The following is a 57,671-nucleotide window of genomic DNA, read 5'->3' on the forward strand; positions in this document are numbered from 1 at the left end:
CCAATCTCCTGAATCGGCTTCTTCTTCGCCTCACGCGCAATTTCGATGTCAGATTTATAGCTCATTGGGTTTCGGTCCCTGATTGAATTCCGTGCAAACCCGACGCAGAACGCCGGCGCTGCTCACTCCATACCGTTGTGTACCAAATTGGTGGCTATGGATTCCGACATAATTGCGCCTTGAAACGTCGTAGCGTCACATCGGCACCTTCCGATCGGAAATTGCGGTCCCTTATGGTGTCCAGGCTCTCTGATCGGGGACAAACAGTGTAAGCTCATCGCCCAGGTTCAGCTCTCCGGGTCTTTCGACCCAAGCCGTAACCCCCCGCCGTCCCTGCGCTGCAGGCTTGAAGGCCGCACCATACCCGGGCAAGTCAGCCTCGATCTCGCGCCCCGGCAGGATACAGGGCCGGTTTTCCATGTCGATCGTCAGCGTCACGCCATTTTCCACCTGCAAACGAGACGAGGGCGGAATATGGGTGAAATCCGGAATGCCGCGCAAGACAATGCTGACCCCCAGATGGGACGGGTCCAGCTTACCCAAGCCCATTTCCTGCGCGATGGCATCAAGTTCTTCTGCGGACAGGATCGATAACTGCCGCACATTGCGAATTTCGGTGCCTACCGGGTACAGGTTTTTGACTCGCACGCAAGAGGTACGATTCACGCCTTCGTGACGCGCGCCTTGATCACCCGAGAAACCCAAATCCAGACTGTCCACGGCATTGGCCCGGAGAGTTTCACCTGCTGGTACGTGGCCCAACCAAACAACTTCTCCCGTGAATTCGGTTTCGCGCAATACCGGCATATTTATCCCTTTTTCAGAATTGGCATCTGATGCGGAATAGAGGGCAAACCTTCGCGATTGAAAAGAAAAAAGACCCGGGACAGGCCCGGGTCTTTGAAAGTTTAAGCCGTTGGTTCCGGCTCCATCCCGCCATCGGGCGGAGTTTTCTTAACCTTGGTTTTCGGAATGGCTGTCACGCTGGGGGCGCTGCCCTCATCAGGTTTGTCGCCCTCGTCATCGCTTTCGCTGGGCGGCTCGCCATTCATGACGCGTTTGATCTCGTCACCGGTCAGGGTTTCATATTCCAGCAGCCCCTGCGCCAGACGTTCCCATTGCTCGTTCTGTTCCGACAGGATCTGATGCGCACGCTCATATCCTTGCTGGATCAGGCGCTTGACCTCTTCCTCGATCAGTTCCTTGGTATGGGCCGAGACCGAGAACCCGGCAGTGTTGCCCGAATAGCCATCATGCGCTTCGGCATAGTCGATATTGCCGACCTTGTCCGACATGCCCCAGCGCATCACCATCGCGCGCGACAGTTGGCTGGCCTGCATGATATCGCCCGCCGGACCGTTCGAGACATGGTCCTCGCCATATTTGATCACCTCAGCCGCCTTACCGGCCATAGTCATGGCCAGCTTTTGCTCACACTCATCGCGGTGATAGTTCAGGCGGTCCATTTCTGGCAGTGACACCACCATGCCCAGCGCACCACCACGCGGAATGATCGTTGCCTTATAGACCGGATCACACAACGGCAGCGTCATACCAACAACGGCATGCCCTGATTCGTGATAGGCAGTCTTTTCCTTCTGGTCCTGGGTCAGCACCATCGAGCGCCGCTCGGCACCCATCATCACCTTGTCCTTGGCATTCTCGAAATCTTCCATGGTAACAAAGCGGCGACCGACGCGGGCGGCCATCAGCGCGGCCTCATTCACGAGGTTGGCCAGATCAGCACCCGAGAAGCCCGGAGTCCCGCGCGCGATGATGCGCAGATCGACATCAGGTCCGAGGGGCGTCTTGCGTGCGTGAACGCCCAAGATCTTCTCGCGGCCTTTGATGTCGGGGTTGCCGACAGTCACGTTGCGGTCGAAACGGCCTGGACGCAGCAGAGCAGGGTCCAAAACGTCCTTACGGTTGGTGGCCGCCAGAATAATCACGCCCTCATTGGCCTCGAACCCGTCCATCTCGACGAGCAACTGGTTAAGCGTTTGTTCACGTTCGTCATTACCCCCGCCATAACCGGCACCACGATGGCGGCCAACGGCGTCAATCTCGTCAATAAAGACGATACAGGGAGCGTTTTTCTTGGCCTGTTCGAACATGTCGCGGACACGGGATGCACCGACACCGACGAACATCTCAACAAAGTCCGAACCCGAAATGGTGAAGAAGGGCACACCCGCCTCACCCGCAATGGCGCGGGCCAGCAGCGTTTTACCGGTCCCCGGAGGGCCCACCAACAAAGCGCCTTTTGGAATCTTGCCACCCAGACGACTGAATTTCTGCGGATTGCGCAGGAATTCTACGATCTCTTCCAGTTCTTCCTTGGCCTCGTCGATGCCAGCGACATCATCAAAGGTTACACGGCCATGCTTTTCGGTCAGCATCTTGGCCTTGGATTTGCCAAAGCCCATCGCGCCACCTTTGCCGCCACCCTGCATCCGGTTCATGAAGTAGACCCAGACACCGATCAGCAGCAGGAAGGGAAGAAGAGTGACCAGGAAAGACTGAATGCCCGATTGCTGTTGTTTCACAGCCTGGACCGGGATGCTTTCATCGATCAGCAGTTTGGTCACCTCGGCATCGCCGGGCTTGATCGTGACATAGCTTGCGCCGCTTTGCGTGGTATAGCGAATTTGCTCGCCATCCAATGTCACGTTTTTGACTTCGCCGCCTTCAACAGCGGTCACGAAATCAGAATAGGTTCTTTCATTGCTCTGAAGCGTTCCACCTGGTCCGCTGAACAGATTGAACAGTGCAAGGATCAGCAAAAACAGAACGACCCAAAAGGCGATGTTACGAGCGTTGCCCAAGAAAAATCTCCCAAAAGATTTCGGCAGATGGGGATCTGCCGGGTTGCTCTTTAAAATAGAGATGATTCAAGCAGGTTCAATGCGATAAAACCGAAGAGTGAAACTCGGGCTCTTCTGGCGTCAGTTCTGCAAGCCAACCATTTGAGAATCCCACCATAGGTGCAGATACCAAGACCTCTCCACTCCAGACGGACGGAGACGCCAGAAGCGCGGCGCGCGGTTTTCCAAGTGCACGCCAATCTGGCACGGCCTTCAAACCAGCCGCACCTAACGGGTGAACCTGCGCGTCGGGAATCGCTGGGCCAGACAGGATCCACCGTCCATCCCAAATCTGACCGGGTGCGCCGGGTGCGCTCTCAACGGCATTTAGCTCTCTGCAAATCCACATTTTATCGGCTTTTGGGATCAAGAGGCATCCACCAATCGTTGCCGCCTCACCCTGATCAATCGCGAGCAGCGCCCGGTCTGTTGCAGCCTGACGCGGTGGATATCCGCGGCCCGCAATCCAGCGGACACAACCTGTAAGAAGACGACGTCGAATTTCCGCAGGCAGAGTGGAAAATTGCGCGCGATCGACACAGATATCGCCGCCATCGACACTCAGGACCTGACGGGCGGAATCCTGCGTAATCTGCTCTAATGCTTCACGGGCTTGAGCAAGGTTTTCAGCAACGCGGGACAGAGAATGCGCCGAAATCCCAATTTCGGACAAGCCGGTCAACGCGTCGCGCGCCTTGATACGATCAAACCGCCGGTCGTGATTCGATGGATCCTCGATCCAATCTGCCCCAATCTTGGCAAGATAATCGCGCAGTTGTTGCCGGGTGATCCCCAACATCGGCCGCAGCAGCATGATCCCTTGATAGTTCCGCATTGCGGGCATGCCGGACAATCCCGTCACACCAGCAGCGCGCGCCAATCGCATCAGCATGGTTTCGGCTTGATCATCGGCGGTGTGTCCCAGGGCAATCGCGCCGATCTGCTTGTCACGCGCCCAGTCTGACAGCAACTGGTACCGGGCCTGCCGCGCCCTATCCTGCAGGTTACCTGTCTGGTCCCACCCCTTCCAGTGCAACGTCTCATGTGGAAGGCCCAGACCCTGGGCAAGCTGCGCCACCCAATCTGCCTCCGCCACCGCTTCGGGGCGCAGATTGTGGTTCACCGTGGCGACAAACAGCTCAACCTGTTCCTCTTGGGCGATGTGCTTCAACAAACTCAGCAAAGCAACCGAGTCACCGCCACCGGACACCGCAACGCCTAGACGGCGCGGAAGATTTTCCGGCAATCGCGCCCGGAGTTCGGATTTCAGGAGTGTGCCTTGTGTGGTCAAGTACAACCCAGTGACGTCATTTCCTGCGTGGCGCTGGAGGCCAATGCCGAGGCCGGGAACCGGACGCTAACCTCGCTCAGTGTGATACACGCCTGTTCGGTCTGTCCCAGACGGCCCAGAGCAGCACCCAGTTCGAACAAAGCCTCAGGCGCATAGGCGCCTTCGGAATCACCCGTGAAGCTGGCCAGAAAAGCCCTTGCAGCTTCGCGGGTGTCGCCAATGCCTTCCAACGCCTGCCCGCGCTTTAGGTGTGCTTCGGGCGCAAGCGGGCTTCCGGGATATGATGTATCGAATACTGCGAACTGATCCGCAGCGGCCTGGAAGTTTCCATCGGCCAGCGCCTGAGCAGCAGCATTGAAATCCGCTTGCTCGCCTACTGCCAACTCACCCAGGTCGGAATCGGTTGGCGCTGTCGGAGCAGCAGGGGCTGCGGATGTGATGTCCGTTTCTCCGCCCAGAGTTGTTGTATCACCGAGCGTACTCAGGTCGCCGCCTTCCAGTTCGACCAACCGAAACTCAAGATCACCGATGCGGTTGGTGCCGTCGGTTACAATATTCTGTACACGCTGGTTCAACTGCTCGGTCTGGCGCGTCAGGCGCTGCAACTCGGCCTCTATGGCATCAACACGTTCAAGTATCGAACTGCCGGACAGGTTCGGGGCCGGAGAGCCGGTTGTTGAAAACTCGCGCTTGAGCCGCTGAATTTCCACATGCAGCACCGTCAGTTCCTGCCGGATATCCGCCAAGGTTTGCTGATCCTGTGCTTGTGCCAAACCGGCGGTCGCCAAAACTGCGGCCAGAACCCATCCTGCTAGTTTCATCGTCTTATCCCAAAGTTGATCCGGTCAGCACCGTCACCGCGCGACGGTTTTTCGAATAGCAGTCCTCGGTGCTGCAAATCTCGATCGGGCGTTCCTTGCCAAAGCTGACAGTTGTCAGCCGGTTGCCCGCTACTCCGCGGGAAATCAGGAACTCGCGGGCGGCATTTGCCCGGCGCGCACCCAGTGCGAGGTTATACTCACGCGTGCCCTGCTCATCCGCATGGCCTTCGATCGTTGCCACAAAGTCGGGGTTGGCCATCAGCCAGTCGGCCTGCCCCTGCAGCACTGACTGCGCCTGCGGAGTAAGCGTCGACTGATCGACTGAAAACAGAACCCGGTCACCAACAGTTTGCTGGAAATATGCAGGCGAGCGCGGATCACTTGGAGAGCCCGCGGCCAGCCCGCCATTTGCGCCATTGCCAAAGCCGCCGCCCAGCGCAGACGGATCGTTATTGGTGCAGGCTGCCAACGCGCCAAACACACCTAGTGCTAGGATTTTGCCCAATACGTTCATCTCAGGTGCCTCGTTGTTTTTTCTCTTTATTGCCGTCTCTGTAGCATAGTGCAGGTTCCTTGTGAACTTTTCCTGCCAGCAGCCGTGATCAATTCTGCAGTGGACCCCATGACGGATCGCTGCCCCCATCCGGGGTGCGGATCGGGCGCAGGTTGCGTCCCGAGATATCAACCGAATACAGCGTCGCCCGGCCACTTGCGCCCTGGGTTTCTCGGGTGAACATGATCACGCGACCATTAGGGGACCATGTCGGTCCTTCGTCCAGAAACGACGAGGTCAGCAAACGCTCTTCGCTGCCATCTGTTCGCATGACACCGATATGAAATCGGCCTTTGTTCTGCTTGGTAAACGCAACCAGATCGCCACGGGGGGACCAGACCGGCGTTCCATAACGGCCCTGACCAAAGCTGATCCGCGTCGCCTCGCCCCCGTTTGCGGGCATGATGTAAAGCTGTGGCGTGCCCGAACGGTCGCTTTCAAACACGATCTGGGAACCGTCCGGCGAATAGCTGGGGGCGGTTTCAATCGCAGGCGTATTGGTCAGCCGCACGCTTTGCCCGGAAGCCAGATCCATTTTCCACAGGTCCGTATTGCCGCCCTGAATAAGCGAATAGACGATCGACCGTCCATCCGGCGAAAACCGGGGCGAAAAGCTCATCGTGCCGCCCTGGGTGTTCAACTCGGTCCGCCTGACCCGTTCAATATCCAGAACATAGATGCGCGGCTGACCGGATTCGTAACTGGTATAAAGCAGTTGATCACCGGCAGGTGAAAAGCGTGGTGCCAGAACAATGGCGGCGCTGTCAGTCAGGTACTGCACATTCGCGCCGTCATAATCCATGATCGCCAGCCGTTTCAGGCGCTGGTTTTTGGGGCCGCTTTCCGAGACAAAGGCAACGCGACTGTCGAAATAGGCGCCCTCGCCCGTTACACGGCTATAGACTTGATCCGCCACTTTATGGGCCATGCGCCGCCACCCTTCAGTCGTCCCGGCAAACTGCAGACCGTTGCCCAGCTCCTGCCCAGAAAACACATCCCAGACCCTGAACCGCACCGTCAGGCGATTGCCCGACACATTCACAGCACCTGTCACCAAAGCCTCGGCATTGATGGCTTTCCAATCCGCGAACCGAACAGGATCTTCAAAGCTGGCCACTTGGCTGATGAAAGCATCAGACAGAATTTCGCGGAACAGCCCTGTTCCGGTTAGATCGGCGGCCACAACCCGCGAGATATCCTGGGCATATTGCGCAGCTGCTGTGCTGTCCGGCACAAAATTCGGAACCGAAAAGGGCAAGGGTTCGATAATCCCCTGATCCAATTCCAAGCGAAGCGGTCCACTTTGGGCGTGAACAGGTGCCGACACCAGTGTCAGGCCAAGCAACAGGCTGGTCAGAAGTCTCATCATTTGATCCGCATCCTCTCGGGATTGAATGTAATCTCAATATCCTGCCAATGCTCGTATTTATCGGTTGGCAGGTCATAACCTTTGGCTCCACAGCGCAAAATGGCACGTCGAGCGGCCTCATAGGCTTGTCTGGCTGCGCCGTCAGAACCGCCTGAGCTGTCGATCATGCGCAAGCTGCCACCAACCACCTTGCCATCAGGGGTCAACGAAAATCCGACAACAACAACTGTCTGCAGAGCATCCGTGGACAAGGACCCGACGTTCCAGCATTGGGAAACGGCCAATCGCATCGCGTCCTTTTCGCCGCTGGTCAAGGGCGGACCTGAGGGTTCACTCCCTTGTCCCAACGCCTCGGCCAGCGCATCGTTGATGGCTGTTTCCGTCCGCGCGGGCTCGGTGGGTTCGGGCTCGGGCGTCTCCGCCACTTCGGGCTCGACCGGTGGTGTCGGGCGGTTGGGACGGATCCGCGGGCGCGGCGATGTTCGGGGAGCGTTTTCTTTGGGCTCTTCCGCTTCGGTCACAATCTCGTCAGCCTTTTCCTCGGGGGCGGTCTGATCCTGCTGTTCCTGCTGGGTCTCGGCTCCCTCGTCCAAAGATACGGCCGGGGTTTCGATTTCATCAGGCGCGGCCTCGGGCGGAGGCGGCGCAACAGGCACCGGTGCGACATTCTCGGCGGGGCTGGGCTGTGCCTCAGGCCCGGAAGGCACCGTAAGATCGACAATCTCGGGGTCAGGCGTGTCCAACAGCGGAGGTTGTTCAATCACCACCGGTTCTGGCGGCGGCTCAACGGGTTCCGGCTCAGGATCCGGGTCCGGGTCGGGTTCAGCAGGTTCCGCCTCTTGCAACGAAGGCTGCTCCTCCACTACCGGTTCCGACGCTGGATCCTCTTCTGTTGGGGCCTCAGGCGGCTGTAGCGCTGTTGGCGTCGGCACTTCGGGCGCATCCCGCTGAGCGGTCATTGCCGCAAATTGCTCAGCCGAAATGACCGAGACATCCTGCACGGCCATAGGTAATGGTTCGGACCGGAAGGTGCCGCCGAAAAATGCCCAACCAATCAGACTGACATGGGCAATCGCCGAGATCTTGGTGCCGGTATCCACCGTGCGGCCTCACTCTCCACCGTCGTCCAGTGTCGGGCCGCCCGTATCGGTCACCAGCCCCACATTGGAGAACCCACCCGCATTAAGCGCGCCCATTACCTGCATCACCTGCGCATAAGGGATCGCACCATCCGCGCGCAAAAACACTCGGTCGCTACTGCGTTCTGCTGCGATGGCGCGTAGTTTGCCAATCAGCTCTTCGCGCAGAATATCCGTGGTTTGGATTTGCACCCTGCCATCCGCGGTCAGCGTGACGGTCAAAGGTTCCTCGTTATCGCCGGGCAGCGCACTGGCCGCCGTTTTGGGCAGATCAACAGGCACACCAACAGTCAGCAAGGGCGCGGCCACCATGAAGATGATCAGCAGCACCAGCATAACGTCCACAAAGGGTGTGACGTTGATCTCAGCCATCGGCTGCGCGCGACCGCGACGCCGACCCCGCCGGCGTCCATTCCCGCCCGAGGATTGCTGAACCGCAGCCCCCATCTCAGCTGTCCAGTTGGCGCGACAGAATGGTGGCGAACTCATCGGCAAAGGCTTCATAGCCTCCAACGATCCGGTCACTATCTGCGCTGAGTTTGTTATAGAAAATCACCGCCGGAATCGCGGCCAACAGGCCCAGGCCGGTGGCCAGCAACGCCTCGGCAATACCGGGGGCGACAACAGCCAGGTTGGTGTTCTGCTGCTCGGCAATCTCGATGAACGCATTCATGATACCCCAAACCGTTCCGAACAGACCAATGAAGGGTGCAGTTGAGCCGACAGTGGCCAGAATGGGCAGGCCCTTTTGCAGCGCCTCGGCCTCTTTCGCGATGGCCACATCCATCGACCGATCAATGCGTGCGGTGGCACCAGCTATCAGCCCGCCATCAGTGCGGTGCGAGCGGCGCCATTCGATCATGCCCGAGGCAAATATCTTCTCCGAACTGCCATCGGGTTGGGTACCGATCTGCTCGAACAGTTCATCCAAGGGGTTCCCGGACCAGAAAGCCTCATCAAAAACCTGAGCTTCACGCCTTGCAGCACGGTAATTGATCAGTTTCTGGATGATGATCCCCCAGGACCAGACTGATGCGCCAATCAGCATCAGCATTACCAGTTTAACGATAAAAGTCGCGCGGGCAAAAAGCCCCCACATGGAGAAATCGATCTCCTGCGCCAGCGCCAGCGTTTCAGCTTCCATGAACCTGCTCTTTGTTTTGCCTGACAGCCTTACGGCCTTGTTTTGTCAAACGCTAACGCAGATGGGGGCGAATTGCCAACAGAACCACCCGGGCCCTGCAAATTGTTACAACAATGCGCGAATCTCTGCCGGAAGGCGTACCGGCTTGCCCTGCGCATTCATACAGACGGCGGTAACGATGGCGCGAAAAATCTCCTCTTCGCCCCGTTTGACCACTTGCGCCATGATCAGACGGACACCGGACAGAGACTTGATTTCGGTCTCGATCTCCAGATCGTCGTCAAATTTGGCCGGGGCTAGGTATTCCGCCTCGATCCGGCGCACGACCCAAACGATACCTGCGTCACGCATGGCATTCTGGTCATTGCCCAGGCGCCGCACATAGTCCGACCGGGCGCGTTCGATGTATTTCAAATAGTTAGCGTGATAGACCACGCCGCCCATATCGGTGTCTTCGTAATAAACTTTAACGGAATAGGCGTGCTTCATTGCGGTTGATCCAATCTGGCAAACAATCTCAGCGCATGAGAGGCATCCTGCGCCGCGCCCGGCAGGACAGGATCGTATGCCGCCCGGATCAACCCGGCAATGTCTGGTCGCAATATCGTCGCGTCACCCGCCACTGCCAAGGGCGACTGGTTGCGAAAAGCGGTATCGGACCAGAGCAGCACCGTTTGCACCACCTGGCTGAGCGCAAGCGTTTCAGCGGGGATTTGCGACAATTCATTGTCCATCCGCAAAAACACAAAGGCCGCACGAATGGCGCCTTCTTCTTCAAAACGGAATATCCGGTACTGGTTGGCATCGGCCGCGATCAACCGATCAACCAACGGTCCCAGATCAGGGACCAAACGGTCCAGATCGGGCACTTCTGTCAGTTCTTTCCAGTCGCGGAAGAAAAAGACCATGCAGTTGGCGCCAAGCTCGGGGTCGGTTTCTGCCATCTGATGCCCTGCCAGTGCTACCACTGCCTCGAACGCGCCTTTGACCGTGGCCAAACTTTCATCTTCGACCCCAAAGACGATCGGCACGATGGGGCGGCCCCAGCGCGCAAACAGGAACTCTCCGCTTTCGCGGGTGAACAAGGCTTGAATGTCTTCGGGTGTCACGCGCAATCCTCGGCAATCGGACATTGTTTGGCGGAACCCTTAAAAGCTCGCAGGCTCGGCTTCAACCAAACAGATCGTTTTGCCCCTTGGGTGCGGCCATGCCCAGATGCGTCCACGCCTTCTGCGCCAGCATCCGGCCACGCGGTGTGCGTTGGATCAGGCCTTGCTGCAAGAGGAAGGGTTCGATCACCTCCTCCAGCGAGTCCCGGCTTTCCGACAAAGCTGCCGACAAGGTTTCGATACCTACCGGCCCGCCCGCGTAATTCTCGGCGATCAGCTTCAGATACCGGCGGTCCGCGCCGTCCAGCCCCAGATGATCGACCCCCAGCCGCGTCAACGCCCCATCAGCCAAATCGCGGGTGATCCGTCCATCGCCTTCGACGATTGCGAAATCCACCACCCGCCGCAGCAGGCGCCCGGCGATCCGAGGCGTTCCGCGTGACCGGCGCGCGATCTCTCGGGCGCCGCTGTCATCAGCCGGTGCCCCAAGCTTGCGCGCGTTGCGGGTGACAATCTCGTGCAATTCATCAACGGTATAGAACTGCAGGCGTGTCGGGATCCCAAAGCGGTCGCGCAGCGGCGTGGTCAGCAGCCCCATCCGGGTGGTGGCCCCGACCAGAGTAAACGGCTGCAACTCGATCCTCACCGTGCGCGCGGCCGGGCCTTCACCAATCACCAGATCCAGCTCGAAATCCTCCATCGCCGGGTACAGGACCTCTTCGACCGCTGGATTCAATCGATGGATCTCGTCAATGAACAGCACATCGCGCGCTTCCAGATTGGTCAGGATCGCCGCCAGATCGCCCGCCTTTGCCAGAACCGGGCCAGATGTCATCCGAAAATTCACCCCCAACTCACGCGCGATAATCTGCGCCAGCGTGGTCTTGCCCAAACCCGGAGGGCCATGGAACAGCGTATGATCCATTGCCTCACCCCTTTGGCGAGCGGATTGGATAAAGATACGCAGATTGGCGCGCGCCTCGGCTTGACCGATGAATTCGTCCAGTCCCTGCGGGCGCAAGGCGCGGTCATTGTCTTCCGGCAACGGCTCGGGGCGCAGGGTGGGATCGGCATCTACCATTCAATCACCCTTTCGGAGCCAATAGCTTCAACGCAGCGCGGATCAGGTCCGCCTCACCCGCTTCGGGCAAGCTTGTCGCGGCTTCGGCCACGGCTGACGCGGCCTCGGACGGGCCATAGCCCAGATTGGAGAGTGCCGACAATGCCCCGGCAGATGCTGCTGCATTACCTGATGCGCTTATGGTGGGCCGCTTAGGCACAGGTGTCGGTTCAGTCAGTTCCACCACATCCAGCGCGGGGCCATCCATTGCCTCGGTCACCGTGCCGCCCATGGCCATAACGCCGGGCGCCTTGTCTTTGAGGTCCAGCACGATCCGCTGCGCGGTTTTTGGGCCCACGCCCTTGGCTGCCTTGACCGCCCCCCAATCGCCCAGAGCAATCGCCCGGCTAACACCATCGGGGCCCAAGGCGCTGAGGATTGCTAGCGAAACTTTGGCCCCGACCCCTTGCACCGAGCACAGCAGGCGATGCCACTCCTTCTCGACCAGCGAAAGGAACCCGTAAAGCTGCATCAAATCCTCGCGCACCACCATGTCGGTGTAGATCGAGATCGCCTCACCCACGCCCGGCAGCGCAGCCATCGTACGGTCCGAGCAATAGACCAGATAGCCGACCCCACGCACGTCGATCAGCACGTGATCCGCCGCGCGGTAATCCAACCGGCCTGTCAGCTTGCCAATCATGCCCGCACCTGTTTCATCCGCGACTGTGGCGTTGCCCCGTAAAAGGAATGACAGATCGCTATCGCCAGCGCATCCGCGGCATCCGCGCCCTTGGGCTGACAGCCCGGCAGTTGCAACTTGACCATATGAAGAACCTGTTCCTTTTCGGCATGGCCCACGCCCACAACCGTTTTCTTTACTCGATTGGGCGCATATTCTCCCACTGGCAACCCAGCCTGCGCCAGCGTCAACAACGCCACACCCCGCGCCTGACCCAGCTTAAGCGTACCGGCCCCGTCCTTGTTCACAAAGGTCTGTTCGATGGCGGCCTGATCGGGCTGATGCTCGGCAATCACTTCGACGATCTGATTGTGGAGCGATAACAACCGCTCTCCCAGATCATCCCCGTCCGATTTACATAACCCATTGGCAACATGACTGAGACGGCTGCCATGTGATTCGATGACGCCCCATCCCAGGGTCCGTAGCCCCGGATCAATGCCCAGAATTCGCATATATAGCCTCGGCCTGCTCGGGTTTGTGTGTTCTTTTTTACCGACTAGCACGAAACAAGAACATTTTCCAAGCGAATTGACTAATGGTCAGATTGCGGCACGGTCGTCCTGTCTCCGACAGAATGGGCTGATTACGACCGGAAAATGTCGGGTTTCGACCAGTTTGATGAAGGCAAAATTGCCAATAAATTAAGGCGTTTCCATGTTTTTCGAGCATTGCAAAAAACGCATAGGACACATGCAATTTCTATGCTTGTGCAGTCAGAAAACCATCCCTAAATGCCCGTCAGATCGCAAGATCAGAGTTTAACACAAACCGGAAGGAAACAGGATATGGCTGCACTGGACACAACCCGCACCACCACTGGCTCATTTGGCCTCGTCGGCCGTATCGGCGCGACTTTCGCAATGGTCGTAAACGCCGTTGTCGAATGGAATGATGCCCGCGTCACACGCAACGCGCTGAGCGGTCTGTCGGACCGCGAGCTGGAAGATATCGGCCTGTGCCGTGGCGACATTGAAATCGTCGTTGAAGGCCGCCGTTAAGGCAAAGCAAACCTACCGTTGATTTTCCCCTTCTCCCTCGGGGCAAAGAAGAACGCCGCGTATCCCCGGATACGCGGCGTTTCTATTCAAAACGGAAGAAACTTAGCGGAGAACTTTGCTGAGTTGAGACGAGAGGGCCTGTGATACCGGGTCGATCTGCATGATCCATGCCCCCGCCTTCTCCACTTCGGTCCCTTGCGCAAGGCTATCGACACGATACTGGTAGGCCGACGACCCCAAGCTGGTCAGCAAAAGCGTTTTGAAGGCGAACAGCCCAGCCAAGCAGATCAGCAGAGCCTTTGCAGGCACCGCGGACTGAACCCGCTGTGGTTTCATAACAACCAGGCCATCTTTGCGCATAGTCGCACGATAACCACGGGTCATCTTCGAATGTTTCTTGTTCAGCCGATGAACGCGCTGATCAAATTCAATTTGTTTTCCAGTCATGGCAGCCTCCAATTCAACCGCCCCCCAATTCCACGTCATTGACGGTAAAAACAGATTGCGACAAAAAAGAGGCGAAACCCCACAAAACTCCTGCAAATGGCCCGATTTTAGCCCTGTTTGGTTAAGACTAGCGACGTCCATTCACCAATTTGGTCATTTCTAGAGGCATTGAAGCCATTTTGGAGATAAACGGAAACAACGTCCTCGGCTTGCTCGTTAAGGATTCCCGATAGAATCGCCTTACCCCCGACTCGCAGATTCGCTGAAATTTCGGGCGCCAGGGCCACCAATGGGCCCTTGAGGATGTTGGCGAATATCAGGTCATAGGGCGCAAGAGATTTCAGCTCCGGATGATCAAACCCCGCAGCCTCGACACATTGAACCTTCCCTGACATGCCGTTTGCCTTCAGGTTGGCTTCAGCAACTTCGACGGCGACCTCATCAATGTCGCTGGCGATAATGTCGCCATCCCAAACGCGGGCTGCAGCCATCGCAAGAACGGCGGTGCCGCAGCCGATATCTGCAACTTTTGTCGCGGTAAAACCCTGATCGAGCAGAAAATCCAGAGCCTTGAGACACCCAAGGGTGGTGCCGTGATGCCCGGTACCGAAAGCCATTGCAGCCTCAATCAACAAAGGGATACGGCCTTCGGGCAGCTTGTCGGCATCGTGACAGCCATAGACGAAAAAGCGGCCAGCCTCGACAGGCGCCAATTCACGGCGGACATGGGCGACCCAGTCGGTTTCGGGCAGTTCCGAGATTACAAAGGGTTTGGATCCGAACGCAGCCGACAGAACCGCCAGTGCCGTTTCATCCGGCGCTTCGGTGAAGTAACCGCCAATCTCCCACAGGCCCGAGCCATCTTCGACTTCGAATACGCCCACGCCCGTGGGTTCGGGATCAAGACGCTCCATGGCTTCGCCCAGACCATCGGCGGACTTTTTGCCGGTCAGGGTGGTAAGCGCGGTGAATGTGGGCATGGGAGCCTCCTGTGTCAGCTGACACAGCGCCTAGGGTGCGAGCCCGCGAAGGTCAAGCATTGGCAGCTATTCCGCCGGAGCGGGCGCGTATTTCGACAGTATCGTCTCATTCCCAAGCTCTGGGTGGCGCGGGATCAGCAGCGACAGCGATAACGAAATCAACGCCATCGCTGCAGCCACCGCAAAGACCGCTCCGGGCGAGTACACCCAGAGCAGGCCCAGAAGCGCTGGTAGGAATACCGCGGCGATATGGTTGATCGTAAAGGCAACCGCTGCAGTTGGCGCAATATCTGCCGGATCGGCAATTTTCTGGAAATAGGTTTTAAGCGCCAGAGCCAGCGCGAAAAGCACATGGTCAATCACATAGAGAGTAGCCGCCAGAACAACGCCCCAACCGAACCAATAAATGCCGCCATAGGCTGCAAATACAACTGCCAGGCCTGCATATTCGAAAATCAAAGTGCGACGTTCACCGAATACGGACACAGCTTTGCCTAGCATCGGCGCAACCGAAATGTTGATAACCAGGTTGATCAAGAAAAGACCGGTGAGTTCGTGGACCTCAAACCCGAATTTCTCGACCATCATGAAACCGGCGAAAACGACAAAGATCTGACGACGCGCGCCCGCCATGAACTGAAGCGCATAGTACAGCCAGTATCGGCGGCGCAGCACAATTTTTTTGGTTTGCGGAGTCGGCGCGTCGAACTGCGGATAGGCGACCAGACAGAACAACGCCAGCAAAGCCGTCAGCCCACCCGCAGCCATGAATACAGTGTTATAGGACAGATCGAACCGATCCCACGTCAGGACAATCAGCCCATAGATAACCAATGTCGAAGCTGATCCCATGGCGACCATCCAGCCCAGAAATTGCGGCGCTCGGTCCTTGGGCAACCACTGCAGCTGAAGGGATTGGTTCACGGTTTCATAATAGTGGAACCCGATCGAGCTCAGCAGTGTGACGAACAACAAGCCACCAAGGCTTGGGAACCACGCTGTCACCGCAGTCGCAACACCCAGCATGATCAGCGAGATCATCGCCAGCACCTGCTCCCGAACAAACAAGATCACGGCAATTACGCCTACAGCCAGAAAGCCTGGGATCTCGCGCACGGTATGCAGCAGGCCGATGTCGGCACCGTCGAAATTCGCCACTTCAATAACGAAATTGTTCAACAACGCGCTCCATGCGTTGAAAGCAATGGGCATGGTCAGTGCCATCACGAATAAAAGCGTGATGGGACGGCGCCAGAACGGAAGGCTTTGCGCCTCGGAAAGTGGCATGGGTTTCAGCATGAGAGTCCCTCTACGCCCATTTTCTGGTTTTGGCGAGTGGGAAGAAGGGCATGCACATTGGCTCTGCATGAATGCAGAGGTCAGTAGAAATTTTGCGGGTCAATATCAACGGTCAGCCTGATGTCACCCTTCAGCCGCAGCGGTGCTATCCAACGGGCGATGGCATCCTGAATTGGCGCCCCTTTGGGGGCTTTGACCAGCAGCCGCACCCTGTGTCGCCCGCGGATACGCGCAATGGGCGCAGGCGCTGGACCAAAGACCTGCGCACCGATCTGCCGCAACGGGGCGTCGTTGCGGGCCATGGCGTTGCCGATGTCAAAAACGGGACCGACCTCGGGGCCAGACAGAACGATTCCGGCCATGCGTCCATAGGGGGGAACTCCGGCTGCCAACCGCCCGGCCGCTTCGGCTTTCCAGAACCCCTCTTCATCGCCCGACAGGATGGCGCGAATGACGGGATGTTCCGGCTGGAACGTCTGCAACAGCGCCTGTCCGGGCTTATCCGCCCGCCCAGCGCGGCCAGCCACCTGCCGCATCAGCTGGAATGTGCGTTCGGCGGCGCGCAGGTCCGCCCCATGCAGGCTGAGATCCGCGTCAATGACACCCACCAATGTCAGTTTCGGAAAATTGTGCCCCTTGGCCACCAGCTGCGTACCAATGACGATATCGGCGTCACCGGCAGCAATCTCTTCGATCTTTGCTTTCAATGCGCGCGCCGATCCAAACAGATCGGATGACAGCATGGCAATAATTGCCTCGGGAAATGTTGCCTCAGCCTCTTCAGCCAGCCGTTCGATCCCTGGCCCGACCGGGGCCAGCTTGCCCTCGACCTGACAGGAGGGGCAGACCTCGGGCATGGGTTTGGTCTCACCGCATTGATGGCACATCAGACGCTTGAGAAACCGGTGTTCAACCATGCGTGCATCGCAGTGATCACAGGCAATCTGCTCGCCACAAGCCCGGCACAGGGTGACCGGCGCATATCCCCGGCGGTTAATAAACAGAAGGGATTGTTCACCCCGCTCGATCCGCTGATGGACGGCCTGCCGCAGCGATGGAGAAATCCACGTCCCCGGCTGCATCTTCTCGGCCCGCATGTCGATGGGCTTCATCTCGGGCAACACCGCATCGCCAAAGCGCGAAGTCAAATCGAGCCGCTCATACTTGCCTGCCTCGGCATTGGCCCAGCTTTCCAGTGACGGCGTCGCACTTGCCAGAATAACGCGCGCGCCGCATATGGCGGACCGCAGCACAGCCATGTCGCGGGCGCTGTAATGCACCCCGTCTTCCTGTTTGTACGAAGTGTCATGTTCTTCATCGACCACGACCAACCCAAGATTGCGAAACGGCAGAAACAGGGCCGAGCGCGCGCCGACAACCAGCTGTGCATCGCCCTGCCCCACCATGCGCCAGACTCGGCGGCGTTCGGTCATCGTCGCGCCCGAATGCCACTCTGCCGGGCGCGCGCCGAATCGTGCCTCAACGCGCGTCAGGAATTCGGCGGTCAGGGCAATCTCGGGCAGCAGAACCAGCGCCTGCCGCCCCTGGCGCAACGCTTCGGCGACGGCCTCAAGATAAACCTCGGTCTTGCCCGACCCGGTGACGCCTTTCAGCAAGGTCGTGCCATAATCACCCGTTCGCAGGCCAGATTGCAGGGTTTCCACTGCAGAGGCCTGATCATCGGTCAACGCCTTGCCCGGCAGATCCGGATCCAGATGTGGATAGGGCAGATCGCGCGGGCTGTCTTCTTCGCGAACCGCACCGAGTTTGACCAACCCCTTCACGACTGAAGAGGTCACACCCGCCTGTTCGGCCAGTTCCTTCAGCGTAAAGGCCAACCCGCCGTAGTCGCGCAGCACCTCCAACACACGGGTCCGCGCGTCGGTCACCCTGTCAGGGTCCCTGTCGCCAAGCCGATAGACCTTGCGCATCGAAGGCGGATCGCCCAATCCGGGCGCGCGCGTGGCCAATCGCAACATCGCAGGCATCGGGGTCAGCGTGTAATCGGCGACGCGCCCCAGAAACAGGCGCATCTCTTCGCGCATCGGCGCGACCTCCAGAACCCGGATCACCGAGCGGGCCTTGGCAAGGTCAAAGCCACCCTGCCCCGGCCCCCAGACCACGCCCAAGACCTTGCGCGGGCCCAGCGGCACCTCGACAAAAGCGCCCAGAAAGCACCCGCCCTCGGGCGCCTTATAGTCCAGCGTCCGGTCCAGCGGTTGGGCGGTCAGCACCGCCACCAGCTCACCTTGGTCGAAAAACTCCTGAGTGCTCAATGCATATCCTTGGCAAGGGGTTCCAGCATGGGTCTCTTTGAGGTAAAGCCATCCGCGACCAAGGCCAACCCATCAAAGGACTGCCCGCATGAAATTCTTCGTAGACACAGCCGAGATCGACGCAATCGCCGAACTGAACGATCTGGGCATGGTGGACGGTGTGACCACAAACCCTTCGCTGATCCTGAAGTCAGGCCGCGATATTCTGGAAGTGACCAAGGAAATCTGCGATCTGGTCGACGGACCTGTCTCGGCCGAAGTCGTGGCAACCGAAGCCGACGACATGATCGCCGAAGGTCGCAAGCTGGCCAAGATCGCCCCGAATATCGCTGTCAAAGTGCCGCTGACATGGGCGGGCCTGAAAACCTGCAAAACGCTTAGTGACGAAGGCCAGATGGTCAATGTGACCCTCTGTTTCTCGACCAATCAGGCGATTCTGGCCGCCAAAGCCGGCGCAACTTTCATCTCGCCCTTCATCGGGCGTCTGGATGACATCAACCTAGATGGCATGGACCTGATCGCTGATATCCGTCAGGTCTATGACAATTACGGATATGAGACCGAAATCCTCGCAGCCTCGATCCGCACCGTGAACCACGTGACCGACAGCGCCCGCATCGGTGCTGACGTGATCACCGCACCACCCGCCGTGATCAAAAAGCTGGCCGATCATCCGCTGACCGATAAAGGCCTTGAAACCTTCCTGTCCGATTGGGCCAAAACGGGTCAGAAAATCCTCTGATTCTGCGCGAACCCGCGCGGCGCCCCTGGCGCCGCGCTCGGCCCAGCTGCTTTGAATCTGATCTCGGATCAGATCTCTGCAGACCGGAGTTTTCCCGACCACATTCCCCGCGAAATTCAAATTGACGCTCATTTTTCCCGAGGCAGATCCGGCAAGCCGTGCTATAAGGCCGAAAAATAAAAAAGACCGGACAGGACATGAGCAGCAACACCATACTCAAGGACACCTTGCGCGAGGCGATTCTGGCCGAACCAGATGCCATTCTGGATGACAAGGACCTGATGCAGGCCCTCGTCACCGCAAATGAGCAGGCGCGCGGGAATAACGTCATCGACCTGCGCGGCATAGCCATGCAACGGCTCGAGGCCCGGCTGGACCGGCTGGAGGATACGCACCGCTCGGTCATTGCGGCAGCCTATGAAAATCTGGCAGGCACAAATCAGGTTCATCGGGCCATTCTTCGGCTACTTGAACCGGTCGGATTTGAGGAATTCCTGCAAATACTTGGTGCAGATGTGGCTGACATACTGCGTGTCGAACGCATTACGCTGGTTCTTGAAACGACGGCAGTCCAGAAAGACCCGGCAATCTCAAGACTGGCAGGCGTGCTGGCCATCGTCGAACCCGGTTTCGTCGACAACTATCTGACCTTTGACCACAGCGGCCCAGCACGCGAGGTCGTCTTGCGTGAAATCATCCATCCCGCGCACAGGATATTCGGCAGTGATGCGGATCACCTGCGCTCCGAAGCTTGTCTGAGGCTGGATTTGGGCGAAGGCCGCCTGCCTGGCATGATCATCATGAGCGCAAAAGACCCCAGGCACTTTACGCCAAAGCTGGGCACGGATCTTCTGACTTTCTTTGCTGGTGTCTTCGAACGGTCGATGCGCCATTGGCTGTCGTGAGCCTTATTTCTCCGGCTTGTCGTGACGCACTGCAAAACTGGCTTGATGGCCTGGGGGCCTTGTCAGGCCGGTCCGAAAACACGCTGACCGCCTATCGGGGGGATGTGTCCGAATTTCTGTCCTTCATGACACTGCACCATAGCGAAAGCCAGGGGATGGCGGCGATTGCACGGATTACGATCTCGGACATGCGGGCATGGATGGCCGATCAGCGCGCATCCGGCGTTGGCTCGCGCTCGCTTGCGCGCAAACTCTCCGCCGTAAAAACCTTCTACCGTTGGCTTTCGGAGCGTGAAGGGTTTGAGCCGACCGCAGTTCTGTCGACCCGCGCCCCCAAATTTACCCAAAAACTCCCTCGACCCATGGCCGAGGATGCCGCACGTGCGATGATTGAAACGGTCGAGATGCAATCAGCCAGCGACTGGGTTTCTGCCCGCGACGTTGCGGTCGTTACTCTTTTATATGGCTGCGGCTTGCGTATTTCCGAGGCTCTCTCACTGACCGGAGCGGATACCCCTTTGCCCAACTCGCTGCGGATCACCGGCAAGGGCAACAAAGAAAGGATCGTTCCGGTCCTGCCAGTCGCGCAAACAGCTGTAGATCAATATGTAAAGCTGTGCCCCCACCCCCAATCCAGGGAGAAGGCACTGTTTCGCGGGGTTCGCGGAGGCCCACTGAACCCCCGAGCCATTCAGGGGGTGATGGCCAAAGCGCGCCAGCAGCTTGGGCTGCCCTCCACTGTAACACCCCATGCCATGCGCCACAGTTTCGCGACTCACCTGCTGTCTGCGGGCGGTGATCTACGCACCATTCAGGAATTGCTGGGCCACGCATCGCTGTCCACCACCCAAGCATATACTGCGGTCGACACGGCGCGCCTGATGGAAGTTTACAACCGCACCCACCCAAAAGCCTAAGCAAACACTATCCAAATTGACCGGGCTTTTGGTTTGCATCTGGCCCGCGCATCATTCAAGAGACACCATGACACACAGATTCAAAGCTCTTTCCGTACATCTATTCACCGCGACCGGCGCCGTATTTGCAATGCTCGCCATGCTGGCCGCCGTCGAAGAGAAGTGGAGCCTGATGTATCTGTGGCTGGTCGTCTCGTTTGTTGTGGACGGTATCGACGGCCCCTTGGCGCGGCACTATCACGTCAAAAAGAACGCCCCGGAATTTGACGGCGTGCTTCTGGATCTGATCATTGATTACCTGACCTATGTGTTCATCCCGGCCTTTGCCCTGTTCAAATCGGGCTTGATGGACGGCTGGACCGGCTGGTTCGCCATCATTGTCATCACCTTTGCCAGCGCCATGTATTTCGCCGACACGCGGATGAAAACGAAGGACAATTCCTTTTCCGGCTTTCCGGGCTGCTGGAATATGTTCGTCATCGTGATCTTCGCGCTCGAGCCCAATTTCTGGGCTATCCTGCTGCTGGTGACGCTGCTTTCGCTGGCAATGTTCCTGCCATTGAAGTTCATCCACCCGGTGCGCACGGAACGTTGGCGCAATGTGTCATTGCCGATGGCCTTTGCCTGGACCTTCTTCGCCGGATGGGCGGCCTGGGTCGATTTCCATCCCGAAAGCTGGGCCCATTGGGGTCTGGTGATCACCAGCTTGTATCTGGTGTTCGCGGGAATTGCCCAGCAGGTGATCCCGCCGCGCAAAGCTTAAGGTCACAGGACCTCCTGCACCTCGAACTCGGTTCCGTTATGGGCGAACACATCACCCTGTTGCAGGCCTGCCATCGCCAGGTAAATCGGGCTTTGGGTTGAGATGCCCATATAGGTTTTGCCGTCCACTTCGAACCGCGTGGTCGAGACGCAGACCACAAAGCGCCGGTTGTTGAACTTGACCACCGCACCCGGTTGCACCCTGTCGGTCAGACCAAAATCCGTATTCTCGATCACATCGATCTTGGCATGATGCGCATGAACCGGCGCATCGAAGGCTGCTGCCAGATCGGCATTCTCGCGCGAGGCTGCGATATCGTCCTTGTCATGCCCTTCCCGGTCATCAAGCTGCGAATCTTTCAGGAAAGCGTCGTAATGCGCCTGCGCGGTCGCAAGCTCTTGCTCCTCAAGCGACATAAGGCGGTCGATGATGGCCTTTTTACGAGCTGCCAGGTCTGGTTGATCGGTCATACCATGCGATCCTTTGAAATCTCTATTTGAAACAAATTGGGCATCAACCAGCGGGATTGCAACAGAATTCCGCTTTCTAGATCAGCAGACCGGCGGCGCGTTCATGGCGCAGCAGGGCGACCTTGGTCTCAATCCCACCATCACCTGAAAACCCGCCCAGCCCGTTTGCAGCCAGCACCCGATGGCATGGAATTATCACCGGAATAGGATTGGCGCCACAGGCCTGCCCCACCGGTTGCGGGGGCTGACCGAGTTCCTTCGCGAGATCACCATAAGTTCTGGTTTCGCCCAGCGGAATGGCAAACATCAGGTCGCAAACCTGACGCAGGAATTCCGACCCCTCGATACGGTAAGGCAGATCGAACCTGTCCAACCGCCCCTGATCATAGGCGCGCAGCTGCGCGGCGGCCTCCTGCAACAGGGGCGTGACTTCGCCCTGATTGCCGCCATTCCAGATCAGGCGCGTCACCGCGCCATCTGTTTCTTCAACACCCAAAGTCCCGAAACGGGTCTCAACCGCAATCATTCCCATGCGAACAGGCTGACAGAAACCGCGCGCATCACAACCCGAATTCTGCGAATCCGGATCTTCATCTGGCCAAAAATACCTCGGAGCGCGAGGCAGAGCCTCGCAAAAGACTCCGCCTCAGCCGCAGAACACTGATTAGCTCAGCGCGTCGTTACAGCGCCCGCACACGCCGTCATGTGCATGGCGCCCCACATCAGGCAGGATTTTCCAGCAGCGCTGACATTTCTCGCCCTCAGCCTTTTCGAACACCACGGCCACGCCCTCGATTTCCGGCAGGCGGAACGCCTCGGCCGGGGCCGGATCTCCGGTGACGGTCAAACCGGACGTGATGCACATGTCATCGACGTCAAACGTTGCCAGAAGATCGCGGGTTTCACCATCTTCGACATGCACGATCGGTGCGGCCTCAAGGCTGGAACCGATGACCTTATCCTGTCTCTGAACTTCGAGCGCGGCAGTCACAGCGCGGCGGACCCGGCGGATCTTGGCCATGCCAGCCTCAAGCTCGGTATTGCGCCAGTCGGCGGGCGTATCCGGGAAGTCCACCAGATGGACCGAGCTGTCGTCACCCGGGAAACGCTCCAGCCAGACCTCTTCCATAGTGAAGACCAGAACTGGGGCCAGCCATGTGGTCAGACGGTGGAACAGTATATCCAGCACGGTGCGCGCGGCACGACGGCGCAGATTGTCGCCGTCGCAATACAGCGCATCCTTGCGGACGTCGAAATAGAAGGACGACAGATCAACGGTTGCAAAGGTGAACACCGCACTGAACACGCCCTGGAAGTCGAAAGACGCATATCCTTTTCGCACCTGTTCATCCAAATCGGCCAGACGGCTGAGCACCCAGCGTTCCAGGCGCGGCATATCCGCAGGGTCCACCCGGTCGGCCTCAGAAAAATCAGCCAGCGAGCCCAGCATGAATCGCATGGTGTTGCGCAACCGACGATAGCTGTCGGCGGTGCCCTTCAGGATTTCAGGTCCGATCCGCTGGTCAGCGGTGTAATCGGTCTGAGCCACCCACAGGCGCAGGATATCGGCACCGTATTGCTTGATGACCTCTTCGGGCACGATGGTGTTTCCCAGCGATTTGGACATCTTGTTGCCCTTGGCATCGAGCGTAAAGCCATGGGTCACCACGTTGCGATAGGGCGCGCGGCCCTTGGTGCCGCAGGCCTGCAGCATGGACGAATGGAACCACCCACGATGCTGGTCGGTGCCTTCCATATATACATCGGCGATGCCGTCCTCGGTGCCGTCCTCACGGTCGCGCAGCACAAAGGCATGGGTCGAGCCCGAGTCGAACCAAACATCCAGAACGTCGAACACCTGATTCCAGTCATCCGGGTTATAGTCATTGCCCAGGAAGCGCTCTTTCGCGCCGTCAAGATACCAGCAATCGGCCCCGTCCTGTTCAAACGCTTCTTTGACGCGCGCATTCACGCCAGGGTCGCGCAGCAGAAAATTGGGATCGGTCGGCAGAGCGCCCTTCTTGGTAAAGCAGGTCAACGGTACGCCCCAGGCGCGCTGGCGCGACAGAACCCAGTCTGGCCGGGCCTCGATCATGGAATACAGACGGTTCCGGCCGGTCTGCGGGGTCCATTTCACCAACTCGTCGATCGAACGCAGGGCGCGTTCGCGGATGCTATCGCCCATTTCGCCCATGCCGTCGTCCAGTTTGCGGTCGACCGAGGCAAACCATTGCGGCGTGTTGCGATAGATGATCGGAGCCTTCGAGCGCCAGGAATGCGGATAGCTGTGCTTGATCTTTCCGCGCGCCAGCAACCCGCCAACCTCAACCAGCTTATCGATCACGGACTTGTTGGCATCACCCTCACCGCCCTTGCGGGACAGGATGTATTTGCCGCCAAAGAACGGCAGATCAGCGCGGAACGAACCATCGTCCATCACGTTATAGGTGATGACCTGCTCCAGCATGCCAAGATCACGGTAGAGCTCAAATTCCTCCATCCCGTGCGACGGCGCGCAGTGAACAAACCCCGTTCCTTCTGTGTCGGTCACGAACTCAGCCGCGCGGAAGTCGCGGATGTCATCCCATTCGCCATTACCGCCCTCGGCCCCGGCCAGCGGGTGGGCCAGTTGGACAGATGACAGCTCATCTGCTGTGATATCACGGACGCGGGTCCACTGGTCGTCGTTCAAGCGGGCGCGGCCCAGCACGTCAGCGGCCAGATTGTCCGCCAGCAGGAACTTGTCGCCAACAGCAGCCCAGCATTCCTCTGGCGCATCAGTGACTTCGTACAGCCCGTAGGAGATGTCCTTGCCATAGACCACAGCCTTGTTCGACGGCATGGTCCAAGGTGTCGTCGTCCAGATCACAACAAACGCGTCATCCAGATCGCCCGCATTCACAACCTTGAACTTCACCCAGATGGTGAAGCTTTCCTTGTCGTGATACTCGACCTCGGCTTCGGCCAGCGCGGTTTTTTCAACCGGCGACCACATGACTGGCTTGGACCCCTGATAGAGCGTTCCGTTCATCAGGAACTTCATGAACTCATCCGCGATCACAGCCTCGGCGTGATAGTCCATGGTGATGTAGGGATCGGCCCAGTTGCCGGTGATGCCCAGACGCTTGAACTCTTCACGCTGGATGTCGATCCAGCCCTCGGCGAACTTGCGGCATTCCTGACGGAAGTCGACAACGTTCACCTCGTCCTTGTTCTTGCCCTTCTTGCGATACTGTTCCTCGATCTTCCATTCGATCGGCAGACCGTGACAATCCCATCCTGGCACATAGCGCGCGTCGTGGCCCATCATCTGATGGCTGCGCACAATCATGTCTTTGATCGTCTTGTTCAGCGCGTGACCGATATGAAGGTGACCGTTCGCATACGGAGGGCCATCGTGCAGGGTAAAGGGCGTGCGGCCCTGTTTTTCACGCAGGCGGTCATAGACACCGATCTCTTCCCAGCGTTCCAGCCATGCGGGTTCGCGCTTGGGCAGGCCTGCGCGCATGGGGAAATCGGTTTTCGGCAGGTTCAGCGTGTCTTTGTAATCAGGTGTTTGGGTCGTGTCGGCGCACATTGGGGGCGTCCTTTGGATGATCTGGTCGTATTGGGATCGAAGCGGTCGGTGCGAGTTCTCAAACACCTTTGCCCGGCGTCTCAGTGGTCAGAGCGCCGGGGAAATAATTCGAATAATGATGGCCAGACGGGCATACATGGCCGCGCTTATAGGACGCCGACAGCTAATGGTCCAGAGGTTCCGCCCCTTGTGGCGATTGGCGCAGCTTTGCCCAGCGATTCAGCCACGCCAAACCGGCCAGTGCAAGCCCCAGCGCCAGCAGCGAAAAGACCCGGATCAGGCCGCCCAGCCCGGCGATGTCGATCAGAAATACCTTAGCCACGGCCAGTCCGATCACAGCCAGCCCCACTTTGCGCAACAGGTCGGACCGACGGGCCAAAGATTGATAAAACAGCGCCGCGCCTGCAATCAAAAGGGCCAAGGTATAGGTGTAAAGCTCTGGTTGGCTGACCCCAGCCCCGACATACATGCCACCGGGACCCTGCCAGAAATGACGAATAGAAGCACCCAGCCAATATGCTGCAAGCGCACCCGCAAGACCGAAACAGCCCTGCCGCAACCAAACCGGCATCTGTTCAATGCGCAAGGCTGACATGGCAAGGACCCCGGCAGGAAGAAGGTAGGCTATGGCAAGCGTGTTCATCAGCGCAGGCCCCAACACGGGATCACTGTGCACAAAAAGAACGGGATTTGCCTCGGTCAGCGCTTGCGCAAGTCGGAACAGGGCATGGGCGGCAAAGAACGCCGCCAGCCCATAGCGGACATAGTTCAACGGCCCGCCCAAATCGAACTGCCGTATCTGTGCCGCCGCCAACAGCAGCCAGATCACCGCCATCAGGCCCAACCCCCAATGGCTATCCTCCATCCCGCCTTGACCGAACCCTTCCAGCCAGCGCAGCAGCAGCAATGACAGCAATATCCCCGCGGTTGCCCAGGCTGCGCTTTCCAGCAGCAAGATTGCAACGGGGCGGTTCAATCCCCGGATCAGGCCCCAGGCGAGAACATATCCAAGGGTGGCGGCGCCATAGACCAACGTCATTTCACCGACCGGCACCGTATTGGCCCAGTACAGGCCCGGGTTCAGGATCAGCCGCACAGTCACCGTGAAGACCCCGGCCCAGATAAACCAACTGAGCTGAGGCAGGTTGAACCGACGATCCAGCGCGGCAGCGGCTACAACGGTCACAACCAGCGCAATCGTCAAGGCGCCAGAACTCAGCACGATGACACAGGCAAATGCAAGACAGGACAGCGCGGATAACGTGGCCAGCGCAGGACGTATACGTTGTTCACCATCCACGCGCGCATAGCGTTCGGCAAAGACCACCATCAAGGCACCCAGAGCCATTGCGTGCAGCCCCCAGAAATACGCGCCCAAAACCTCGGCCGGGCGCCAAGCGATTTCAAGCGCGATGGCAAGTATCGGTGCGGTTATAACCGCCCCAGCCGCCCAGACCACGCCATAGCGCCCCTGCTGCATCGACCGCCACGCCGCCGCAACCGAAAGGGCTGCACTCAGTGCCACAAGCAATGTCACGACAAAGGGAAAATCCGCCTCGGGGGTTTCGGCATAGGTCTCAGCAAAACGCTGTGCGACTTTGCCCCGATCCCACCCCTGGAGAAATACGAGCCAGACAAGGCCAACAATCGGGAAAACACTGATGTCCTGAAGTGCCCTCGCCCCGCTTGTCCAAACGATCATCGCAAAGGCCAGACCAGCCAAAAGCGTCAGGCTCAACCAGAACTCACCGGCGGAATCCGGCCAGTGCAGCGCCAGGATGGCCGAGCTGACCGCAACTGCACCAAATGCCAGACGCGTCGGAAACTCGGGCCATGCCTCGCCGCTTTGGCGTCGGGTCATTTCGCTGACCATCGGGCCGGTGTGATCAGGCCAAATTCGCCGGACCGGAATCGCAATAGTGATGAGCGCAAAGGCGGTGATGCAGGTCAGATAGCCCGGCTCTGTCATCGGTTCCGACAGGACCAGCAGCAGACACGAAGAATAACCTCCGACCAGTGTCAGAACCGAAATCCACGCCCATCGGCGGACGGTGTCTATGCCCAGGCCCAGAACCGTTATGGTCAGGAAGTAGCCATATAACCAGGTCGGATCATCCGAAGAGCCACCGACCAAGAATGGGGAGGCAAAGGCACCTGTCAGTCCGACAGCTGCCAATAGCGGACCATGGAACCAGCCCAAAACCAACCCGACAGATGCAACGCCAATCATGGCGACAAGCGCAAATTCAGGGCCGATCAAGCCATATAGTTGCCGCGCCGCCAGAACGCCGCCAAACAGTGTGACCAGCCCCGCGCCTGAGAACACCGAGGGCAAATAGGCGCTCGCGGAGTCCACGCCATCGCCATAGCGCCTGCGAATGACCTCTCCGCTGACAATCAGCGCCGCGCCAAACAGCAATGCGGCAACGACACGTGCCGACGGCGGCAGTAACCCGTTCTCGACGCCGTATTGCACCAAAAAAATTCCCGCCAGTGCCAGCGACAGTGCCGAAACGACATAGAACCAGTTTTCCTGCAGCCATTCCTGCAGCAACGCGAAACGGTCAGAGCTGAAAACCAGTGCTTCTTGAGGAGATTGCGGGGGGATTGGCTGTTCGGTCTCAGGTTGGTCGGCTATCGGCCACACTGGAGGCGCTTTGGCCGGAATAGTCTGCGCCTTGGACTCGGGCTCTGTCGCGAGTTCTGGTTCAGTATTGGTGCCATGTTTCAGTGACAGGATGTCCGCCTCTAACTGGACGACCCGCCGCCGCAACCGAACCTGACTGACAAGCAGCAGCACAATGGTCAAAGGAATAGCCAGCGCAACCAACGCAAGAAGGACCAGAAGGGATTCCAACCTGTTTCTCCTATCAAGTTCTCTGCAGGCTAACCTGATGCATCAGGTAGAAACAGTCCGGAATACCGTCCTGCATACCGCGACACGGCCTGAAATCAAAACAGGTCTATTGAAGGGCGGGAAACCATCAGCCAGACTATGGCCAAAACGGCCAGAAATGCGGGGATCCCACATGCAAACCAAAGCCGGAACAATATGAAATACGAACGCGGCAAAGCAGCATCGCGATCTGCCGCCTCTTGCGCGAAGTTCCGCATCTTTATCTGCATCCAGACGACCGGCAGCCAGAAGACACCGGTCAGGACATACAGCAATAGTGACAGCAGCACCCACCCTTCGACCAGTGACCAGCCCAATCTGAAGGCCAGCAAGCCACCTGAAATTGGCTGCAAAACAACGGCGGTTGTGGTGAACAGCATATCGGCCAGCACCACGATTGCCGCCGTCTGGGCGATGAAACGCGGGTCGCGTGACCGATGGGCTATCAGCATGAAGAATGCGATTCCGGCCCCGGTTCCCAACAAGACGCAGGCCCCGATCACATGAAACCAGCGCAAGATCAGATCCGGGTCCATCATCGGCTTTTCACCATTGGCAGTGCGACCAGAGACAACATGATCGCGGGCATGACCTTAACAAGCGGTCCAAGCGGGTCGAGCCACAAGGCAGGAGCCGTAATTGAGGCCGCCAATAGGTAGAAAACCGCCACACAAAGTTGAGCGATGCAGGCGCGTTCTGCCCATGGTCGCCAAAGGATCGCAAGCCCCAGAAAGATATCGACACATGACCAGAACAGCACGCTGGCCACAGCGGCACCACTGGTCCAGCCTGCGACGGTTAGGACTTGTGTGGCTTGCGGCAGGCTCAGCAATCCGAAAACACCTGAGAGAACCCAGAAAAGGCTGAGCACCGCAACCGTCAACGGCATCAGCAACGACATCCGTGCAGCCAACCTGTGTTCGCGGGAACAGGCCATGCTGCGATAAATCTCGGGCATCGAACCCATGAATTCGCCTGTCACCCTGCGAAAAGGGGCCGGGTCGCCAAGAACTCCGGTAGCCATGACCGTCATTGCGTTGCTGCGAAGGGGCGAACGCCACCCCAAGCGCCCAAGTTGATCGGCGCAACCGGCGGCGAACTTAGCAACCACAGCCGGTGCCGTTATCCGAACACGTGCCTTAGAGAACCCCATCCAATGGCGGGTTTCGTCCAGAACCTCGGACAGCGAATGAGCCTGATCCTCGACCAGATCATAGGTACCCTGTGGCAACGTCTCATCAATGGCCGCCGCCACGGCGCTGCACAAATCGGCCATTCCAACACATTGAACCAGCGTCTGCGGATAGGCGATCGGTTGCACAAGCGGAATTGCGGCCAGCATGCGCAACAAGGTCGTTCCACCATAGTCAGTCTGTCCGATCACAAGGCCCGGCCTTAGAATCCACAGCGGCACACCACTGGCCTGCAAGGCGGCATCCCCGGAGGCTTTAGTGCGCATGAATTCCGTGTCTGCCTCTGGGCTGCTTCCGGTTGCAGAAATCTGAACCAAAGCAATCTCGCGCGCGGCGCAGGCCTGCCCGAGGGCGGCAATCGCAGTGTGATGCACCGCCTCAAGATCGTCCTTTGGTCCGTCCTGCAACGCCCCGGCGCAGTTCACGATACAATCAAAACCTGACAGAATTTCCCGCCAATCGTGTGGGTTCGTGAGCTGGCGCAAATCTCCCTGAGCCAAAGACATCCCTGGCAGGATTTTCTCACCCAGGTTTGTATCGCGCACAAGGCCGCATACGTTGGCACCTCGATCCGAAAGAGACCGCATCATCGCCGCGCCGATAAACCCATAAGCGCCTAGAACAAGTATATTTTTCCCAGAACCTTGCATCGGGCACCTAACCTGCTGAAGTTGCGCCCCAACCTAGCGGGTCGAGCGGCAGCCGTCTGCGGCACCGGGCAAACTGCGACAATTCCGACCGCTAGGGGTGAAACAGTGAACCGACGAAATAGGCGATTGCGGCAGCGGCCCCACCAATCAGCAGCGTTTCGATCCCTGACCGCCACCACGGAGCCAGCGACCAGCGGCTTTTGAGGGCACCAATGGCAAAGAAAACACCCATCGTCATCCAGGCCGAAGCAGCAAATGCCCGGTCCACCGAAAACAGAAACGGCAAAAGCGGAACCATGCCGGCCACAAGAAAGGCAAAAAACGTCGCCACCGCAGCTTTGCGCGGATGCGGATCGACGCTGCCCAGGCCATATTCTCCCTCGATCATCAGGTCGATCCAGTTGTCATGGTTTTCCGTGATCGCATCGGTGGCTTCGTCCAGCACACGGCCCGACAGTCCTTTCTGGGCTAAAATCTCGCGCACCTCGTTCCGTTCACCATCGGGGTAAAGATGTATATGACGCTCCTCGATCGCGCGAATGCGCCGGATGTTATCCAGTTCAGCCTTGGTGCCCGAGTAATTCCCCGCCGCCATCGAAAACCCGTCAGCCAGCACATTGGCCAGCCCCAGCGCTATGATGATGAACGGTGACAGCCCCGCCCCGGCGACGCCCGCAACGATGGCAAAAGTGGTGACTGATCCATCGATCCCGCCGTAAACCACATCACGCAAAACGCCACGCCCCGGCGGCGCGTTGATACGTGCCGCGATTTCTTGCTGGCTGTGTCCATGGTCTGTCATACGTGCCTCCTGCTTTGTTATGATGCGCGGCTGGCAGGAACGCTTTGTCTCAGGTCAAGTTTTCAAAAACAGCCCCGCCAGCGCACGCTTGATCATCGACCGGGTCGAGGGCTTGTGACGGTCCGAGAACGGTAAAGGACGGCAGACCTCCATCGCGGCCACGCCGACGCGCGCGCTAAGCGCCCCGTTAACCAGGCCTTCGCCAAACCGCCGCGACAGTTTGCTCAGGACAGACCCACCCAGCACCGGTTCAAGCAAGTCGTCGCCCATTGCCACCGCGCCGGTTGCGACCAGATGCACAAAGACCGCCCGGGTCAGGCGCCAGCTGCCCAGAAAACCGGCCCTTCCACCATAGATCTCAGCTATGCGCCGGATCATTCGCAACGAGGCTGCCAAAGCCGTCGCCACATCCGCAAGAGCCAAAGGAACCAGAGCGGTCACCGTCGCGACCTGACGCGCTGCGGCCTCGACTTCTCGACTGGCCGCGGCATCCAGAGGGGCCAGCAGCTCGTCCTCGGCCAGAGCCAACAGATCCGAGGCATCGAAAGGCTCGGCGATACGTTCGGCCAGCCTATCGCGGCCCCATCGAACGTCCTCGCGCCCGTTGTAAAATGCCAACAACCGGTTGGTTACGGCGCGGGCTTGCGTCAGATCCGCCTCTGCCAACGCGGTGTCTCCGGCGCGACGGATTCCATCAACACGCGAAAGCCGCCCGATCGCGGCAAGTTCTCGCAAAGCGATGATCAGGGCAACCAGCAGCAACGCGCCAATCAGGCCAGTTACGACCCATCCCAAAACCGGCGCGCGCAACAGCAAAGCGGTCACAAAATCCCATGCCGCCACCGAGACAACCGCGCCGATGACCGCCGCCGCCAGTCCCCAGAACCAGCGTGACAGGGCCGACGGTTTCCGTGCAGCCAGACGCGCGGCGGCCTGCATCGCCTTCCCCTGTGGTTCGCCCGCATCCGGAACGGGCGGTGCCAAAGCGACATCCGCAACAGGTTCCTCGGGATCAAGATCGATCAGAACTGGACCCTTAGCCATCAGAAGCCCTTTCTCTGTTCCAGACAAATTTGATGTCCGGCAGGTTTTCGTCATTATCGGCCCCGTCACCGCGGGCAATCTCTGCAAATCCGTTGCGCTCGTAGAATCTTCGCGCGCCATGGTTGGCCTGAAAGGCGAACAGGGACAGCTTTTGTCGGCCAGATTTCGCCTGATCCAACAGGCGCTGCCCAATGCCCTGATTGCGCGCTGACGCACGCAGGTAAAGCGAATGGACCTCTGAACCATTCAATGCCAGAAAACCAACTACACCATCCTCGTTTTCAGCAACGGTGATCCAGTCGCGATCAATCATCACGCCGCAAAAGGCGATGGTTTCGACACAGGAATGCAGCTCTGGCATCCACTCATTTTCACAAGCAAAACCATGCAGGATTTTCCCCGTCGCGCCAGCATCCGTGCTGCGCGCAGGGCGGAGCGTTACGGTCATAGCCGGTCTCCGATCAGGAACTGGGCCGCGCGATCAAGCCGGATATGGGGCGGGCCGTCACCCGATCGCAGAGTCAGGTTCGCAGGCGCAAAACTCATGAACCCATAGTCTTCGCCCAGCCAGCTTTCTGCTCCGCTGCGGGCTGCCCCCAACAAATGAGCCGGGTCTTCGGGCAACTCACCGGGGTAGAAGGCCGCCTGCTTGCCATCAAGCAAAGTGCCCCGCACGCAGGCAAGCGGCACTCCTTCATGGGTTCGCATCTCTTCGGTTGTTGCCCGCAAAGCCGCCAGTGACACAGCCGAGGTCTCGGCCCCGGCAAAACTGGCGCGGTCACGGGCGTCGCGTGTCAACGCCTCCATGATGCTGGTCAGACGTGGATGCTGCAGGTGGTGCAAATGATCGGCCTTGGTGGCGGCAAACAAAATGCGCTCGACCCGTTTGCCCAGAAGATACTGGCTGAGCCACGCGTTGCGCCCCGGACGGAAGGCCGACAGGATATCTCCCATCGCCAGGCGCATATCCTCAACCGCTTTCGGCCCTTTGTGAATCGCACCCAGCGCGTCGACCAGAACAACCTGTCGATCGATCCGGGCAAAATGTTCGCGAAAGAACGGTTTGACCACGCGCAATTTATAGGCTTCGTAGCGCCGCGCCATTTCGCGGTGCAGGCTGTTACGGGTGGCGACCCCTTCGACTGGCAGCGGCGCGAAGGTCAGAACCGGTGATCCCGCCAGATCACCCGGCAACAGGAACCGCCCCGGCGTACAATCGTAAAACCCGGCATCGCGCGCCGTGTTCAGATAGCCCGAGAACGCCTGCGCCAAAGATTGCGCCACCGGCTCATCATGTTTTGCCTCTGGCGCGACCGCTTTGGCCTGCGCCAGAAACTCTTGTGCCTCGGCCCGCTCTGTGATGCGGTTCAGCGTTTCGGTTGACCAGTCGTCATATGATTTGTCCAGCAGGGCCAAGTCCAGCAACCATTCGCCCGGATAATCTACAATATCCAGATGCACGGTTCGCGGCCCCTTCAGGCCAGACAGCAGACCGGCAGGGCGAACCTTGAACGACAGGCGCAACTCGGACACGGCGCGGGTGCTTTCGGGCCAATGCGGGTTTGGCCCGGTCAGCGCAGCAAGATGGTTTTCATAGTCGAACCGGGGCACGGTATCATCCGGCTGCGGCTGAAGGTAAGCTGCGTTGATCCGTCCCTCATGCTGCGCAACAAGGCCCGGCATTCGCCCACGGTCCAGCAGATTTGCAACAAGCGAGGTGATGAACACCGTTTTGCCCGAACGCGCCAACCCGGTGACACCAAGGCGGATGACCGGCTCGAACAGAGCTTCGGAAACGCTGTCGCCCACGGATTCCATGCCGCGCACAAGACTGTCTGCCATAGATGAGATGACCAAGCCGTCGCCCCGCTTTTATCGTTTCGCTCAAGATAGGTAGCCACCGTCCGACATGCCAGCGCTTTCCGGCCCCTTGCCCGCCGCCGCGCAGCACGGTACCAGCAGCCCATGCCCAGATACGCGTTGAAAGTCGAATATCACGGAAAGCCGTTTGCCGGGTGGCAAAGGCAGAAAGATCAGCCCTCGGTTCAGGGGGCGATCGAAGAGGCATTGTCGCGGATACAACCCGGGGACCACACGATCGCTGCGGCGGGTCGCACCGATGCCGGTGTCCACGCGCTAGGACAGGTCGCCCATTGCGACCTGATCAAGGAATGGGACCCTTTCCGACTGTCCGAAGCGTTGAACTATCACCTCAAGCCGCAACCAGTGGCCATCGTGAAAGCCGCACGGGTGGACGATGACTGGCATGCGCGGTTCTCGGCACTTGAACGGCAATATCTGTTTCGCATTCTGATGCGCCGCGCGCCTGCAACCCATGACGCGGGGCAGGTTTGGCAAGTCAGTCACCCGTTGGATATTGATGCGATGCAGGCCGCGGCGGACATGCTGATCGGACGGCATGATTTCACCACGTTCCGGTCCACGATCTGTCAGGCGGCCAGCCCGGTCAAGACGCTGGATGAATTGCGCGTGGAACAGGTGCAGGGCTTTTCAGGCCCCGAGGTTCATTTCCACGTCCGGGCACGGTCGTTCCTGCACAATCAGGTGCGCAGCTTTGTCGGCACTCTGGAACGTGTCGGCGCCGGGTCCTGGACGCCCGAAGATGTGCGAGAGGCGCTGCAAGCTGAGAATCGCGCCGCCTGCGGGCCGGTTTGTCCGCCGCAGGGGTTGTATCTTGCGCGGGTCGGCTATCCGAACCCGGTGTTCGACTAAAGCGCGCGCAGTAAAAGGCCACCAGCTATCACCGCAATCAGCAACCCGGCGACCAGTTCGATGGTTGGGGCTAGCACCTGTGCAAACCGCGTCGCTGAGGCCGAGGCCAGCATCCCGCCGCGCAGACCGAATGAGGTCCACCCGACCAGAGTGGTCACTGTCGCAGTGCCCAGCGCCATGCAGAACGCCCCGGCGATGCCAACGATGGCGATGCCCATCTGCCAGGTCAGGATCAACACAAACAGCGCCCCGGTACAGGGGCGTGCGGCGATTCCAGCGATCAGCAACGCCGCCTCGCGCAGGCTACCGACCTGCGCCACCTCATCCGCAGACGGACCATGCCGGTGGCCGCAATCCGAACAGGTTTCGTGATCGTGGTGATGATGATCTGCGCCGTGATCCCGGCTACGTTTGGCAAAGCTCCGCAAGGCGCGAAACACTAGCCAAAGCCCGATCGCAGTGATCGCCCCATAGCTGACTGGGGCCATGATTTGCTCCGTTGTGTCAACCAGTCTTTCCCGAGACATCTGGAACACCAGCACACCGGCATAGACTAGAACAATCGCGGTTACGGCCTGTCCAAGGCTGGACAACACACTGATCGCTGAAAGCCGCCAGAACGCCACACGCCGACCAAGCCCATAGCCACCGATCAGGACCTTGCCATGCCCAGGACCGATGGCGTGGAAGAACCCGTAAGCGAAGCACACCGTCAACAAAGTCATGACCGCCTGAGGTTGTTCGGCGCGGGCAGCGCGCAGCGACCGCGCAATCTGGTTCTGAAACGCACGCTGTTCACCGGCAGCCCATGCCGCAAGTTGGTCAAACCCGCCGCTGAACCAGAACCAGAGCAGAACTCCGACCGCCAGAACAAACGGGACAATCAGGTATTTGGACATGAAATACGGATCTCGGTTGCAAAGTTTTCGCCCACCATCGGGATGTCATTTTCCTCAAGGTCGTAATTGGTATCCAGCGTCAGCAGAAACGCCTGCATTTGGGCAAGCTGTCCGTCGACATCCGGCTCGACGCGGTCAATCTGGCAGGTCTTACTCCCCGAAACCGTCACCGGGCGCGTCAGGTCATATGCGGTGTAATATGTCTCATCAAACGCCTTGGCCGATAAGGCGGTGGCCGGTACAGGCCCCCCTTCGACACTGCGCAGATGCGAGGTCACGATGCGCCCGTCCTCCATCAATGCTTTCGGCTCCAGTGGGCCAGAAAGCGGCAATACCTCAGCCTCGGACCAGACGACCAGATCGCCGTTATAGCCTTGATCCCACTGTGCATCGAACCCGGACAGGAAATCCTGTTCGCTTTCACTTAGAAGACCGTCGCCATCCTGATCCAGCTTCATGTCTTCGAGGACAAGCAATGAGTAGAACTCGTCATAGGCCCAGGTCACACGGACATGGGTCAGCTGCCCGGAATCGTCCACAATGAATTCCAGCCCCGTGTCGATAAAGACATGCGGGTGCGTCATCGCCGGGATCGGCAAACAGCAGGTCACTAGGGTCACAAGCCAGCGCATGGGCGAAAGATAGGGTGTCGGCCTGCGCCCGGCAATCCCATTTGGGCCGGGCGCGCAGAAGCTGGCCGATGGCTCAGGCAGGTGGGAACAACACAAGGGTCTGCAGGGCTGTTCCAACCGGCCCTTCGGTGTCATACAAAACCGATTGCGACATGCCGATACCCGAGGGCTGCCAATGGCAGACAGACTCGGAGGCCAGCCAATCCGAGACCGGCTCGCGGTGCACCTGAACCGTCAGATCCGTATTCATGAACCCCATCTCGGTTGTGGGGGCATTCCACGAAATGCCATTGCCGCAATCTGCCAGTGGACACAGCGCCTGAATCGGAGATTGCACCTCGTCCCCAAGCAGCGGAGGCGTGCGCATCCAGATCGTTTTGGGACCGACGCCCTGATTTCCACCCTTGGGATAGAGGACATCGGAATAGGTCGCAAACCCAGGAAGATCGTGCCGAATTTCGCCGATGGGAAATGGGCCGTCCACCGAGTCCGCCAATTGCGGAGATGAGAGAGCGACATTGGGAACCGGGCCAAGGTCGCGGCGGGCCAGGTGCATAGTTGTGGCTACGGCGCATAAAGTGTTGTCCAGATCGTGCACAGTAACCCGAGTGGTCGCCAGCGTTCTGGTGTGCCGCGTCGTCTCGGCCGCAACCCGCAACCCGGACAGGGGCAGCGGGCGCAGCAGATCGACCGTCAGCCGGGTCAGCATCTTGTCCGGACCAATTTCAGATTCCGCCGCGCGCACGATCAGACCGCTGACCGGACCAGCATGGCAATGTTCGGCAGACCACGGACCCCGCGCCGGGTCATTGCCGACAAAAACCCCATCCGCGCGAAGTCTGAAATAAGGCAACCTGGACATGTCAGATTTCAAGACCACTTGGGACCTCAGACCTTTTCCTGTGTATGCTTTTTCAGCTCGGTCCGTGCGACCTGACGACGATGCACCGCGTCCGGCCCATCGGCCAGCCGCAGGGTCCGTACATGCGTCCATGCGGTCGCCAGCGGCGTGTCCTGACTTACCCCTTGCCCGCCATACATCTGAACCGCCTCATCAATCACCTTCAATGCGACCCGCGGTGCCACGACCTTGATCTGGCTGATCCACGGGGCCGCCGCGCGCGCATCGCCCTGATCCATGTACCAAGCAGCCTTGAGGCAAAGTAGCCGGGCCATTTCGATCTCCATCCGGCATTCGGCTATGATATCGAAATTCGCCCCAAGCTGCGCCAGCTTCTTGCCAAATGCTTCGCGTTGCAGCGACCGTTTGCACATCTGCTCCAGGGCCATCTCTGCCTGTCCAATAGCACGCATACAGTGGTGAATACGTCCCGGCCCCAATCGACCCTGAGCGATCTCGAACCCACGCCCTTCGCCCAGCAGGATATTCTCGGCAGGCACCCGGACATTGGTAAAGCGAATATGCATATGCCCGTGCGGCGCATCATCATGGCCGTAGACTTCCATCGGGCGCAGCACTTCGATCCCCGGCGTTCCCGCTGGCACCACGATCATCGACTGCCGTTTGTGAACAGGCAGGTCATCACCGCCAGTCCGGACCATGACGATATAGACCTTGCACCGCGGATCACCGGCGCCTGAGGCCCACCATTTCTCGCCATTCAGAACGTAGGATTCGCCGTCCGGCACACAGGACATCGAAACATTGGTGGCATCGGAAGAGGCGACATCCGGTTCGGTCATCAGATAGGCCGAACGGATTTGCCCATCGAGCAGCGGCTTGAGCCACTCTTGCTTCATCTTTTCGGACCCGTACCGCTCGAATACTTCCATGTTGCCCGTATCTGGGGCCGAACAGTTGAAGATTTCGGCACCCAGCGGGGTCTTTCCCATTTCTTCAGCAAAAAAGGCGTATTCCACAGTTGTCAAACCCAGCCCTTTTTCACTGTCAGTCAGCCAGAAGTTCCACAATCCCGCCGCCTTGGCCTTGGCTTTCAACCCTTCAAGGATATCCGCCTGCCGGTGGGTATATTGCCAGCGGTCACCTTTGTTGATTTCAGCATGGAACTCTTCTTCCAGCGGCATGACTTCATTTCGGATCATCTCTGTTACGCGGGTCAGCAGTTCGCGGTTTTCCTCGCGCAGGCCGAATGACATGTTCATGAGTTTTCTCCTCCGCCCCGACACGCGGGCATTACCTTTGGGCCGAGAATGACTTAGCCACCGTCATGATGTCCAGTTGGGTGACGGGACGTCACCCACCCCATATGAGATTAAACGGGTGCAGTAACCGGAGACTGGCGACCGTAGAGCCGTCAATAACCTGCGTCGCGCGCGGGTGTAGCAACCCAATTAGGGTGTGAAAATCCAGTTACCATTGGCATCCTGGCACCTGCGGGTTCTGATCTCACGGGTCTGCTCGGAACTCGGAGGTCGGATAAAATGCTGCAGATGCACGCAATTATCGCGGACCTCGCGCACACGGACGGTGCCCTTGGCCCCGGTCTTGGTGCTGATCCATTCACTTTCGGCACCAACCTGCGGCAAACCACTGCCCAGCATGGTGTCTGTGGTTGCACTCAGCAATGTGAAATCATCCGGGCTCAACCCCGACTCTGCGATGATGCGAGACAGCGGTTTCGCGCTGCCGGCAACACCAATGCTCAGTACCAGAACACCTGCAACTAATAGTGATCCCCAAATTCTCATACCGCCTCGCAATTCTGCAACCAATTTACATTCAAGGATATACCCGGGAAGGCACTGGGCCAAGCCCTAGTCTGCAACCTTCAAATTATCCCGAAGAAACCTATTGCGACTCTGACGCTAGGCCATGCCGAGCGTCCCTCGCATAGTGCACGAAACACGAACCAGAGGCATTTGATGGCACACCCGACTTATTATGCGCCCCATGGCGGACACCCCGGACAGGACACCCTGTTAACTGATCGCGCCATGTTCACCGAGGCCTATGCCGTTATACCCAAGGGTACGATGCGCGACATCGTCACTAGCTATCTGCCCTTCTGGGAAGACACCCGCCTGTGGGTTCTGGCACGTCCCCTTAGCGGGTTCGCCGAAACCTTTTCGCAATACATCATGGAGGTCCAGCCCGGTGGCGGTAGCGATACGCCCGAAACGGACCCCGCAGCGCAGGCGGTGTTGTTCGTTGTCGAAGGGGCGGTCACATTGACGCTTGAGGGAAGTATTCACGTTTTGGAAACTGGTGGATATGCCTATATCCCCGCTGGTTCCAAATGGGCGTTGCGCAACCATACGGAGCAGCCAGCGCGGTTTCATTGGGTTCGAAAGGCTTATAAGGCAGTGCCCGGCCTGCCCAAGCCGGACCCGATCATCACCAATGAACAAGAGGTCGCCCCGATCGAAATGCCGGGCACCGAGGGTCGCTGGGCCACAACACGTTTCGCGGATCCGCAAGACCTGCGCCACGATATGCATGTCAACATCGTGACTTTTGAACCCGGTGGCGTGATCCCATTTGCCGAAACGCATGTGATGGAGCACGGGCTGTACGTGCTGGAAGGAAAAGCCGTCTACCGGCTGAATCAGGACTGGGTCGAGGTCGAAGCCGGAGACTTTATGTGGCTGCGGGCCTTTTGCCCTCAGGCCTGTTATGCGGGCGGTCCCGGGCGGTTCCGATATCTGCTATACAAAGATGTGAACCGCCAGATGCCTCTTTCACCAGGCGGGCGCTAGGGTAAATTCGGCCTTGGCGGGACTGGGCAAGCGCGGTAATCTGGTGGAATAACAAACGGTTTTAGTTCAGGAGATTGTACGATGGCACTGCGCAATGTAACGCTGGCACTGGCGGCTGCAATCGGCCTGACGGCCCTGGATGTGACCCCTGCAACCGCCAAAGAGACAAATACCGTCAACGTCATGAGCCGCACCTGGGCCATTACCCAGGTTTCGGAAGCTCCGGTCGTATACCGTGCCACACGTGATAACAACAATCTCAACCCATTCGGCCCCCCGCCCCGGCTGCGCACTATTCAGGCCATCGCGGCTATTCAGCAGGCAACCGGGTGCAAGCCGATTGTGGCCAGCATGTACCAGAACATCTCGGGCCAGTTCTTTTCACAGGTCAGCTGTAACTGACCCGGACAGGAAACTGGCATTGAGGTTAATCCAAGCCACTGCCATAGCTTGCGCATGAAACTCGCAATTAACGGATTCGGCCGCATCGGCCGCACGATTTTGCGGCAGCTTCTGGCCATGCCGCTCGGTCACGACATCGAACTGGTGCTGATCAACGACATCGCACCGCTAGAGACCTGCGCCTATCTGTTCAAGTACGACAGCACTTTTGGGCCCTATCCGGGCAAAGTGGAACAGGGAACTGCGCAACTGGTTGTCGATGGGCACGCTATTCCTATTACACACAGCCCCAACCTAAGCCGGGTTGATCTGTCCGGTGTAGATGTCCTGATGGACTGCACCGGCGTTGCCCGGACATCGGATGTTGCCAGTCAAGGCCTGACCGCAGGGGCAAGGAAAGTACTGATTTCCGGCCCCTCGCCCGCGACCGAGGCCACAATCGTTCTGGGCGCAAATGAGGATCATCTGGGCAATGCGCGGATCGTGTCAAATGCCTCTTGCACCACCAACGGGCTGGCTCCGCTGGTCAAGGTTCTGGACGGGATCGCTGGTGTCGCGTCGGGCCATATGACCACCATCCACTGCTACACCAACAGCCAGCCGATGATCGACGCTCCGCGTGGTGATCTGGCACGGTCACGCGCCGGAGCGCTGTCGATGGTCCCGACCACCACCAGCGCTATGCACCTGATAGACGAAGTCCTGCCCCATCTGGCCGGGCGCATCTCGGGCGCGGCGGTCAGGGTGCCTACGGCAAGCGTTTCCGCGGTTGATCTGATTGTGACGCTGAAGCGCGGCCTGAGCGCCTGCGATTTTGAAGCCGCCCTACGTGCAGCCGTTGCAGAGTCTCCCGTTCTGGGTTGGACGGATGAGCCGCTGGTGTCGTCCGATTTGCGGACGCGGCCGGAATCTCTGATCATCGCAGGGCCAGAAACCCGGCAGATCGGCGAAACTCAGGTTCGTGTTTTTGGCTGGTATGACAATGAATGGGGGTTTTCAGCCCGCATGCTGGATGTCGCTCGTATGATGGCCGACACATAGGCGGACCGCGACCTAACGCGATCCGCCGATTTTCATTTGGTTACTTGCCGGGAAGGCTGCCCGACCCGTGCCCCGACATGCCGCCCGAAACTTCTTCGGTTGCCTCATCGGCCAACTCATCCGGCAGGATCAGATTCAGCACGATGGCGATCAGAGCCGCAGGCAGCAGCCCGCTTTTCATCAGGATGCCCAGAGTATCGGGCAAGTGTTGCACCGCACCCGGCTCGAGCTGGAGGCCGAACCCGATTGACAGCGCGATGGCAAAGATCACCATGTTGCGCCGATTCCAATCCACATCGGACAACATCGAAACACCCGCGGCGACAACCATCCCGAACATGACGATGACGCCACCGCCCAGGACTTCGATCGGAACGGTGCGGATGATCGCGCCAACCTTGGGCACCAGGCCGCACAGGATCAGAAACAAGGCGCCGATGGTGACGACATTTCGGCTCATGACGCCGGTCATTGCGATCAGCCCGACATTCTGGCTGAACGACGTGTTGGGTAAGCCGCCGAACACGCCCGCCAGGGCCGAGCCGAAGCCGTCAGCATAGGTTGCACCGGTGATTTCCTTGTCCGTGGCTTCGCGCCCGGCTCCGCCTTTGGTCACACCCGACACATCCCCCACCGTCTCAACTGCCGAAACAAAGGCCATTAGACAGAACCCGATTATGGCGGCGAATGAGAACTCGAACCCATACTTGAAGGGCACAGGCAGGGCGAAAGTTGCAGCGCGGCTCCAGCTTGTTCCGATTGCCTCAAACGTGATCATGCCAACCATCAGGGCATAGACATACCCAACCGCAAGACCAATCAGAACGGCAGAAACCGAAAGCATTCCGCGGGTAAAGAACTTCAGCCCCAGCGTTACCACAACCACGACCAAAGCAGCCGACCAGTTTAGCGCCGAGCCGTATTCAGGCGTTCCAATGGCCGGAACCCCTCCGGCGGCGTATTGAATGCCGACCTTGACCAACGCCAGACCAATCATTGTCACCACAAGACCTGTGACCAGAGGTGGCAAGGCAAAACGGATCTTGCCAATCACCGTGCCCAGCAGGGCATGGAACACCCCACCGATAATGACACCGCCAAATAATGCGGCCAGACCATCGACGCCTTTGCCAGCAACCAGCGGGATCATGATCGGCAGAAACGCAAAGCTGGTGCCCTGAACAATAGGCAAAGCCGCTCCTACCGGGCCAATCGTCACCGTTTGCAGCAAGGTCGCGACGCCGGCAAACAGCATCGACATCTGGATCAGGTACAGCAGTTCGGGAAAATCGGGGGAGTTCGAACCGAACCCAAACCCGGCGGCCCCTGCAACGATGATCGCAGGCGTCACGTTCGAAACGAACATCGCCAGAACATGTTGAATGCCCAGCGGAACTGCCTTGTGCAGCGCCGGGGTATAATTTGGATCCCGAAGCTGTTCGGGTGTCCCTATTGAAGTGTCAGCCATGAGTTACTGTCCTCTCTGTCAGATTCACGGGGGTCTTACCGCTTATGCTGCGGCTTCATTTGGCTACGACACCACCTGATAAGGGGTATCGAACCAGTATTCTTCCAGGTTGGGCCCATCGCCGATCCGATCAACAACGGCGAACAATCCAGGGCCATGCAATGGTGTCAAAACGCCGTGCCACGTCCCACGATGATAATTCACCGCCTGACCGGGCCGGGTGACAAAGGCACACGGCTCGCCCGGCTGCCCGTCAACATCTGGTGCTACAACGACCAGAAAGGGTTGATGGGTCATGGGAACAAAGGCCTGACTGCCATCAGGATGCCGTTCAACCATATCCAACTGGTACGGCAGGGTTCGGGGGTTGGCGTTGAACAGGCTGATCCCGGCGCGGCCGCCCGCGAAATCAAGGGCCGCCCGGTCATGAAAACGCCCGCACTGGCCCTGGTTGATGATCTTGTCCGGGTCGCCCGATGCCTCGATCACATCTCCGAACGGGGCAAAAGCGTCAGGCGTTAAAAGAACAGTCCGGATATGTTTCATGAAGGCAGCACATCCCTCAGGCGGAATTCGGCAATACGCTCGACCTGTCGGCAGGCCTCGGCGAATTCGGTTTCCCGGTCCTGATCTATCCGCCGCAGAAACGCCTGCTGGATAGAGGCTTTGTCATGATCACGCACAGCAATAATGAAGGGAAATCCGAACTTGTCGGTATAGCGCCTATTCAGATCGGTAAAGGCATCGCGTTCGGCATCCGTCAACGCATCCAGCCCCGCCGAGGATTGTTCCGCCGTGCTTTCCTGCGTCAGTCGCTTGGCCTGTGCCAGCTTGCCTGCCAGATCCGGGTGCGCGGTCAGCACGCCCAACCGCTCCTCATCAGAGGCCGAACGGAACATGCGCGTCAGTGCGTTGTGCAACCCGCCGGCAGTATCGTGAGCCGCGCCGAGTTCCAGCCCATGGGCGCGCTCTGCAATCCACGCCGAATGTTCGAAGATCCCGCCATAAGCGGCTACGAAAGCGTCCCGCGCCATTTCTGACGGCTTTGGACCTGAAACAGGCGGGTGCTGCGCTGCCCAATGCTGGGCGATCTGCAGACGGGTCGCGAACCAGACATCCGCGTGCCCACGCGCATAATCCAGAAACCGTTTCAGCGCCATGACCCGACCTGGACGACCGATCAGGCGGCAATGCAGACCAATCGACAACATCTTGGGCGCACCGGCTTCACCCTCGGAATAAAGCGCGTCGAAACTGTCTTTGAGATAGGAATAGAACTGATCGCCCGAATTGAAACCTTGCGGCGTTGCAAAGCGCATATCGTTACAATCGAGAGTATATGGTACGATCAACTGGTCCCGGCCAGAGGCCTGCATCCAATAGGGCAGATCATCCGCATAGGTGTCCGCCACATAGGCAAAGCCCCCCTCTTCGGCCACCAGACGCACGGTGTTCTCGGAACACCGGCCGGTATACCAACCATAGGGACGTTCCCCCACGACCTCGGTATGCAGGCGGATGGCCTCTTCTATTTGAGCGCGCTCTTCCGCTTCAGACATATCCTTGTGTTCGACCCATTTCAGGCCGTGACTTGCGATCTCCCAACCTGCGTCTTTCATGGCGGCAACCTGATCGGGCGACCGTGCCAGCGCCGACGCAACACCGTAAACGGTTATGGGCAAGTCCTTCATCAAGCGGTGCAGACGCCAGAACCCTGCCCGCGACCCATATTCATAGATCGATTCCATGTTCCAATGACGCTGGTCTGGCCATTGCGCTGCGCCGACAATCTCGGACAGAAAGGCCTCGGACGCGGCATCACCGTGAAGCACGCAGTTCTCGCCACCCTCTTCGTAGTTCAGCACAATCTGAACGGCCAGATTTGCTCCGCCAGGCCACTGGGCGTTTGGCGGGTTGGCTCCGTATCCGATCATGTCACGGGGATAGCGAGGGGGCTGCATGAATGTTCCGTCTCAGTTGTGTTACACTACCTACGCTTTACCGCAGAATTGGATGCAGTATTATCAAATCAATCCGAACGCTGTTTCCTTTTCTTTCGGCATTCCCAAAGTCTCGGGTTTCGCCCCAGACTGCGTCAATCAATGCTCGATTGCAGTTTGCGGTTTTCAACAGCCACTCGTTGCGGTGATCGGAATATGAGGAGAAACGCGTGGCAGGATACCTGACAACCCATGTTCTGGACACCGCCAAAGGCTGTCCCGCAGAGGGGCTGAAAATTGCTCTGTACGCGATTACCCAGGACGGACGCCACAAACTGGCTGAGATGCTGACCAATGCAGACGGGCGAACAGACAGCCCAATACTACCGCAAGCAAACTTTGAAACCGGGGAATACGAGCTTGTTTTCAGTGCGGGTGACTATCTGCGCGCCTCTGGCCAGGCGGATGACGAACCGCTGTTCCTGGATGAGATTCCAATCAGGTTTGGTATGTCTGAAGCAGACGCCCACTATCATGTGCCGCTCTTGCTATCGCCATACAGCTACTCCACGTATCGTGGCAGCTAACTGACCGGGCGAACCTCCCGCCCGTCGATCGCCCCTGCCGGGCCTCCTCCTGTTGAGCCGGGCGCCGCACCCGTTGGGCGCGGCGCGGATAGTGGCGGTTACAGCCCTTCGAGAAAAGCTACGCGCGGCCGGGAGCCTTTGCTAACCGTTGATCTCCGAGTTTTGAACAACCTTGCCAATTCGCGCGATCATGAAATCCATGAACAAACGCGCCTTGGGATCCTGGTGACGTCGATGGGTATAGAGACACGCCATCTGAACAGAGACAGGAGGTGTCTCCTTCGCAACCACCACCAGACGTCCTGCCTTGAGATGTTCCGCTGCCTCAAACACAGGTTTCATCGCGATCCCCTGCCCTGACAACGCCCAATCGGTCAAAACGTCTCCGTCATCGCATTCAAACCGGCCCGACACGGCATAACGTCTTGGCCCGTCTGGAGTTTCCAGCATCCACTGAAACTCTGCAGCACCGGGATACCGCAGGTTAAGACACTCGTGCTTGTCGGACACAAGATCGGCTCCGTTTTGCGGCATCCCCCTACGTTTTACATAGTCCGGTGCGGCACACAGAACCCGCGCGCAATCCGCGATCTTGCGAATACGCAGGGTGCTGTCCTCGGGCTGACCAATGAAAAAGGCCAGATCCAATCCTTCGGTCGTCAGGTCCACTGACCTGTCGGTCAGGCGCAATCGCACATCAATTTCGGGGTATTCCGAGAGAAAATCCGGCACATGTGGGGCTAATAACCTGCGCCCGACGCCCAAAGGCGCGGCTACGAATAGTGACCCGCGGGGAGCTTCGGTCAGGTGAACAACCTGCGCCTCGGCTTCATCTACGGCATCCAGGACCGCAACCGCTCCGGGGTAAAACGCACGTCCCTGCTCGGTCGGGCTGAGGTTACGTGTAGTCCGCTGAAACAGACGCACGCCCAAATGATCCTCAAGCTGCGATATTCGCGCCGAAGTCACCGCCGGTGAAACACGCAAATCCCTCCCGGCAGCAGACATGCTGCCCAGATCATAGACACGAACGAAGGTGCGAATATTGTCGAGATAGGACATCTTATCGTTTTTTTTGATACAGTTTGACAATATACGGGAATACCGAAGAAAAGCCAGTTTGCCTAGGGTGACTATAACCTACTGGAGAGAACTCTCATGTTTGAATTCGCCGTGTTCTGGGATTGGATGGCATTTGCTGTGCGCTGGCTGCACGTAATCACTGCTATCGCCTGGATCGGATCATCCTTTTACTTCATCGCTCTGGACCTTGGCCTGAACCGGGATATCCCCGGCCCCGCCGACGGGGAAGAATGGCAGGTACATGGCGGCGGCTTTTACCATATTCAGAAATACCTCGTCGCACCCGAGCGGATGCCGGATCATCTGACCTGGTTCAAATGGGAAAGCTATGCCACCTGGCTTAGCGGAGCTGCGCTGTTGATGATCGTCTACTGGGTTGGTGGAGAGCTTTATCTGATTGATGCCCAAAAGGCCGATCTGGCGCTGTGGCAGGGCATTCTGATCTCGGCTGCCTCGTTGACTATGGGCTGGCTTATCTACGACTTCCTGTGCAAATCCGGTCTGGGTGAGCGCCCAACATTACTGATGGTGCTGCTGTTTGTCCTGCTGGTGGTGATGGGCTGGGGGTACAACCAGATATTCACCGGGCGCGCGATGATGCTGCATCTGGGCGCATTCACCGCCACGATCATGACAGCGAATGTATTCTTCATCATCATGCCGAACCAGCGCATCGTCGTAGACGACCTTAAGAATGGCCGCACCCCGGACCCGAAATACGGCAAGATCGCCAAGTTGCGTTCGACTCATAACAACTATCTGACCTTGCCTGTGGTTTTCCTGATGCTTTCGAACCACTACCCGCTGGCCTTTGCCACCCAATACAACTGGATCATTGCGGCGCTGGTATTTCTGATGGGTGTCACAATCCGTCACTACTTCAATACACGCCACGCCCGCGCCGGTGATCCGACCTGGACGTGGCTGGTGACCGCTCTGCTATTCATCGCCATCATGTGGCTGTCCACCGCGCCTATGTACAAACCTCTGGAGGAGGCCGAGGCGCAGCCGCTCACCGCTTTTGAGCAGAAATACGCTGAAGCAGACGGGTTCGAACAGGCACATGATGTCGTTCTGGGGCGCTGTTCCATGTGCCATGCGCGCGAACCGGTTTGGGACGGCATCCTGTGGGCGCCAAAGGGCATTCTTCTGGAAACCCAAGGTGACATCGCCCGCAATGCGAAACAGATTTACCTGCAGGCCGGTGTCAGTCACGCCATGCCACCCGCAAATGTCACCTATATGGAACCGGAAGATCGCGCGGCGATCATTCGCTGGTTCCGCAATGCTGGCCTTTGAACTGGCACTGAGCCATCACTTGTTCCGTTAATTTTCTTGGCCAAACGATAAACGCTTCCCCTACACGATTACAGATGTTCTAACTATCCTTAAGGGGCCGCCACATCCGAAAAGGCGCCGAAATTAATTTCTAGTTGGGGCAGCTGGAGCCAATAGATGCAGCGAATAAGACAATGCAGCTTTGTGAGAAATTGTCTGTTCGGAATAGTCGTCGCCACATTGCCCACATCGCTGGCCGCATTGGAAACCGTCCTCACGGCACCGGGCGCTCCGAAAGCGCTGGTTGAACGGATCGAAGATACCGCATCGGTGACAACCGCAGAATCCCGCGGGCTGGACACGCCGCTTGAACTTTTGTCAGCGGCCCTGTCGGACTATACCACCATTGTTCAGATCCTCTATGACGAAGGCTATTTCAGTCCCGTCGTCAGCATTAAACTGGACGGGAAAGAGGCGGCGGAACTCAGTTCACTCAACGTGCCCAATCAGATCAACAAAATCGTGATTGCTGTTAAAACCGGCCCAACCTTCACATTTGGCCAGGCGGTGGTCCGGCCAATCGCGACCGAAACGGTTCTTCCCGAAGACTATGCGTCGGGCAAACTGGCCACCACCGGCGCCATTCAGCAAGCCGCGTCAGCAGGCGTGCAGGGATGGCGTGACGCTGGTCATGCCAAGGCCGAGGTCAGCGGCCAGAAAGTCATTGCCCGCCACGCCCAGGCAAAGCTGGATTCCCGCATTGACCTCGCCCCGGGACCGCGTCTGAGCTTTGGAAAAATGTACATCAAAGGCGACAGCGATGTTCGCCACAGGTCCGTCGAACAAATCGCCGGCTTCCCAACCGGAGAGGTGTATTCCCCCCAGCAGGTGCAAAAGGTCGGAACCCGGCTTCGCCGCACCGGCACGTTTAATATTGTCTCGATCGAAGAGCACGACACTCCCAACCCTGATGGCTCCCTGGATTTCGATGTCTATCTTGAAGACATGCCCAAACGCCGCCTGACCTTCGGTTTGGAAGTGGCCTCGCGCGATGGGATGGAGCTGTCGACGACCTGGACGCATCGCAACGTGTTCCGCCGCGCCCAACGGCTGCGGTTTGAGGCATCGTTGCGCAATATTGGCGGGGCCGAGGATCTGGACGGGCGCATCGGGCTGCGGCTGGATCAGCCCGACCGGCTGGGCCCCGATGACAGCACGTTCTGGAGCGCCCTTCTGGAACGTCGCAACACCGATAATTACAACGTGACTGTGACGTCACTGGCCTATGGTGCAAGACGCACATTTTCAGACCGCCTATACGCCGAAGCATCCGTCGGGTTTCAGTGGTCGGATGCGGATGACGCCTATGGCGACGGGCGTAAGTTCCGCTATTTCATCCTGCCGTTCCGATCGGAATGGGATGAGAGGGACAGCAAGGTCAGCGCCACCAGCGGCTATTACCTGGATGCCCGTGTGATGCCATTTGTCGGCCTGTCCGACACAGAAACAGGCCTCAGGATGTTTGCGGACGCGCGTGCCTATACCAGTCTGCGGACGCAAGGTCGTCTCGTGCTGGCCGGACGGGTCCAGATTGGGTCGATTGTAGGACCCGCCTTGGACGGGGTCACACCCGATTTCCTGTTCTTTTCGGGCGGTGCGGGCACTGTGCGCGGTCAGCCCTATGAGAGCCTCGGCATCCCTGTTGGCAATGAGGTTGCTGGCGGCAAGTCTTTCCTCGGTCTATCTGGCGAAGTTCGCGGCAAAATCACCGAGACAATATCGCTGGTCGGGTTTTATGATTATGGTGTTGTCGACACGTCCTCTTTTGTCAGCAGCGCTGCAGAGAGCCATTCCGGCGCCGGGCTTGGTATCAGATACGACCTTGGCGGCTTTGGCCCCCTGCGTCTTGATTTGGCCCTTCCCGTTCAGGGCGACACCGGAGATGGTCTGCAGTTTTACATCGGAATTGGTCAGGCATTTTGACACATCGTTTCTCATATCCAGTTTTGGCTGCTGTTCTGCTGTGGGTGCCGTACCCCGTTCTGGCGCAGGACGAAGGCGGCAGTATGCTAGAGCAGTTTCTGCAGGATACCCTGTCCGGTGATGATCAGAACGTGACCGTCAAAGGCTTGCAAGGCGCGCTGAGCGCACGGGCCACAATCGCAGAGATCACCGTATCGGATGATGAGGGCGTCTGGCTGACCATCAAAGATGCCGAACTGGATTGGAACAGACTGGCCCTGATACGTGGGCGGTTCTCGGTCAATGCGCTGACAGCGCAAGAGATCGACGTAGCCCGTGCGCCGGGCGCCACAACCAAAGATGCCCCTCCTCCTTCTGCGGAAACCCAGACATTCCAGCTGCCCGAGCTGCCTGTCGCAGTTGAAATCGGCGAAATCCGCGTGGATCAGTTGTCGCTGGGGCAGCCGCTGATTGGGGTGGCCGCCGACTTATCCGTCACCGGAAATCTGTCGCTTGCTGATGGAACGCTGGACACCAATCTCGACGTGGTGCGGCTGGACCGTGCCGGAGATGAGATCACATTGACCGCCGGGTTTGACAACTCGACAAGCGAGATCAATCTGGACCTGAACGTGGCCGAGGCATCCGGCGGGCTTATTTCGACCGCTTTGAACATTCCCGACAGCCCAACGATCGAGCTGACGGCAAAAGGTGCCGGACCGCTGACGGATTTCACCGCCGATATCGGGCTGAGCAGTGACGGGCAGCAGCGTCTGGCTGGGCAGGTTCGGCTTGGTTCGGCCCCTGACGACACTGCGGAAGGCATAGCATTTACCGCCGATCTGAACGGAGACCTGACACCCTTCGTCGGCCCTGCAATCGACCCGTTTTTCGGGACGGACTCGCGGCTGTTCGTGCAGGGCCAGACCCTGCCCGAAGGGGCGCTGGACCTGTCCGATCTTCAGCTTGCAACGCAAGCCCTGAACCTTGAAGGGAAGTTGGCCCTTGCCGAAGGTGGCACATTGCAGTTTGCCGCCTTGCAGGGACGCATTACCCCGCCGCAGGGACAGGCGGTCACGCTTCCGGTTGGCGGTGGTGACAAAACAATCAAGTCCGCGCATATCTCGACCTTGTTTGATCAGAAAAACGGCAATCTCTGGGATCTTAGCCTGACAGCAGATAAGTTCAAATCCCCCCAAGCCGAACTTGAGAGCATGCAAATTATCGCGCAAGGCGTGCTCGATCAGACCCTTGGATTTACAGTAAACGGCGATCTGCAAGCCAGCGTCACGGGCATTGATCTGACCGATCCGAACCAGAATACAGCCGTCGGAGATCGCATCACGCTGGACGGGCAGTTTGAGTATGGTGATGACCAGTCGCTGACATTGTCCGGTTTCGAACTGGTCGGGTCGGATTACACTCTGGCGCTGGACACGCTGATCAGTGGATTGACCAGCGGATTGGCTGTTGATGGCAAGGCTACGCTGGACGCTACCGACCTGTCCCGGTTCTCTGGCCTTGCCCAGTTGGAACTGGCAGGGTCGGCGTCGGCAGAGGTTCAGGGCAAGGGCTCTCCGCTTGAGGGCAGCTTTGATGGCAAAGTGGTTGTTCAGGGCAACAACCTATCGACCGGTCGCGACGATATCGACCCCGTAATCACCGGCCAGACCACCATCGCTCTGGATGCTCGTCGTGGGGCGGATGGAATATCCATACGCGAGTTCAAACTGAACGGTCAGGCCGCGCAGGCACAGGCCAGTGGCGAAGTGACCACGCCTGATGGCAATCTGACAATCGACGGTCAGGCCAGCCTCAACGCGCCCGACCTCTCGGTCTTTTCCGGGCTGGCCCAGCGGCAGCTTGGCGGGTCGCTCAGCGCACAAATGGACGGCAAAGGCACCCTGCAGACGCAAGAGTTTGATGGCACGGCCAGCATTACGACGCAGGATCTGCAGACAGGTATGTCAGAAGTCGATCCTCTGCTTGCAGGCAAAACCGTGATCACCTGGGATGGTGCGAAAACGGGAGACCTTATCGACATACGCAAAGCCACCATCAACGGACGGGCCGTGACAGCACAAGTAAGCGCGTCAATCAATGACCCAACCGGCAATCTAGTTCTTGATGGTCAGGCACAGGTGACTGTCCCTGATCTTTCGCTATTTTCGGATCTCGCGGGCCGGGATCTTGCCGGGTCGGTTACCGCGGATATCAATGGCAACGGAGCTTTGTCCAGCCAAACCTTCGACATAGCCGGCGATGTCGATGCGCAGGACGTCCAGATTGGCATCAGTCTCGTCGACAAACTGATCGAAGGTCGAACGACGCTGCGTGTCGATGCCGAGAACAGTGATCAGGGTCTGAATGTCCAAAACTTCAAACTGCGGGGCACGGCCTTGACCGCAGACGCTTCGGGTCAGGTCAGCAAAGAGACCGGAGGGCTGAGCTATTCGGTAGAGCTGGACGATCTGGCGCGGATTTCCAAGACGTTGTCAGGACCACTGACGCTGGAAGGCAACGCCGCGCCAACAGCTTCGGGCCTTGAAGGAAGAGTCAGCTTGCGTGGGCCGGACAGTTCATACGCGTCGCTGACGGGGTCGGTCGGCTCTGACGGATCGGCAGACTTGGACTTTGACGCCGAGCTAAACAAGGTCGAGCGTTTCGCCCCAGACTTTCCAGGTACAATCACCGCCAATGGGACCGCAAAGCGCAAGGCAGGCGTCTGGACCATCAACTCTTCGGCGCAGGGTCCGGCACAGATCACCGGCGAAATCTCGGGCACGTTCGATGAAACCACAGGAAACGCCGATCTGCAGGCGCAAGGCGGGGTTAATATCGGTATCGCAAACCTGTTCATCACCCCCAACCAAATCGACGGGACTGCGCGGTACGACCTTAGCTTGAATGGCCAACCCTCGCTTGAGGCGCTCAGCGGGTCGATCACGACCTCTGGAACCTCGTTGGCGATACCGGGTGCCGGTCAGACCATTACCGGCATCAGCGGCGCGGTCGAGTTGGCCAACAACCGCGCCAACATCTCCCTAAATGGTGGAACCCGCGCCGGGGGTAATTTCACCGTCGCGGGCCCGATTGACCTGACGCCTCCGTTCAATGCGCAAATTACGACCACGCTCAATCGTCTCGTGCTGACGGATCAGCTTTTGTACGAGACGATCCTGAACGGGCAAATCGCAATGACCGGAGCTTTGGCCGGCAACAGCACAATAGTCGGGCAAATTACATTCGAGGAAACCAATATTAACCTCGCCGCCGCCTCGGGTGCGGTCGGCGCTGCACCCATACCAGAGATCGAACATATCAACGAAAACGCGACCAGCTATCGGACTCGGGAACGTGCCCGTTTGGTAAAACAGGACGATGCCACCCAAAGCGATTCCCGTATTGCGCTGGACATCGCTCTGCTCGCCCCCAAGGCCGTGTTTGTCCGAGGTCGAGGCGTGAATGCCGAACTCGGCGGACAGCTGTACATAGGCGGAACAACAACCTCGATCATTCCTTCGGGCCAGATCGCTCTAATCCGAGGCAATTTCGACATTCTGGGCCGCAGGCTGGCCCTGACAAAAGGGATCGTGACCCTACAAGGCGACTTGACACCCTATATCGAATTTGAATCATCAAACAGCACCTCGGACGGGACCGCTACAATCGAAATCGCCGGGCCGCTGGACGCCCCCGAGGTCAACGTGTTCTCGGATCCGGAACGGCCAGCAGAAGAGGCGCTGGCCATGCTGTTGTTTGGCAACCGTTTCTCTGAGCTGTCGCCCTTTGTCATTGCCCAGATGGCGGCTTCGCTGGCGCAGCTCAGCGGTGCAGGAGGGGATGCGACCAAGGGTCTGAGGGAGTCGACCGGTGTCGACACAGTCGATATCGGAGCAACGTCAAGCGGCGGAATTTTGGGCGCCGGGGCGTATCTGGGTGACAATCTCTATACCGATTTCAACGTGAACACCGAAGGAAATACCGAAGTGAACCTCAATCTGGACGTCACCGATAATATCACAATGCGCGGAACCGTTGACGGGCGGGGGGAAACGGGATTGGGTGTCTTTTTCGAGCGCGACTACTAATCCTGCGCGAAACTCTGCATCTGTGACAACAGTTTCGGGCCAAATCACAGGAAGGCAGGGAATTTCATTAACCCCTTTACTATCAATTTCTTAACATGACAGCGAATGCACAAGTCGCTCTATTCATTTCGTGCGACACGAATTTTCATTGCCGTTCGTTTCGAATTTTTGACGTTTCGTACCAATTTCATTGCCAGATCCGTGCCCATGCAGGAAAAGAAGGCAGCGCCTGGTTTTGCGGCGTCTTTATCGAGTGACTTGTTGACCAGTACGACCTGATTATAGAGGGGGAAAAACTCAAAATCGGGGAAAGCAAAAGATCAAAATTCAAATCTTTTCATTACTAAAAATATTGAACTGCCCACCTTCCCATCCACTGCGTATTCTGTACCCAGCAGCGATGGGAAGGTGGATTATCTAAACGAACCGATAAGCCGGATGTTTCCGCCGAACGATGTCAGGTTTGTTGTTGTGAAGCTTTAACTGTTGCCGGGCTTTCCGCTGACGCCATCTCGGACAGCCAATCACGCACGGCGCCGTGCCGGCTACGGGCGATCGCGATCTTTTTGCCGCAGCCCAGAACCAGATATCCGACTTCATTCAGGCTTTTAGCAATATCCACACACCGATTAGCAACCCAAAAGGACCGATGCACCTGTAGGCCATAGCATTCTGGCATTTGCGATAGGATGCCTTTGAACGTTGAACGCACCAGCACTTCTTTTTCATCTACACGCAGGGTGACATAGTGCTGCTGAGCCTGAACGAACAAAATGTCCTTGGCCAAAAAATTTTGCCCATTGGCGGACACTAAACCATTGGCCACAGGAACACGGGATTCCACTCTGCTATCCGGCTCGTCCTCGGGTTGCGGATCGCCGGCGCGCAGGCGGGCCAGATAAGGTGGAAAAACCCAAACGATTACGATCACTTCAATTCCAACGACGAGAAAGTACTGAGGCAGCAAAAGCGGCGAGTTTTCAAAGCTGAAAGACAGAAATGTACTGAAAACCATTGTCGTTGCGAATTGGGCAAACTTCATCGCCCCATACGCAATGGGAAAACATGTCAGCGGGGTGAAAAACCGTTTGATGCCCAGATATCGGCTGCAGAATGCCTCAAAAAGCAACATCAGCACCACAGAACCCATATACCCCAGCAATCCGCACATCCAATAGATCGTGCGCCCCAGCCCGTTTAGCGGTTCAGCAAACAATGACGGCGTCGCACCAAGGAGTAACAGCATCAAAGCGGGCAGAAACATCAGGAAGTTTCTGGACAGGAAAAAACTAAGGACTTCGCTCAGGATCGCATCAACCGACATACCCGGCAATACGACAAACGAAAGCTCAGCCTGTTTCAAATCGTTATACACGTCTTGCGGTTTCATTCAGCCCTTGTTGCTCTGATCGCACTACTACCATCTATTTCGGCTTCGGCGCCTAGGCCCGACTGCCCACAGGTTCGGGCCCTGCGCAATCGGTTCCCCAATTTCGTTTCCAAACCCAATCAAGACCTAACCTCACGACCGCAAAATGGGCGCTTTGGTGGCGTTTTCTTAGGTTTAAAATTGCTGAAACCAGAGAAATATGGCGCAAATGGCGCAAAGCTGAGTGGGAAATGCCTATTTCCGCATTGACGTCGCGGAAACTTAAAAGGGCGGCCTCGCAAGGCCGCCCTCAAAAACTCTACTCCGACACTCTTACTCAGCCGCGATTACGCCTTCGATCTTTTCAACGCGAATGGCCGAGAATTTGAACTCAGGGATTTTACCATAAGGGTCGATGGCCGAGTTGGTCAGGATATTCGCTGCCGCCTCAACATAGGCAAAGGGGATGAACACCATGTCCTCTGCAATCGCCCGGTCGGCACGCACCATGATCTCGATCGAGCCGCGACGGGTGGTCAGGCGAATGGTCTCGCCCGGTTCGATTCCCATCAGCTTTAGCTGACGTGGGTTCATCGAACAGTTGGCCTCTGGTTCAACCGCATCCAGCACCGTGGCCCGGCGGGTCATTGACCCTGTGTGCCAATGTTCAAGCTGACGACCCGTGGTGGCGATCATCGGATACTCCTCATCCGGCGCTTCATCCGGCTGGATCACACTGGCAGGAGTGAACTTGGCCCGCCCATCGGCACGAGGGAAGCCATCACCAAACACAATCGCTTGGCCCGGATCGGTCTCAGACAGCGACGGGTAGGTGATTGTTTCGGTCTCCAGCCGCTCCCAGGTGATGTTGTCGAGCGACGCCATGGTCAGCTTCATCTCATCAAACACCTGGCTAACATCGGTGTAATCCCAGTTCAGCCCGATGCGTTGCGCAAGCTCAACGGTGATTTTCCAGTCCTCACGCGCCTCACCCGGAGGTGCCACAGCCGGACGCACACGCTGAACCTGACGGTTGGTGTTCGACACGGTGCCGTTCTTTTCATACAGCGCCGAGGCAGGTAGGATGATGTCGGCGTAGTTCGCCGTTTCGGTCAGGAAGATGTCCTGCACGATCATCAACTCCAGCTTGGCCAGTGCGTCCCGCGCGTGGCCTACATCGGGGTCGGACATGGCTGGGTTTTCACCCTGAATATACATGCCCTTGATATTACCCGCATATGCTTGATCGATGATTTCAGTGACGGTCAGGCCTTTTTCGTTCGAGAAATCCTCAGATCCCCAGACCGAGCTGAACTGTGCCCGAATGCCGTCATCCATAACCGACTGATAATCCGGCAGGAACATCGGGATTAGACCCGCGTCAGACGCGCCCTGCACGTTGTTCTGGCCACGCAGCGGGTGCAGACCTGCGCCGGGTTTACCAACATTGCCGGTCATCAATGCCAGCGAGATCAGGCATCGTGAGTTATCCGTGCCGTGGATGTGCTGACTGACGCCCATACCCCAGAAGATCAGACCAGCCTTGGCCTGCGCGAAGGTACGCGCAACACGACGCAGCTGATCTGGCTCAATTCCACAAATGGGCGCCATTGCCTCGGGCGTGTAGGCGCGCAGATGCTCTTTTTCGGCTTCCCAGTTCTCGGTCCAGCGGTGGATGTACTGGCTGTCGTACAGTTCCTCTTCGACGATCACGTTCATGATCGCGTTTAGCATCGAGACATCAGCCCCCGGACGGAATTGCAGCATCTCGTTCGCGAACTTGCGCATACCGACGCCGCGCGGGTCCATCACGATCAGCTTGCCACCGCGCTTGGTGAACTGCTTGAAGTAGGTTGCCGCCACGGGGTGGTTTTCAATCGGGTTGGCGCCGATGATGATAACCACGTCCGAGTTTTCAACCTCGTTAAAGGTCGCGGTCACCGCGCCCGAGCCCACGTTCTCGATCAGCGCCGCCACGGACGAGGCATGGCACAGACGGGTGCAGTGGTCGACGTTGTTGTGCTTGAAGCCCTGACGAATGAATTTCTGGAACAGATAGGCTTCTTCGTTGGTGCATTTGGCCGAACCAAAGCCAGCGACGTTGCGCGGATCTTCATCACGCAGCGCTTTCAGCTTGGTTGCCGCCAGTTCCATCGCCTCTTCCCAGCTCGCTTCGCGGAAATGGGTCGACAAGTCTGACGGATCGACGTTCAACCCCTTGGCAGGCGCATCCTCGCGCCGGATCAGCGGCTTGGTCAGGCGGTGGGGATGGTGGATATAGTCGAAACCAAAGCGGCCTTTGACGCACAAGCGGCCTTCGTTGGCCGGGCCGTTGATGCCCTCGACATACTTGACCTTGCCGTCCTTGACCTTCAGCGAGACCTTGCAGCCGACGCCACAGAACGGGCAGACGCTTTCAGTTTCGCTATCGTAATCCTTGCTGTCTCCCTGCTG

General features: G+C 58.3%; 52 protein-coding genes (1 of these 52 running past the window's edge). 13 read left to right on the forward strand and 39 right to left on the reverse strand.

Annotation, left to right across the window (positions count from 1 at the left end; translation table 11 throughout):
- Positions 1 to 231: 231 nt before the first annotated feature.
- The 14 genes from AC2FFF_RS18575 to ruvC form a co-directional block, all read right to left on the reverse strand.
- Positions 232 to 807 (reverse strand): MOSC domain-containing protein, encoded by a 576-nt coding sequence (locus tag AC2FFF_RS18575; RefSeq protein ID WP_281973804.1) that lies wholly within the window; start codon positions 805 to 807, stop codon positions 232 to 234.
- Between the two features lie 101 nt (positions 808 to 908).
- On the reverse strand, positions 909 to 2,825 hold the full coding sequence (gene ftsH, locus AC2FFF_RS18580) for an ATP-dependent zinc metalloprotease FtsH (protein ID WP_142640196.1): 1,917 nt from the start codon (positions 2,823 to 2,825) through the stop codon (positions 909 to 911).
- A 76-nt stretch (positions 2,826 to 2,901) separates the two neighbouring features.
- Positions 2,902 to 4,161 carry a tRNA lysidine(34) synthetase TilS gene (tilS, locus tag AC2FFF_RS18585; RefSeq protein WP_496791471.1) on the reverse strand — a complete coding sequence of 420 codons (1,260 nt, stop codon included), beginning with the start codon at positions 4,159 to 4,161 and terminating at the stop codon, positions 2,902 to 2,904.
- Complete coding sequence (ybgF, locus tag AC2FFF_RS18590; RefSeq protein WP_281973806.1) at positions 4,152 to 4,976, reverse strand: tol-pal system protein YbgF; 825 nt, start codon at positions 4,974 to 4,976, stop codon at positions 4,152 to 4,154. Before ybgF ends, tilS begins: the two co-directional genes overlap by 10 nt.
- Positions 4,977 to 4,980: 4 nt before the next feature.
- A complete protein-coding gene (gene pal / locus AC2FFF_RS18595; RefSeq protein ID WP_281973807.1) occupies positions 4,981 to 5,490 on the reverse strand; it encodes a peptidoglycan-associated lipoprotein Pal in 510 nt (169 codons plus the stop codon).
- 88 nt (positions 5,491 to 5,578) lie between these two features.
- Complete coding sequence (gene tolB / locus AC2FFF_RS18600; protein ID WP_142640188.1) at positions 5,579 to 6,898, reverse strand: Tol-Pal system beta propeller repeat protein TolB; 1,320 nt, start codon at positions 6,896 to 6,898, stop codon at positions 5,579 to 5,581.
- Positions 6,895 to 7,998, reverse strand: coding sequence for a cell envelope integrity protein TolA (tolA, locus tag AC2FFF_RS18605; protein ID WP_281973808.1), 1,104 nt, complete (start codon positions 7,996 to 7,998; stop codon positions 6,895 to 6,897). Before tolA ends, tolB begins: the two co-directional genes overlap by 4 nt.
- 9 nt (positions 7,999 to 8,007) lie before the next feature.
- A complete protein-coding gene (tolR, locus tag AC2FFF_RS18610) occupies positions 8,008 to 8,484 on the reverse strand; it encodes a protein TolR (RefSeq protein ID WP_142640204.1) in 477 nt (158 codons plus the stop codon).
- Between the two features lies 1 nt (position 8,485).
- Positions 8,486 to 9,181, reverse strand: coding sequence for a protein TolQ (tolQ, locus tag AC2FFF_RS18615; RefSeq protein ID WP_142640185.1), 696 nt, complete (start codon positions 9,179 to 9,181; stop codon positions 8,486 to 8,488).
- A gap of 105 nt (positions 9,182 to 9,286) precedes the next feature.
- Positions 9,287 to 9,670, reverse strand: a complete 384-nt coding sequence (ybgC, locus tag AC2FFF_RS18620; RefSeq protein WP_496883044.1) for a tol-pal system-associated acyl-CoA thioesterase — start codon at positions 9,668 to 9,670, stop codon at positions 9,287 to 9,289.
- Positions 9,667 to 10,290, reverse strand: coding sequence for a hypothetical protein (locus AC2FFF_RS18625; RefSeq protein WP_281973809.1), 624 nt, complete (start codon positions 10,288 to 10,290; stop codon positions 9,667 to 9,669). The genes ybgC and AC2FFF_RS18625 overlap by 4 nt, the downstream gene beginning before the upstream one ends.
- Before the next feature lie 61 nt (positions 10,291 to 10,351).
- Positions 10,352 to 11,371 (reverse strand): Holliday junction branch migration DNA helicase RuvB, encoded by a 1,020-nt coding sequence (gene ruvB / locus AC2FFF_RS18630; RefSeq protein WP_142640179.1) that lies wholly within the window; start codon positions 11,369 to 11,371, stop codon positions 10,352 to 10,354.
- Between the two features lie 4 nt (positions 11,372 to 11,375).
- On the reverse strand, positions 11,376 to 12,053 hold the full coding sequence (gene ruvA, locus AC2FFF_RS18635; RefSeq protein ID WP_281996064.1) for a Holliday junction branch migration protein RuvA: 678 nt from the start codon (positions 12,051 to 12,053) through the stop codon (positions 11,376 to 11,378).
- On the reverse strand, positions 12,050 to 12,547 hold the full coding sequence (gene ruvC, locus AC2FFF_RS18640; RefSeq protein ID WP_142640175.1) for a crossover junction endodeoxyribonuclease RuvC: 498 nt from the start codon (positions 12,545 to 12,547) through the stop codon (positions 12,050 to 12,052). The genes ruvA and ruvC overlap by 4 nt, the downstream gene beginning before the upstream one ends.
- Positions 12,548 to 12,880: 333 nt before the next feature.
- On the opposite strand from ruvC, the gene AC2FFF_RS18645 reads away from it, so the two are divergent.
- The gene (locus AC2FFF_RS18645) at positions 12,881 to 13,093 is read left to right on the forward strand and encodes a DUF1127 domain-containing protein (RefSeq protein WP_142640173.1); all 213 of its coding nucleotides are present in this window, start codon (positions 12,881 to 12,883) and stop codon (positions 13,091 to 13,093) included.
- 102 nt (positions 13,094 to 13,195) lie between these two features.
- Here the strand turns inward: AC2FFF_RS18645 and AC2FFF_RS18650 are convergent, their stop codons facing one another.
- The 4 genes from AC2FFF_RS18650 to AC2FFF_RS18665 all read right to left on the reverse strand — a co-directional run bounded on the left by AC2FFF_RS18650 (position 13,196) and on the right by AC2FFF_RS18665 (position 18,095).
- The gene (locus AC2FFF_RS18650; protein WP_142640171.1) at positions 13,196 to 13,540 is read right to left on the reverse strand and encodes a hypothetical protein; all 345 of its coding nucleotides are present in this window, start codon (positions 13,538 to 13,540) and stop codon (positions 13,196 to 13,198) included.
- A gap of 107 nt (positions 13,541 to 13,647) precedes the next feature.
- Positions 13,648 to 14,520, reverse strand: a complete 873-nt coding sequence (locus AC2FFF_RS18655) for a 50S ribosomal protein L11 methyltransferase (protein ID WP_281973811.1) — start codon at positions 14,518 to 14,520, stop codon at positions 13,648 to 13,650.
- A gap of 66 nt (positions 14,521 to 14,586) precedes the next feature.
- The gene (locus tag AC2FFF_RS18660; protein WP_271952281.1) at positions 14,587 to 15,819 is read right to left on the reverse strand and encodes an MFS transporter; all 1,233 of its coding nucleotides are present in this window, start codon (positions 15,817 to 15,819) and stop codon (positions 14,587 to 14,589) included.
- Between the two features lie 80 nt (positions 15,820 to 15,899).
- A complete protein-coding gene (locus AC2FFF_RS18665) occupies positions 15,900 to 18,095 on the reverse strand; it encodes a primosomal protein N' (RefSeq protein WP_281973812.1) in 2,196 nt (731 codons plus the stop codon).
- Positions 18,096 to 18,183: 88 nt separating this feature from the next.
- Between AC2FFF_RS18665 and fsa the strand changes: the two genes are divergently transcribed.
- From fsa to AC2FFF_RS18685, 4 genes are all read left to right on the forward strand, one after another.
- A complete protein-coding gene (gene fsa, locus AC2FFF_RS18670) occupies positions 18,184 to 18,837 on the forward strand; it encodes a fructose-6-phosphate aldolase (RefSeq protein WP_142640163.1) in 654 nt (217 codons plus the stop codon).
- A 197-nt stretch (positions 18,838 to 19,034) separates the two neighbouring features.
- The gene (locus AC2FFF_RS18675; protein ID WP_142640161.1) at positions 19,035 to 19,742 is read left to right on the forward strand and encodes a DUF484 family protein; all 708 of its coding nucleotides are present in this window, start codon (positions 19,035 to 19,037) and stop codon (positions 19,740 to 19,742) included.
- Complete coding sequence (locus AC2FFF_RS18680; protein WP_281973813.1) at positions 19,739 to 20,659, forward strand: tyrosine recombinase XerC; 921 nt, start codon at positions 19,739 to 19,741, stop codon at positions 20,657 to 20,659. Before AC2FFF_RS18675 ends, AC2FFF_RS18680 begins: the two co-directional genes overlap by 4 nt.
- Positions 20,660 to 20,726: 67 nt before the next feature.
- Positions 20,727 to 21,422 (forward strand): CDP-alcohol phosphatidyltransferase family protein, encoded by a 696-nt coding sequence (locus tag AC2FFF_RS18685; protein ID WP_281973814.1) that lies wholly within the window; start codon positions 20,727 to 20,729, stop codon positions 21,420 to 21,422.
- 2 nt (positions 21,423 to 21,424) lie between these two features.
- On the opposite strand, the gene AC2FFF_RS18690 is transcribed toward AC2FFF_RS18685, so the two are convergent.
- The 10 genes from AC2FFF_RS18690 to AC2FFF_RS18735 all read right to left on the reverse strand — a co-directional run bounded on the left by AC2FFF_RS18690 (position 21,425) and on the right by AC2FFF_RS18735 (position 33,911).
- Complete coding sequence (locus AC2FFF_RS18690; protein WP_281973815.1) at positions 21,425 to 21,892, reverse strand: hypothetical protein; 468 nt, start codon at positions 21,890 to 21,892, stop codon at positions 21,425 to 21,427.
- Between the two features lie 76 nt (positions 21,893 to 21,968).
- Positions 21,969 to 22,424 carry a methylated-DNA--[protein]-cysteine S-methyltransferase gene (locus tag AC2FFF_RS18695; protein WP_281973816.1) on the reverse strand — a complete coding sequence of 152 codons (456 nt, stop codon included), beginning with the start codon at positions 22,422 to 22,424 and terminating at the stop codon, positions 21,969 to 21,971.
- Between the two features lie 132 nt (positions 22,425 to 22,556).
- Positions 22,557 to 25,469, reverse strand: coding sequence for an isoleucine--tRNA ligase (ileS, locus tag AC2FFF_RS18700; protein WP_281973817.1), 2,913 nt, complete (start codon positions 25,467 to 25,469; stop codon positions 22,557 to 22,559).
- Positions 25,470 to 25,632: 163 nt separating this feature from the next.
- Positions 25,633 to 28,326 (reverse strand): DUF2339 domain-containing protein, encoded by a 2,694-nt coding sequence (locus AC2FFF_RS18705; protein WP_496751139.1) that lies wholly within the window; start codon positions 28,324 to 28,326, stop codon positions 25,633 to 25,635.
- Positions 28,327 to 28,421: 95 nt separating this feature from the next.
- Entirely contained in the window at positions 28,422 to 28,901 is a 480-nt protein-coding gene (locus AC2FFF_RS18710) for a DUF2269 family protein (RefSeq protein WP_282027840.1), read from the reverse strand.
- Entirely contained in the window at positions 28,901 to 30,208 is a 1,308-nt protein-coding gene (locus AC2FFF_RS18715; protein WP_496883045.1) for an SDR family oxidoreductase, read from the reverse strand. The genes AC2FFF_RS18710 and AC2FFF_RS18715 overlap by 1 nt, the downstream gene beginning before the upstream one ends.
- A gap of 91 nt (positions 30,209 to 30,299) precedes the next feature.
- A complete protein-coding gene (locus AC2FFF_RS18720; RefSeq protein WP_281973820.1) occupies positions 30,300 to 31,010 on the reverse strand; it encodes a VIT1/CCC1 transporter family protein in 711 nt (236 codons plus the stop codon).
- A 54-nt stretch (positions 31,011 to 31,064) separates the two neighbouring features.
- Positions 31,065 to 32,054 (reverse strand): YcjF family protein, encoded by a 990-nt coding sequence (locus tag AC2FFF_RS18725; RefSeq protein ID WP_281973821.1) that lies wholly within the window; start codon positions 32,052 to 32,054, stop codon positions 31,065 to 31,067.
- Positions 32,047 to 32,502: a GNAT family N-acetyltransferase gene (locus AC2FFF_RS18730; RefSeq protein WP_281973822.1), complete on the reverse strand. Its 456-nt coding sequence runs from the start codon at positions 32,500 to 32,502 to the stop codon at positions 32,047 to 32,049. Before AC2FFF_RS18730 ends, AC2FFF_RS18725 begins: the two co-directional genes overlap by 8 nt.
- Entirely contained in the window at positions 32,499 to 33,911 is a 1,413-nt protein-coding gene (locus AC2FFF_RS18735) for a YcjX family GTP-binding protein (protein WP_281973823.1), read from the reverse strand. Before AC2FFF_RS18735 ends, AC2FFF_RS18730 begins: the two co-directional genes overlap by 4 nt.
- Before the next feature lie 108 nt (positions 33,912 to 34,019).
- Between AC2FFF_RS18735 and truA the strand changes: the two genes are divergently transcribed.
- Positions 34,020 to 34,787 carry a tRNA pseudouridine(38-40) synthase TruA gene (gene truA, locus AC2FFF_RS18740; RefSeq protein WP_281973824.1) on the forward strand — a complete coding sequence of 256 codons (768 nt, stop codon included), beginning with the start codon at positions 34,020 to 34,022 and terminating at the stop codon, positions 34,785 to 34,787.
- Here truA and AC2FFF_RS18745 read toward each other — a convergent pair.
- From AC2FFF_RS18745 to AC2FFF_RS18765, 5 genes are all read right to left on the reverse strand, one after another.
- On the reverse strand, positions 34,784 to 35,686 hold the full coding sequence (locus AC2FFF_RS18745) for a nickel/cobalt transporter (protein ID WP_142640132.1): 903 nt from the start codon (positions 35,684 to 35,686) through the stop codon (positions 34,784 to 34,786). The genes truA and AC2FFF_RS18745 overlap by 4 nt on opposite strands.
- Complete coding sequence (locus AC2FFF_RS18750; RefSeq protein ID WP_281973825.1) at positions 35,671 to 36,318, reverse strand: DUF1007 family protein; 648 nt, start codon at positions 36,316 to 36,318, stop codon at positions 35,671 to 35,673. Before AC2FFF_RS18750 ends, AC2FFF_RS18745 begins: the two co-directional genes overlap by 16 nt.
- A gap of 73 nt (positions 36,319 to 36,391) precedes the next feature.
- Positions 36,392 to 37,180 (reverse strand): thioesterase family protein, encoded by a 789-nt coding sequence (locus AC2FFF_RS18755; protein WP_281973826.1) that lies wholly within the window; start codon positions 37,178 to 37,180, stop codon positions 36,392 to 36,394.
- A 26-nt stretch (positions 37,181 to 37,206) separates the two neighbouring features.
- The gene (locus AC2FFF_RS18760) at positions 37,207 to 38,442 is read right to left on the reverse strand and encodes an acyl-CoA dehydrogenase family protein (RefSeq protein ID WP_281973827.1); all 1,236 of its coding nucleotides are present in this window, start codon (positions 38,440 to 38,442) and stop codon (positions 37,207 to 37,209) included.
- A 189-nt stretch (positions 38,443 to 38,631) separates the two neighbouring features.
- Complete coding sequence (locus tag AC2FFF_RS18765) at positions 38,632 to 38,988, reverse strand: hypothetical protein (RefSeq protein ID WP_281973828.1); 357 nt, start codon at positions 38,986 to 38,988, stop codon at positions 38,632 to 38,634.
- A 174-nt stretch (positions 38,989 to 39,162) separates the two neighbouring features.
- Between AC2FFF_RS18765 and AC2FFF_RS18770 the strand changes: the two genes are divergently transcribed.
- From AC2FFF_RS18770 to AC2FFF_RS18780, 3 genes are all read left to right on the forward strand, one after another.
- The gene (locus tag AC2FFF_RS18770) at positions 39,163 to 39,996 is read left to right on the forward strand and encodes a bifunctional allantoicase/(S)-ureidoglycine aminohydrolase (protein ID WP_271952308.1); all 834 of its coding nucleotides are present in this window, start codon (positions 39,163 to 39,165) and stop codon (positions 39,994 to 39,996) included.
- An 81-nt stretch (positions 39,997 to 40,077) separates the two neighbouring features.
- On the forward strand, positions 40,078 to 40,398 hold the full coding sequence (locus AC2FFF_RS18775) for a hypothetical protein (protein ID WP_142640120.1): 321 nt from the start codon (positions 40,078 to 40,080) through the stop codon (positions 40,396 to 40,398).
- Positions 40,399 to 40,452: 54 nt separating this feature from the next.
- On the forward strand, positions 40,453 to 41,439 hold the full coding sequence (locus tag AC2FFF_RS18780) for a type I glyceraldehyde-3-phosphate dehydrogenase (RefSeq protein WP_142640118.1): 987 nt from the start codon (positions 40,453 to 40,455) through the stop codon (positions 41,437 to 41,439).
- Positions 41,440 to 41,479: 40 nt separating this feature from the next.
- Here the strand turns inward: AC2FFF_RS18780 and AC2FFF_RS18785 are convergent, their stop codons facing one another.
- From AC2FFF_RS18785 to puuE, 3 genes are all read right to left on the reverse strand, one after another.
- Positions 41,480 to 42,907 (reverse strand): nucleobase:cation symporter-2 family protein, encoded by a 1,428-nt coding sequence (locus AC2FFF_RS18785; RefSeq protein ID WP_142640116.1) that lies wholly within the window; start codon positions 42,905 to 42,907, stop codon positions 41,480 to 41,482.
- Positions 42,908 to 42,970: 63 nt separating this feature from the next.
- Positions 42,971 to 43,453, reverse strand: a complete 483-nt coding sequence (locus AC2FFF_RS18790) for an ureidoglycolate lyase (protein ID WP_281973829.1) — start codon at positions 43,451 to 43,453, stop codon at positions 42,971 to 42,973.
- Positions 43,450 to 44,868, reverse strand: coding sequence for an allantoinase PuuE (gene puuE, locus AC2FFF_RS18795; protein ID WP_496883046.1), 1,419 nt, complete (start codon positions 44,866 to 44,868; stop codon positions 43,450 to 43,452). The genes AC2FFF_RS18790 and puuE overlap by 4 nt, the downstream gene beginning before the upstream one ends.
- 209 nt (positions 44,869 to 45,077) lie before the next feature.
- On the opposite strand from puuE, the gene uraH reads away from it, so the two are divergent.
- Positions 45,078 to 45,434, forward strand: a complete 357-nt coding sequence (gene uraH, locus AC2FFF_RS18800) for a hydroxyisourate hydrolase (protein WP_142640109.1) — start codon at positions 45,078 to 45,080, stop codon at positions 45,432 to 45,434.
- A gap of 141 nt (positions 45,435 to 45,575) precedes the next feature.
- Here uraH and AC2FFF_RS18805 read toward each other — a convergent pair whose 3' ends face one another.
- Positions 45,576 to 46,496, reverse strand: coding sequence for a LysR family transcriptional regulator (locus AC2FFF_RS18805; RefSeq protein WP_496793106.1), 921 nt, complete (start codon positions 46,494 to 46,496; stop codon positions 45,576 to 45,578).
- A gap of 96 nt (positions 46,497 to 46,592) precedes the next feature.
- Here AC2FFF_RS18805 and AC2FFF_RS18810 point away from each other — a divergent pair, with 96 nt between their 5' ends.
- The 3 genes from AC2FFF_RS18810 (at position 46,593) to AC2FFF_RS18820 (ending at position 53,848) form a co-directional block, all read left to right on the forward strand.
- Positions 46,593 to 47,816, forward strand: a complete 1,224-nt coding sequence (locus AC2FFF_RS18810; RefSeq protein WP_281973832.1) for a urate hydroxylase PuuD — start codon at positions 46,593 to 46,595, stop codon at positions 47,814 to 47,816.
- A 156-nt stretch (positions 47,817 to 47,972) separates the two neighbouring features.
- Positions 47,973 to 49,778: an autotransporter assembly complex protein TamA gene (locus tag AC2FFF_RS18815; protein ID WP_281973833.1), complete on the forward strand. Its 1,806-nt coding sequence runs from the start codon at positions 47,973 to 47,975 to the stop codon at positions 49,776 to 49,778.
- Complete coding sequence (locus AC2FFF_RS18820) at positions 49,775 to 53,848, forward strand: translocation/assembly module TamB domain-containing protein (protein ID WP_281973834.1); 4,074 nt, start codon at positions 49,775 to 49,777, stop codon at positions 53,846 to 53,848. The genes AC2FFF_RS18815 and AC2FFF_RS18820 overlap by 4 nt, the downstream gene beginning before the upstream one ends.
- Positions 53,849 to 54,305: 457 nt before the next feature.
- Here AC2FFF_RS18820 and AC2FFF_RS18825 read toward each other — a convergent pair whose 3' ends face one another.
- Complete coding sequence (locus tag AC2FFF_RS18825) at positions 54,306 to 55,238, reverse strand: LytTR family DNA-binding domain-containing protein (protein ID WP_281973835.1); 933 nt, start codon at positions 55,236 to 55,238, stop codon at positions 54,306 to 54,308.
- Positions 55,239 to 55,550: 312 nt separating this feature from the next.
- Positions 55,551 to 57,671, reverse strand: the 3' portion of a protein-coding gene (gene fdhF / locus AC2FFF_RS18830; protein WP_281973836.1) for a formate dehydrogenase subunit alpha. It continues 663 nt past the right edge of the window; the window shows 2,121 of its 2,784 coding nt (coding positions 664–2,784); its start codon lies beyond the right edge, outside the window; it ends in the stop codon at positions 55,551 to 55,553.

It is taken from the genome of Ruegeria sp. YTSA226, assembly GCF_059609905.1.

What these genes read in the sequence shown, in the direction of transcription:
- ruvB (WP_142640179.1), bottom strand. Translation starts at nt 11,371, where the DNA reads ATGGTAGATGCCGATCCCACCCTGCGCCCCGAGCCGTTGCCGGAAGAC.
- AC2FFF_RS18760 (WP_281973827.1), bottom strand. Translation starts at nt 38,442, where the DNA reads ATGAACATGTCATTCGGCCTGCGCGAGGAAAACCGCGAACTGCTGACC.
- puuE (WP_496883046.1), bottom strand. Translation starts at nt 44,868, where the DNA reads ATGCAGCCCCCTCGCTATCCCCGTGACATGATCGGATACGGAGCCAAC.
- AC2FFF_RS18695 (WP_281973816.1), bottom strand. Translation starts at nt 22,424, where the DNA reads ATGGGAATGATTGCGGTTGAGACCCGTTTCGGGACTTTGGGTGTTGAA.
- AC2FFF_RS18645 (WP_142640173.1), top strand. Translation starts at nt 12,881, where the DNA reads ATGGCTGCACTGGACACAACCCGCACCACCACTGGCTCATTTGGCCTC.
- AC2FFF_RS18675 (WP_142640161.1), top strand. Translation starts at nt 19,035, where the DNA reads ATGAGCAGCAACACCATACTCAAGGACACCTTGCGCGAGGCGATTCTG.
- ruvC (WP_142640175.1), bottom strand. Translation starts at nt 12,547, where the DNA reads ATGCGAATTCTGGGCATTGATCCGGGGCTACGGACCCTGGGATGGGGC.
- AC2FFF_RS18810 (WP_281973832.1), top strand. Translation starts at nt 46,593, where the DNA reads ATGTTTGAATTCGCCGTGTTCTGGGATTGGATGGCATTTGCTGTGCGC.
- ybgC (WP_496883044.1), bottom strand. Translation starts at nt 9,670, where the DNA reads ATGAAGCACGCCTATTCCGTTAAAGTTTATTACGAAGACACCGATATG.
- AC2FFF_RS18710 (WP_282027840.1), bottom strand. Translation starts at nt 28,901, where the DNA reads ATGGACCCGGATCTGATCTTGCGCTGGTTTCATGTGATCGGGGCCTGC.
- AC2FFF_RS18745 (WP_142640132.1), bottom strand. Translation starts at nt 35,686, where the DNA reads ATGTCCAAATACCTGATTGTCCCGTTTGTTCTGGCGGTCGGAGTTCTG.
- tolR (WP_142640204.1), bottom strand. Translation starts at nt 8,484, where the DNA reads ATGGGGGCTGCGGTTCAGCAATCCTCGGGCGGGAATGGACGCCGGCGG.
- ruvA (WP_281996064.1), bottom strand. Translation starts at nt 12,053, where the DNA reads ATGATTGGCAAGCTGACAGGCCGGTTGGATTACCGCGCGGCGGATCAC.
- AC2FFF_RS18655 (WP_281973811.1), bottom strand. Translation starts at nt 14,520, where the DNA reads ATGCCCACATTCACCGCGCTTACCACCCTGACCGGCAAAAAGTCCGCC.
- AC2FFF_RS18790 (WP_281973829.1), bottom strand. Translation starts at nt 43,453, where the DNA reads ATGAAACATATCCGGACTGTTCTTTTAACGCCTGACGCTTTTGCCCCG.
- AC2FFF_RS18780 (WP_142640118.1), top strand. Translation starts at nt 40,453, where the DNA reads ATGAAACTCGCAATTAACGGATTCGGCCGCATCGGCCGCACGATTTTG.
- truA (WP_281973824.1), top strand. Translation starts at nt 34,020, where the DNA reads ATGCCCAGATACGCGTTGAAAGTCGAATATCACGGAAAGCCGTTTGCC.
- tolQ (WP_142640185.1), bottom strand. Translation starts at nt 9,181, where the DNA reads ATGGAAGCTGAAACGCTGGCGCTGGCGCAGGAGATCGATTTCTCCATG.
- tolB (WP_142640188.1), bottom strand. Translation starts at nt 6,898, where the DNA reads ATGATGAGACTTCTGACCAGCCTGTTGCTTGGCCTGACACTGGTGTCG.
- AC2FFF_RS18725 (WP_281973821.1), bottom strand. Translation starts at nt 32,054, where the DNA reads ATGGCTAAGGGTCCAGTTCTGATCGATCTTGATCCCGAGGAACCTGTT.
- AC2FFF_RS18750 (WP_281973825.1), bottom strand. Translation starts at nt 36,318, where the DNA reads ATGCGCTGGCTTGTGACCCTAGTGACCTGCTGTTTGCCGATCCCGGCG.
- AC2FFF_RS18805 (WP_496793106.1), bottom strand. Translation starts at nt 46,496, where the DNA reads ATGTCCTATCTCGACAATATTCGCACCTTCGTTCGTGTCTATGATCTG.
- pal (WP_281973807.1), bottom strand. Translation starts at nt 5,490, where the DNA reads ATGAACGTATTGGGCAAAATCCTAGCACTAGGTGTGTTTGGCGCGTTG.
- AC2FFF_RS18765 (WP_281973828.1), bottom strand. Translation starts at nt 38,988, where the DNA reads ATGAGAATTTGGGGATCACTATTAGTTGCAGGTGTTCTGGTACTGAGC.
- AC2FFF_RS18815 (WP_281973833.1), top strand. Translation starts at nt 47,973, where the DNA reads ATGCAGCGAATAAGACAATGCAGCTTTGTGAGAAATTGTCTGTTCGGA.
- AC2FFF_RS18785 (WP_142640116.1), bottom strand. Translation starts at nt 42,907, where the DNA reads ATGGCTGACACTTCAATAGGGACACCCGAACAGCTTCGGGATCCAAAT.
- AC2FFF_RS18730 (WP_281973822.1), bottom strand. Translation starts at nt 32,502, where the DNA reads ATGACCGTAACGCTCCGCCCTGCGCGCAGCACGGATGCTGGCGCGACG.
- AC2FFF_RS18650 (WP_142640171.1), bottom strand. Translation starts at nt 13,540, where the DNA reads ATGACTGGAAAACAAATTGAATTTGATCAGCGCGTTCATCGGCTGAAC.
- AC2FFF_RS18660 (WP_271952281.1), bottom strand. Translation starts at nt 15,819, where the DNA reads ATGCTGAAACCCATGCCACTTTCCGAGGCGCAAAGCCTTCCGTTCTGG.
- AC2FFF_RS18575 (WP_281973804.1), bottom strand. Translation starts at nt 807, where the DNA reads ATGCCGGTATTGCGCGAAACCGAATTCACGGGAGAAGTTGTTTGGTTG.
- AC2FFF_RS18715 (WP_496883045.1), bottom strand. Translation starts at nt 30,208, where the DNA reads ATGCAAGGTTCTGGGAAAAATATACTTGTTCTAGGCGCTTATGGGTTT.
- ybgF (WP_281973806.1), bottom strand. Translation starts at nt 4,976, where the DNA reads ATGAAACTAGCAGGATGGGTTCTGGCCGCAGTTTTGGCGACCGCCGGT.
- AC2FFF_RS18825 (WP_281973835.1), bottom strand. Translation starts at nt 55,238, where the DNA reads ATGAAACCGCAAGACGTGTATAACGATTTGAAACAGGCTGAGCTTTCG.
- AC2FFF_RS18690 (WP_281973815.1), bottom strand. Translation starts at nt 21,892, where the DNA reads ATGACCGATCAACCAGACCTGGCAGCTCGTAAAAAGGCCATCATCGAC.
- AC2FFF_RS18685 (WP_281973814.1), top strand. Translation starts at nt 20,727, where the DNA reads ATGACACACAGATTCAAAGCTCTTTCCGTACATCTATTCACCGCGACC.
- AC2FFF_RS18775 (WP_142640120.1), top strand. Translation starts at nt 40,078, where the DNA reads ATGGCACTGCGCAATGTAACGCTGGCACTGGCGGCTGCAATCGGCCTG.
- AC2FFF_RS18720 (WP_281973820.1), bottom strand. Translation starts at nt 31,010, where the DNA reads ATGACAGACCATGGACACAGCCAGCAAGAAATCGCGGCACGTATCAAC.
- ileS (WP_281973817.1), bottom strand. Translation starts at nt 25,469, where the DNA reads ATGTGCGCCGACACGACCCAAACACCTGATTACAAAGACACGCTGAAC.
- AC2FFF_RS18755 (WP_281973826.1), bottom strand. Translation starts at nt 37,180, where the DNA reads ATGTCCAGGTTGCCTTATTTCAGACTTCGCGCGGATGGGGTTTTTGTC.
- AC2FFF_RS18770 (WP_271952308.1), top strand. Translation starts at nt 39,163, where the DNA reads ATGGCACACCCGACTTATTATGCGCCCCATGGCGGACACCCCGGACAG.
- fsa (WP_142640163.1), top strand. Translation starts at nt 18,184, where the DNA reads ATGAAATTCTTCGTAGACACAGCCGAGATCGACGCAATCGCCGAACTG.